The organism is Streptomyces sp. NPDC004752 (assembly GCF_053601275.1).
This window is the reverse complement of sequence record NZ_JBSGBN010000032.1, coordinates 1-56,489: the sequence shown is the minus strand read 5'-3', so window position 1 is coordinate 56,489 and position 56,489 is coordinate 1. Positions and strand designations below refer to the sequence as shown.

Here is a 56,489-nt window from a genome sequence, read left to right as displayed (position 1 = left end):
AGTTGTTGAAAGTTAACGCGTAGTCATCAGTCGCGCGACTTTGGGCAGGGACTCACCGGACAGCGCTCGGCGCGACGACCGGACATCTCACCATGCGGCACTCGGTAAGGGAATTTCGGGCGCTCGTTAGACTGGGCGGGCAATCGACAAAATGAGCGAGGAGCGCACGTGGGCCTTGTCGTGCAGAAGTACGGAGGCTCCTCCGTAGCCGATGCCGAGGGCATCAAGCGCGTCGCCAAGCGGATCGTGGAAGCGAAGAAGAACGGCAACCAGGTGGTTGTGGTCGTTTCCGCGATGGGCGACACGACGGACGAGCTGATCGATCTCGCCGAGCAGGTATCCCCGATGCCTGCGGGGCGTGAGTTCGACATGCTGCTGACCGCCGGAGAGCGTATCTCCATGGCCCTGCTGGCCATGGCGATCAAAAACCTGGGCCACGAGGCCCAGTCCTTCACCGGCAGCCAGGCAGGCGTCATCACCGACTCGGTCCACAACAAAGCCCGGATCATCGATGTCACCCCGGGCCGGATCCGTACGGCGCTGGACGAGGGCAACATCGCCATCGTCGCCGGGTTCCAGGGCGTCAGCGCCGACAAGAAGGACATCACCACCCTCGGCCGCGGTGGGTCCGACACGACGGCCGTGGCGCTGGCCGCCGCGCTCGACGCCGAGGTCTGCGAGATCTACACCGACGTGGACGGCGTGTTCACCGCCGACCCGCGCGTGGTGAAGAAGGCCCGGAAGATCGACTGGATCTCCTTCGAGGACATGCTGGAGCTGGCCTCGTCCGGGTCGAAGGTGCTGCTCCACCGCTGTGTGGAGTACGCCCGCCGATACAACATTCCGATCCACGTCCGCTCCTCCTTCAGCGGCCTCCAGGGCACGTGGGTCAGCAGCGAGTCGATCGAGCAAGGGGACAAGAAGGTGGAGCAGGCCATCATCTCGGGTGTCGCGCATGACACCTCCGAGGCCAAGATCACGGTTGTCGGTGTGCCCGACAAGCCAGGTGAGGCGGCCTCCATCTTCCGTACGATCGCCGATGCCGCGATCAACATCGACATGGTCGTGCAGAACGTGTCCGCCGCCTCCACGGGCCTGACGGACATCTCCTTCACGCTGCCGAAGACCGAGGGTCGCAGGGCCATCGACGCCCTGGAGAAGAACCGTCCGGGCATCGGCTTCGACTCCCTGCGCTACGACGACCAGATCGGCAAGATCTCCCTGGTCGGCGCCGGTATGAAGACCAACCCCGGGGTCACCGCCGCGTTCTTCGAGGCGCTGTCCGACGCGGGCGTGAACATCGAGCTGATCTCGACCTCCGAGATCCGTATCTCGGTGGTCACCCGTGCCGACGACGTGCCCGAGGCGGTCCGCGCCGTGCACAGCGCCTTCGGCCTGGACTCCGACAGCGACGAGGCCGTCGTCTACGGGGGCACCGGCCGATGACCGTACGCCCGACGCTCGCGGTCGTGGGAGCGACCGGAGCCGTCGGTACGGTCATGCTCCAGATCCTGTCCCAGCGCGCGGATGTCTGGGGCGAGATCCGTCTGATCGCCTCGCCGCGCTCGGCCGGCCGCAAGCTGGCCGTGCGCGGCGAGGAGGTCGAGGTGCTGGCCCTGTCCGAGGAGGTCTTCGACGGCGTCGACGTCGCCATGTTCGACGTACCGGACGAGGTCTCCGCCCAGTGGGCGCCGATCGCCGCCGCCAAGGGTGTGGTGGTGGTCGACAACTCCGGTGCCTTCCGGATGCACCCGGACGTGCCCCTGGTGGTGCCCGAGGTCAATCCGCACACGGCCCGGGTCCGCCCGCGCGGCATAGTCGCCAACCCCAACTGCACCACCCTGTCGATGATCGTCGCCCTGGGCGCGCTGCACGCCGAGTTCGGGCTGCGCGAGCTGGTGGTGTCGTCCTACCAGGCGGTGAGCGGGGCGGGCCGGGCCGGCGTGGAGACGCTGCGGGCCCAGCTGTCCCTGGTCGCGGGCACGGAGCTGGGGACCAGCCCCGGTGATGTGCGGCGGGCCGTGGGGGACAGCACCGGGCCGTTCCCGGAGCCGGTCGCGCTGAACGTGGTGCCCTGGGCCGGGTCGCTGCGCGAGGACGGCTGGTCGTCGGAGGAGATGAAGGTGCGGGACGAGTCCCGCAAGATCCTCGGACTGCCGAGGCTGCCGGTCGCCGTGACCTGTGTGCGGGTGCCCGTGGTCACCTCGCACTCGCTGACCGTGCATGCCCGCTTCCAGGGCGAGGCCACCGTGGACGGCGCCCGGGAGATCCTCGCCACGGCGCCGGGCGTCGTGCTGTTCGACAATCCGGCCGCCGGTGAGTTCCCCACCCCCGCCGATGTGGTGGGCACCGATCCGACCTGGGTGGGCCGGGTGCGACGGACGCTGGACGACCCGACGGCGCTCGAACTCTTCGTCTGCGGCGACAATCTGCGCAAAGGCGCGGCGCTCAACACCGCGCAGATCGCGGAGCTGGTGGCGGCGGAGTTTTCGTGACCGCCGCCGGGCGCCGGAAATACGTCGGCCGAGAGCGGTTCCATTTGTCGGATCTGCGCAGGAGTGTGGCCAGAAGCATGGTCCGGACCACTTGAACTGGATGCCCCCGGCGTCCGAAAATTCTCCTCCCCGCCTTTCGCAACCGCGCGCAGGGCGGGGAGCGTCTTTGCGGTCGCCCTTCGGGGCGTTGTGCGCGCCCCGAAGGGGCGTGGGGGCGCGATGATCCAGGCGTGGGGACGCCGTGATCAGGGCGTGGGGACGCTCGTTCATATGGGACATAGGGGAAGAGCGGGGCGCATGACGGCATATGGGTCATCGTCGGGTGTGCGGTCCGGCGCGAAGGCGCCGTCAGGCGTGCGGTGCGACGCAAGGACGTCGTCGGCCACGTCGTCCGACGCGGAGACGTTGTCGGCCACGTCGTCCGACGCGGAGGTGTCGTCGGCCACGTCGTCTGACGCGAAAGTACCGTCCGGTACGTACAACCCCTTCGGGGGGAAGCGTGTCCAACTGGCGTGGCAGAGGTTCTCGACTTCAGTAGCGCGGTGCGCGGCACGACCCTGCGGCCCCGCCCCGCGGCGCCGCGTCCCCGCGTATCCGGCGCGCCCGGCGGCATGCCGGTGATCGCGCCCATGCCCGCAGCGCGGCCCGCCCGCATCCCCGGCCAGCGTGACGGCGGTGACGGCGTCGAGGAGACCGCGGCGGCCGGCACGACCGTCGACCACCTCACCGAGACCTACCGGGCGCACTACCGCTCGCTGCTCGGCCTCGCCGCGCTCCTCCTCGACGACACCGCCTCCTGCGAGGACGTCGTCCAGGAGGCGTTCATCCGCGTCCACTCGGCCCGCAAACGCGTCCGGGACCCGGACAAGACGCTCGCCTATCTGCGCCAGACGGTCGTCAACCTGTCCCGCTCCGCGCTGCGCCGCCGCATCCTCGGTCTGAAGCTGCTCTCCAAGCCGATGCCCGACATGGCGAGCGCGGAGGAGGGCGCGTACGACCAGCTGGAGCGCGACTCCCTGATCAACGCGATGAAGGGGTTGCAGCGCCGCCAGCGCGAGGTCCTGGTCCTGCGTTACTTCGCGGACATGACCGAGGCCCAGGTCGCCGAGACCCTCGGCATCTCGCTGGGCTCGGTGAAGGCGTACGGCTCCCGCGGCATCGCGGCGCTGCGACTGGCCATGGAGGCGACCACATGAGCGGCCGCCCCGAGTCAGCCGACTCCCAGGATCGTCCGGAGCCCCGCGCCGGGCACGAGCCGCCACAGCGGCACGAGCAAGAGCACCCGCAATCGCACGCTGGGAACGGAACTGTGAACCACGGCCCCCCCGACGACCAGGGCCCCGAGCGGCCCGAGAGCGCCGAGAGCCCGGAGAAGTCCGAGAGCCCGGAGAGGTCCGACGGGCTCGACGCGCTCGACCGGGACGAACTGGACCTGGACCTGGGCCGGATGCTGCACGCGGCGGTCCAGGACCTCGAACCGCGCGACGGCACACTGGACCACCTGCGGCGCGCGGTGCCCGCCCGGCGGGCCCGCAAGCGGCACGCGGCGGTCGGCCTGGCGGCCGCGGTGCTCTTCGTCGGCACCGCCGTTCCGGCCTTCGTGCATGTCTCCGGCTCCGGCGGCACCGACCCCAACACCTCCATCGCCGGCCAGGCATCGCAGGCCCAGGGCGGTGTGGGCGAGGGCAAGAGCCCGGACGGCGGGGTCAGCAGCAGCGCCCACGACGAGAGCGGCAAGACCACCGACCACGACAAGGGCGGCAAGAAGGACAAGGACCCGGGCAAGGAGCACAGCACCGGCGGCGGCTCGACCGGCGGCATCGATCCCTCGCCCAGCACACGCCCCGCCGCCCCGGTGTGCACGGCGACCCAGCTGGGCCTGGGCACCGGCACCGTCGACGCGCCCGACACCACGGGCGTCGTCTACGGCTCGTTCCGGGTCACCAACGTCTCCGGCACCAGTTGCAGCGTCGACGGCGCGGGCACCGTGAGCGCCCTCGCCCAGGGCGCGGCGGACCCGGCCAAGATCAGTGCGGTCCGGCATGTCGCCGGTGACGCCGCGGCCGGCCTGCCCGCCCCGTCCCAGGAGACCACGAGCCTGCTCCTGCCGCCCGGCAGCGCCTACGAGGAGAAGTTCGCCTTCGTGCCCTCGGAGCCCTGCCCCACGGGCGGCGGCACCGGTGGCACCGAGACCGGCGGGCCCAGCGCCGACCCGAGCCCCAGCCAGGACCCGGGCACCACCGGCGGCACGTCCACCGGCGACACGCCCGGCACCAGTACGCAGCTGCTCACCGAGGACGGCACGACCGACGGCAGCGTCCAGGTGACGCACACCGCCCAGGCGGGCGCGCCGACCGTCTTCACGACGGTGCCCGGCGCGTGCGCGGGAACGGTCTACTGGACCGGAGTGCTGGCGGGGACATGACCCCGGGGCGGGGGCGACCGGGGTCCGGCGGACCGGTCTTGCCGGGGTTTGACGCACCAGATCGGCCGGGGTTTGACGCACCAGATCGGCCGGGGTCCGGCGGACCAGGCTGGTGGACCTGCCGGAACTCTCGGCCGGGGCCGAGATCCGTCTGGTCGACCGGCGGATCAGACCCCGGACGGGCTCGGGACCTGCTCCTCGTCCGGCACCAGGCCAAGCTCCGCGTCCTGGGCGAACTCCGCCTCACGGCGCAGCAGCCGGAACCACATGAAGACCACGAAACCCGCGAAGACGAACCACTCACCGGTGTAGCCGAGATTCTGGAACGCCTTCAGGTCCAGGCCCGAGCCGGCGGGCGCCGACGCGGGCACCGTCTTCATCCCCGAGTCGCCCCGGTCGAGCGTGATCCACCCGTCGTACACCCGGTACGGCACCAGGTTCACCAGGGATGCCGAACTGATCGCCGCCGTCTGCCCCGACGGCAGTCCGCTCTCGGCGCTGACCCCGTTGTCGCCCGGCGTCTCGGACGCCTGTAGCGCACCGGTGACCGTGACCTCGCCGGTCGGCGGGGCGGGCGCCTTCGCCGGGTCCGCGGCGCCGGGCAGCCAGCCGCGCACCACGGGCAGCGCCTTGCCTGAGTCGGTGCGCAGCAGCGTCAGCACGTAGGAGCCGCTCCTGCCGTCCAGCTTCCGGTCGGGCACGAGGAGTTGCTCTCCGTAGCGGCCGGTCGCGGTGGCCCGCTTGCCGGACGTGGCCTTGTCGACGGGCAGCAGTTCGGCCAGCGGGCGTGCTGGCTCCGTTCTGCTCGCGGCGGCCTGTTCGGTCGCGTCATGGTGGTCCTGCACCCGGTCCTCGAACCGGCTCAGCTGCCACGCTCCCATGAAGATGCAGAACGGGATTGCGAGCAGTACGAAGACGTTGATGCCCCACCAGCGGGGTGTCAGCAGAAACCGGTACACGCCCCCACGGTACGGGCTGCCGCCGTGACCTCGGCCGCCGGGGCGCCGTCGGGCGAGGACGTTGTCCACAGGCTGGTTGTCCACAGGCTGGTTGTCCACGGGCTGGTTGTCCACAGGCTGGGGGACTCGGCAGCGTACGGTCGGTGGGAACGGGCACTATGGGGCCATGACTGGGGCCAAGAGTGAGAGCGGCATGCCGGACTGGGAGAAGCGCTTCCGCGCGCCGCGGGTGTCGCTGCGACGACAAGGACGGCGATCGATTGTGCCGGTAGTCGGGAACGTGTCCAGCCTGAGCAGGTAGGAGGGGGTCCCTCAGCCAGCCCCGGCACTCAACTGCTCCGGCTCCCTCCCCTCGGGTGTGCCTCTCTGACCGCACGGGCTTATGCGAGAACACGCATAGTCGCGTTCATGCATAGATGCTGCGCTCCGCCCCCTCTAACGTCGGTGGTCAGGCGGCCCCATCGGGGCCAGAGCAAGGGGGTTTGGCATGTCCGAGCGTTCGGCACTCACCCGGCTCACGGGCAACGGCAACGGCGAGTGCGGAGAGAAGGACTGCCCGAACGTGTACCGCACCGCCACGGGATCGTTCGTCGTGCAGGGCGACGTGTCCGATGCCTTCGCCCCGCCCACCGGGGAAGGGCTCGTGGAAATCCCGGAGTCGGTTCTCAGGGAGGCATTTCGTGCACTTGGATGGTGACGCGTGGAACGACTGCTTCGATTCCATGGAGCGTGAGGCGTGGCGGCTGGAGACGCTGCCCGTCTACACCATGCCCCAGGAAGCGGAGAAGCTGAAGCGCTTCCTCGCCGGTGAGAAGTCGCCGGACGATTACACCTCGGTCTGGATGGACGAGGTTCGACAGTGGAATTCCGAAGGTAAGAGCGTAGGTAGGGTGCACGTCGTGACTCGCCCACTCTCGGACTACCTCCGGTTCGAGTTCGAGTGCTATTACCGGCACCATGTAAAAGCGGGTGAGGGCATCCGAATTTTGGACCTCACAGACCGGGAGAATCCGGAGCTGCCGGACCAGGATTTCTGGATGTTCGACGAGTCCAAGGTGGTCCTGATGAACTACCGGGCAGACGGAACGCAGATCAACCGGGAACTGTACGAGGGTGACCCGGAGCCGTACCGGCGATGGAAGCGGATTGCCATTGCCGAATCCGTGCCGTTCCTGGAGTACGTGAGCAGCGGGTGACGTTCGACCCTGAACAGCTTGGGCAGCCGAAACAGGAACTTGCTGCCCTGCTGAAAGAACTACGCAAGCAAGCCGGCCTCACTGGGGACCGGCTTGCTCGGCGTTGCAATATGTCCCAATCGAAGGTCAGTCGGATCGAGAACGGAAAAGCCCAACCGGGCCTGCTCGACCTGGAGAGAATCCTCCGGGCCGTCGTCGCTCCGCCCGAGGTCATCGAAGAGGTCGTTGCCCTCGCGAGGCGCGCCAACACCGAATGGCAGGATCTGCGCTCGCTGCGCCGGAGGGGCTTGGAGAAGAAGCAGACCGAACTTGCCGCCCTGGAACCCTCGTCTACGGAGTTCCGTTTCTTCCTGCTATCGATGATTACCGGACTCCTGTCCACGCCCGAGTATATTCGGGCCGGCCTGGCTCATTCCCCGGCAGATGTCACCAAGACGATTGCGAGGAAACTGGAACGGCAAGAGGTCCTTTACGACATGAAGAAGCGGTTCACCTTTATCCTCACCGAACAGGCCGTGAGGTGGCCACTCCTGCCCCCGGCCGCGATGGCGATGCAGATTGACCGACTGGCCTCGTTGACTCACCTGCCGAATGTGAAGCTCGGTGTCATCCCAATTGCGGGATGCAAGCCCACGGCTCCGATGGACACCTTCACCGTCTACGACAACACCCTGGCCACTGTGGAGAACACCACCGGTGTCGTGATCCTGAGAGATCCGCGCGACATCGAAATGCATTTGGAGCTGTTCGCCACGCTGGAGGGTTATGCGCTGTTCGCGGGCGAAGCACGAGCCTTGCTGACGGAGTGGGCTACTGCCTGCCGTTCATGATCTTTAGTCCATGACGGAAAAGAACTACACAGCCGCCGCTTTCTGGGCCAATGATTTCCCCCATGACAGCGACCGAGCGAAACGAAGAGCGGGTGCGCTACGGCGTGGGTCGGGGGCTAAAGACCGGCAGACGTTCGACCTTGATGGTGGTGTGCGCTCATGACCGGGCGCATGACTCTGCGGGTGTCGTACGACGGCGGCCTGACGTACGGCCCGGTACGCACGGTGAAGGTGAACCCGCGCAACGCAGTGATCTTGGGTTCACCGACCAAGTACCCGCCGTGCGGCTGTCCTCGGTGCACGGAGCGCCTGTTGCTGCCGAGGTCGGCGTGATGCCCCTTGCGGTCCGGCAACCGCCGCACTCGCCGCTGTCGCCCTTTGCTTCCTGCCGGATTCCCGGTGGGAGTTCCCGAGAAGAGAGGTAGTCCGATGGTGGAAGAGAACACCGGTTCGGTAGCCCCCGAGGGGGGTGGCCTGCTTGTCGCGAAGCGGAAGATCGTGGCCGCGCGCACGCGTGCCGAGCAGGAGTCTGACGTCAGCAGTGGCCGTTCCGACGGCAACGACTGACGGGAGCGCCCACGGTGCTTGATGCAGCCTCGTGGGCGGGGCGTCTGGGCGGGGACAGGTTCCTCGCCCAGACGTACCACCGCTCCTACGCACACTTCCCCAGCGCCGCCGACACGGCGGGGCTCTTTTCCTGGGACGACCTGAACCTGATTATCGCCACACAGCGGCTGGAGCCGCCCCGACTGCGCCTGTCGGCTGACGGTGAGATGGTGCCGCTCCACCGCTACGCGATCCCGACCACGAACCGCCGAGCGGTCACCTGGTCTCGCATCCAACCGTCCGACTTCCACGCGCAGCTCAGAGACGGGGCGTCGCTGGTTCTCGATGCGGTGGAGAAGATCCACCCGCCCGTAGGCGTGGCCGCCGAGGAGTTGGAACGCTTCCTCGGAACTCCCGTTCAGACCAACGTGTACGCCTCGTGGACGGAGCGAGAAGGGTTCGGCCGGCACTGGGATGACCATGACGTGATCGTGGTCCAGTTGCACGGATCGAAGCGGTGGCGCCTGTGGGGGATGACCCGTGAGGCGCCCACCTTCCGGGACGTGGAGCCGCCAGAGGAACCGGCGGGCGACCCGGTAGCGAACCTCGTTCTGTCCCCGGGTGACGTGCTCTACCTGCCGCGCGGTTGGTGGCACGCGGTCACCGCCGACCAGGGGACGGAATCCCTGCACCTGACGTTCGGCATGGTCCCGCACACAGGTGCTGACCTGATGCTCTGGGTTGTGGATCAGCTCCGGGCATCTCTCGCGCTCCGCAGGGACGTTCCGCGCTTCGGCTCGCCGGCGCAACAGTCGGACTTCATCGACGCCATACGCCGTGAGGTGGCCGACATGATGACGGACCCGCGCCTCGTGGAGCGGTGGGGGGAGTCGATCGACACAACCGACCTGGGCCACGCGATTCCCTCGCTCCCGTACGTGGACGGACTCCCGGCACGATCGGAGATCACGGTCAAGCTCACCGCACCGAGGGGCCGCCTGACGGTGAACCCGGCGCAGAACACGGTCACCTTCCCGGCGGCCGGTACTGCGTGGGATTTCGCCGAGTCCGCAACGCCCGTGCTGGGCACGCTGCTTACCAACCGGCCGACCTCACTGGGCGAGATGGCCGCCTCCGCCGGACTGGAAGTCAAGGACGTGGCCGAACTGGTCTCCGCCCTCATCGAAGGTCATGCCGTCGCAGTCGTGGGGACCGCGCTGTGACTGCCGCGCTCTCCCTTGGGACATACCGCGTGCGTGCCGTCAGTCAGGCGGCACGCACTGCCCTGGCCGCCGGTAGCCCGTGGGTGGACACGGCACCCAACTACGCCTGTGGCCGGGCGCATGAGGAGTTGAGCCCGCTCCTGAGCGAGTACCCGACCGTTCGAGTAGCCACGAAGACGGGGTTTTTCACTGTGGCACAAGGGTGCAGCGCTCTGGCTGACGGCGTGCTCACCCAGGGCGAGGCGGCCGGTGGGCACAGCCTTGAACGGGGCTTCGTCCGCTGGCAGACGGAGCGTTCGTTGGCCGCGCTCGGCCGCGTGGACATGGTCTTCGTGCACAACCCGGAGCACCACGCACACGGCCGTGACCGTGCCGCTCTCCTCGGACGGGTGCGGGAAGCCTTCGCAGCGCTGGAAGAGTTTGCCCACGCGGGCAGGATCGGCGGATACGGCGTCGCCACATGGTCGGGCATGGGCTCCGGAGCCTTCAATGTTCCCGAGTTGCTCGCGCTCGCCCGGCAGGCGGCAGGCTCCGCCGGACATCACTTCATGGGCTTGCAGGTGCCCGTCAGCCTGGTCATGGATGACGTGATCAGGCAGGCACTCGACGGCGGTGGACCGCTGGTGCAGGCGAAGGACGCAGGGCTGATCACGTTCGGCTCGGCTCCCCTGCACGGGGGCGAACTCCTCGATGCCATGACACCCGAACTGGTGAAGCTCATCCGCCCCGGCCTGTCAGCCGCAGCCGCTGCCCTGCTGACCGCCGGCTCGTGCCCCGGCCTCGATGTCGTCCTGACTTCCGCGAGCACCCGCAAGCACTGGGACGATGTGGCCAAGGCTCTGGCTGCGCCTCTGACGGCCCAGGAACTCAGGAAGGTAACGGATGAACTCGCCTCTGAATGAGGAGGTACAGGCCCTGATGGAGGCCGCCCACGACCGGGCGGCCAAGGCTCTGGGCCTCACCTGCACGGGGCCGCTGGCATGGGGCTTCCTTGGCGTCACCCTCGGACGCCGAGCGGGGGACCGGTGGCTACGGGTGAGCCGGACGGCAAGGAGAAACGCGGGCAGGAAGCAGGGGGAGGGCATCGTCGGGGCCTCTGAGCTGGTGCCTGACGGCGTCCCTCGCCCCCACCTCTACGCAGTGCATGACTGGACTGACGGGGAGTGGGCTTTCCAGGCCGAAGTCCTCGACTACCTCACGCAACCCGTGGTGTCTCCGGACCGAGCCGACATCGACCACGACCCGGGGTTGCCGGATGCATGGTGGACGGACCTTCGCCAAGCCCTTGTCCTGCTCGCTGAGGCGGAGGGAGTGAAGACGACCGTTCGGGACGGGTGGATCGAACGAGCCTTCCCACAGTTCCTCGGCATTCCGGCCCCCGCCAAGGTGGAGCGGGTGACCGGTCATGGTGATCTGCACTGGGGCAACCTCACCGGCGCACCCCTGTGCCTGTTGGACTGGGAGCGGTGGGGGCTGGTGCCCTTCGGCTACGACGCGGGCCTCCTCTACGTGAACAGTCTCCTCGTTCCGGCGGTCGCAGCCCGCATCCGCGAGGAGTTCGCGGCGATCCTCGACACATCAGCCGGACGCATCGGGGAACTTGCGGCGCTGGCGGAGATGCTCCAGGCCGTGGCCCGTGGCTGGTACCCCGAGCTTGCTCCCCGCCTCCATGCCCGCGCGGAAGCCCTCACGGGCGTTCGCGTGCCGGTTCCGGCCCAGTCTGAGGTCACCGTCTGACACCACGCTCCGGACGCCAAGACTCTGGCGCACGGCACGGGCTCACTGATCCATAGCCGTAGGCAGGCCCCCGACTCATGCCGGGCCCGTCAGCCGGATGCCGTCCAGTTCCGGCCGTCCCTTCACGCGGGAACTGATCTTCTCCGAGAGGACGCGGGCACGGGCCGGCGTGTCCAACCGGCTACGGGCCGCCGCCGTGGTCTCGCCGGGGCGCCGTCGGGCGAGGACGTTGTCCACAGGCTGGTTGTCCACGGGCTGGTTGTCCACAGGCTGGGGGACTCGGCAGCGTACGGTCGGTGGGAACGGGCACTATGGGGCCATGACTGGGGCCAAGAGTGAGAGCGGCATGCCGGACTGGGAGAAGCGCTTCCGCGCGCCGCGGGTGTCGCTGCCGGACTGGGCGGAGGACGCACCCGACCACTCCCTGTTCGTGTCGAACGCGACGGGGACATACGAGCTGTACGCGTGGGACCGCGCCACGGGAGCGCAGCGCCAGGCGACGGCCCGGCCGAACGGCACGACGGACGGGCTGCTCTCCCCGGACGGCGCGTGGATCTGGTGGTTCGACGACAAGGACGGCGACGAGTTCGGTGTGTGGCGTCGGCAGCCGTTCACGGGCGGCGCGGACGAGCCGGCCATGCCGGGCCTCGCACCCTCCTACCCGGCCGGACTCGCCCTCGCCCGGGACGGCCGCACGGCGATCGTCGGCCGCTCGACGGACGAGGAGGGTACGACGATCCATGTGGCCCGCGAGGGCGATGAGCCGTTCGAGCTGTACCGCCACCGTGAGTCGGCGGGCGTCGGCGACCTCTCCCACGACGCTTCGCTGATCGCGATCGAGCACACCGAGCACGGCGATGCGATGCATTCCGCGCTGCGCGTCCTGCGCCCGGACGGCACGACCGTCGCCGAACTCGACGACAGCAGGGGCGGCACGCGGGAGCTGGGCCTTGAGGTGCTGGGCTTCGCGCCGGTCGACGGCGACACCCGGCTGCTCATCGGCCACCAGAGACGGGGCCGCTGGGAGCCCCTGGTCTGGGACGTGACGTCGGGCGAGGAGACCGAGCTGGCCCTGGACCTCCCCGGTGATGTGAGCGCGGACTGGTATCCGGACGGCGCCGCCCTGCTCGTCGCGCACAGCTTCGAGGCGCGCAGCGAGCTGTTCTGCTACGACCTGACGAGCCGCGAGCTGACGAGCATCCCGACCCCGCCGGGTTCGGTCTCCGGCGCGACGGCCCGGCCCGACGGCAGCGTGGAGTTCCTGTGGTCCTCGGCCGCCGAGCCGCCCGCGGTGCGTTCGACGACGGGCCGGGTGGTCCTGGACCCGCCCGGGATGAAGTGCCCGTCCTCGGTCGCGGTGGAGGACGCGTGGGTGACCGGTCCCGGCGGCCGCATCCACGCGCTGATCCAGAAGCCGGCCGGGGCGAGTGGCCCCCTCCCCACGGTCTTCGACCTGCACGGCGGCCCGACCTGGCACGACAGCGACTCCTTCGCCGCGGGCCCGGCGGCCTGGGTGGACCACGGCTATGCGGTGGTGCGGATCAACTACCGCGGCTCGACGGGCTACGGCCGGGCCTGGACGGACGCGCTGAAGCACCGGGTGGGCCTGATCGAGCTGGAGGACGTGGCCGCGGTCCGTGACTGGGCGGTGTCCTCGGGCCTGGCCGACCCCGCCCGACTCGTCCTCACCGGCGCCTCCTGGGGCGGCTATCTCACCCTCCTCGGCCTCGGCACCCAGCCGGACGCCTGGACGGTGGGCATCGCCGTGGTCCCCGTAGCCGACTACGTGACGGCGTACCAGGACGAGATGGAGGCGCTGAAGGCCATGGACCGCACACTGCTGGGCGGCACCCCCGAGGAGGTCCCCGACCGCTTCCGGGCCTCGTCCCCCCTCACCTATGTCGACGCGGTCAAGGCCCCCGTCTACATCTCCGCGGGGGTCAACGACCCGCGCTGCCCCATCCGTCAGATCGACAACTACGTCAAGCGGCTCGAATCCCGCGGCGCGGTCCACGAGGTGTACCGCTACGACGCGGGCCACGGCTCCCTGGTGGTCGACGAACGGATCAAGCAGGTCCGCCTGGAAATGGACTTCGCGGAACGCCACCTGCCGAAGTAACCGGGCCGGTCGGCCACTGCCAGCCACTGCCGACCGCTGTCGGCCGTGGTCGGTCGGGCGGGGCTGGTCCGGGCTGGTCCGGGTGGGGTGGTGGCGGCCGAGGCCCGGTTGGTCAGGGGCGGCTCGGTCGGTCGGTTGGGGCTGGGGCAGGTGGCGCGGCCAGCCTGGGTGGGCGCTCGGTCGGTTGCGGTGGGCGCTTGATGGGCGTGGGGCGGCTCGGCCGCCCGGGGCCGGCTCGGCCGGTGGTGCGGGCTGGCCCGGTCAGGTGAGGGCTCGGTTCGGGTCGGATGGCTCAGTCAGTCGGAGTCGGGGGGTGCGAGGTGGCTCGGCCACGTGTGCGGGTCGGATGGCTTGGTCAGTCGGAGTCGGGGGGTGCGGGCTGGGGGGCGCGGTGGCGGCCCAGTAGTTCTGCCAGACCCCGGCGCGTAGCCGCCAGTACCACCCGGTCGCCGGCGCGCAGCACATGGTCGGGGGACGGCTGCTGCTGCCCCTCCAGCGCCAGCACCCGCCAGGCCCCGGCCCGGAAGGCATCGGCCACGCTGCGCCCCTCCAACTGCGGATGCGCGTCGACCTCCACGGCGGCGAACAGCAGCACCCGCCGCTCCACGGGGATCGCGCCCAGGATCTGCCGGCCGAACATCGCCCCGGCGAAGGCGGGCGCGGCCAGGTGGGTGACGCTGCGGCTACGGGTGAGCGCCCGCGGATGCGCGGCCCGCAGGGTCCGGTAGACGGCGGTCGCGAAGTCGTCGTCGTACAGCCGCAGCAGCACCCGCAGGTCCGGGCGGACGGACCGGGCGTACAGCACGGCCTCCAGGTTCGTGGTGTCCGCACTGGTCACCGCGAGCAGCGCATGCGCCCGGTGGATCTTGGCGGCCTCCAGTACGCCCTCCTGCGTCACGTCCCCGAGCACCACCGGCACCCGCAGCCGTCGTGCGGTGGCGAGGCCGCGCGCGTCCGCATCGGCCTCCACGCACACCACCGGGATGTGCAGCTCCCGCAGCCGGGTCAGCACCCGGGTGCCGATCTTCCCCAGCCCGAGCAGCACCACGTGCCCGCCGAGCCCGCGCGGCGGCTTGCGCAGCGTGGACGCGGTCCGGAAGGTGCCGAGCGCCTCCAGCACCGCCGCCAGCAGCACCGGCAGCAGCAGCAACCCGACCAGCCCGGACAGCAGTTGCAGGATCTGTCGGCCCAGCGGTTTGCCCAGGGCCGGTTCGTCGATCGCGAACAGGTCGAGCAGCGTCAGATAGAACGCGCCCAGCGGATGGATCCCGGTCACCAGCCACAGCGCCACGGCCAGCGCGAGCACGCACCCCACGAGCCCGGCCAGCGACCACCGCAGCCGCCGCGAGAACAGCGAGGCGAACGGCGGTACGACCCCGGTGCGGCCGGCCGGCAGCGGCGACCCGGCGGCGTACGACACCTGCTCCAGCACGACGGCCCCGCGGCCCGCGGCGGCCGCCACCTCCGCCTCGTCGGGCAGCAGCCTCGGCCCGCGCTCCCCGCTGCCCTCGGAGCCGTCCGCGCCGTCCGGGTCGCTGCTGGTCGCCGACAGCAGCGCCAGCGTGCACAGCCCGGGGTCGGCGACCACCCCCGGTGCGGGCGGCGGCCGTTCCACCGCGCGCAGCAGCAACCCGTCCGTCTGGACGACCTTGCTGGTGCCGGCGACCACGGTGGCGACCAGCGCCGGGGCGGCCGTGTCGGCGTCGGACAGCACGGTCGTCGACGCGTCACCGGAGGAGCCGGAGTCGTCTCCGGTCGCCAACGCGGCGGCCTGGTCGAGGAGTTCCTCGATGTGCTGGCCGAGCCGCCGGTTGTAGAGGCGCAGGACGAGCCGCAGCCGCGGGTTGAGTCGGCGGGCGGTGAGCGCGGCCCGGATGTTGGTCTCGTCGTCGTCGTACACGAGGGCCAGCGCGGCGGCGCGCTCCACGCCCGCCTCGGCGAGCACCGCCTCGGTCGGTTCGGCCGTCTCCAACACCCGTTCGGTGCGCCCGGGTTCACCGCCGGAGCCGGTGTTGCCGAGGCCGCCGAGCACGGTGCCGCCGAGCACGGTGCCGTTGCCCGCGGCCCGGCCGACGGCCGCGTTCACCCGGTCCAGTAGCGCCGCCGACGCGGCCCGGGCCCGCCCGACGACCGGTGGCCGCGCGGTGCCGGCGCCCGCCGGTACGACGAGCGTGACCTGCGCGCCGTGCACCCCGCGCAGCTCGGCTGCCAGCCGGTGCGCCAGCCCGTCGTCGCCGCACACCACCATGGGTGCGGGCGCGCCACCTGGTCCACCCCGAATCGGAACGCTCCCCACGAGGGAAAGACTGCCTGAAGGAGACAGGTGGTGCCAGAGGGGGACGATCACTTACCCGCAGGGCACGCGCCCGCACCGCACCGACCGGTGACGACCCGTCATCGTGCACCCGTGTGCGCGGCGTTGGGGGAGTCGAGGGCGAGCGAGACGGCGAGACCGCCGAGGACCGTGCCCATCAGATAGCGCTGCGCCTTGAGCCAGGACGGGCGGCGGGCGAGGAAGACGGCGATCGTGCCGGCGGCGAGGACGATCCCGAGGTTGACCGCGACACTGACCACGATCTGCACCGAGCCGAGGACGAGGCCCTGGAGGAGCACGTGCCCCCGGCCGAGGTCGACGAACTGCGGGATCAGCGACAGGTACATGATGGCGATCTTGGGGTTGAGCAGATTCGTCATCAGGCCCATCGTGAACAGCCTGCGCGGCGAGTCGGGGGGCACGTCCCGCGGCGTGAAGACGGAGAGGCCGCCGGGCCTGAGCGCGTTCCAGGCGAGGTAGGCGAGATAGCAGGCACCGGCCAGCTTCACCGCGGCGTACAGCTCGGGTACGGCGACGAAGACCACCGACAGCCCCAGGTTCGCGGCGAGCAGGTAGGCCAGGAAGCCGAGCGCCACGCCGCCGAGGGAGATCAGTCCGGCGCGTCTGCCCTGGGTGATGCTGCGGGAGACGAGGTAGACCATGTTGGGTCCCGGGGTGAGCACCATGCCGAGGGCCACGACCGCCACGCCCAGCAGCCCGCTCGCTTCCACCATGAAACGCCTCCCGTCTCGAATCAATACCGCCCAGCAGCGAGGGTATTGCCCCGCGTCCTGGTGCCCACGGGCGGGCGGCTCGGCGCCGAGGTACTGACCTACCCCGTCGTCGAGGCCGTCGCGGACGCCCACGGCACCGCCCCGCTGCATGCGCTCTACGTGCAGCCGTCCCGGAGGAGGAGATCGAGAGCTGAGGGGCGGTGGCCGCCATGCCGTGGGCCGTGGGCCGTGGGCTGCGGGGTGCGGCCGGGGGACCGTAGGAGCGGGGGCCGAAGGCGCGGAGACCGGAGGCGCGGGGACCGGAGGTGCGGGGACCGGAGGTGCGGGGTGCGGGTCACTCGTATGGGGGCGCTGGGGTCGACCGGGGATGTGGTGGCGGTTGTGCTGTGAGGAGCGGCCGTAACCAGGGACCAGGTACCAGGGAGACCGTCATGCCGGACCGGCCTGTCCCGGACGCGGACGAACTCGCTCAACTGCGGGCGCGGGTGGCCGCGTTGGAGGCCGAGCGCGGGACACGCCCCCGTTTGCACCGGGTGCGCTCCTTCCTCGCCGTACTGCTCGTCGTCGTGGGCTGTGCGCTGGCTCCCCTCGGTGTACTGGCCGCGTGGAGTGCCACCACCGTCGGGGACACCGACCGCTACGTCGACACGGTCGCCCCGCTCGCCGCCGAGCCCGCCGTCCGGTCGGCCGCCGCCACCCGCATCACCGACGCCCTGATGACCCACCTCGACCTCAACGCCCTGCTGGAGGACGTCGCACCGGCCGACCGCCCCCGGCTGCGGCAGGCCCTCGGCGGTCTGGGCGGGGCCCTGGAGGGCGCCGTCCGCTCCTTCGTGCACGACAAGGCGGAGGACGTGCTGGCCTCGCGGGCCTTCCAGACCTTCTGGATCGACGCCAACCGCAGGATCCACGCCACCGTCGAGAAGGCCCTGACCGGCCATGGCGGCGGCGCGGTGCAGCTCCAGGACAACACCGTGACCATCGACCTCGCCCCGGTGATCGACCAGGTCAAGAAGCGTCTCGTCGACTCCGGACTGACGGTCGCGCAGAAGATCCCCGCGGTCCACACCGACTTCACGGTCGCCCACTCGGACGACATCGGCCGGGCCAGGACCTCCCTCCGGCTGCTGCAACTGGCCGGGAACTGGCTGCCCGTCATCGCGGTCCTGCTGGTCGCCGCGGGCGTGCTGCTCGCCGCCCGGCGCCGCCGCGCGCTGGTCGCGGGCGCGCTCGGCGTCGCCGTGACCACGCTTCTGCTGGGCATCGCCCTGACCGTGTTCCGCCCCTTCTACCTCGATGCCCTGCCGGCCGGCGTCTCGCGTCCCGCCGCCGGCGCCGTGTACGACACGCTGACCCGTTTCCTGCGTACGACGGTGCGGATGGTGGTGGCGCTGGGCGTGGTCGTCGCCCTGGCCGCATGGCTGACCGGACCGGGCCGGTACGCGAGCGCCGTACGACGGCTGTGGCACGCGGGCCTCGGCGCCGCCCGCGCCACGGCCGGTCGGCTGGGGCTGCGTACGGGTCCGGTGGGGCAGTTCACGCACCGCCACCGCCGGTGGCTGACCTGGGTACTGGTGGCCGCGGCCGTCCTCGCCTACCTGCTGTGGAACCGTCCCACGGGCTGGGTGGTGGTGGGCCTGGCGCTGGCACTGCTGTTCGCCCTGGCGATCGTGGACTTCCTCGCGGCAGAGAACGCCACGACGGAGCCCGAGAGCCCGGAGAGCCCAGATGCTCCGAAGGGTCCGGAGAGTTCGGAGAGTTCGGAGGGTCCGGAGGGTCCGGAGACGCCCCAGCCGCCCTCGCCCCGGACCTCGTCCTAATGATGAGGAACATGCCGGGCGCTCCAGGACTACGCCAGCCCCAGGGTCACGCGAACGCTCTCCTCCACACGCCGCATCTCGCTCAAAGACAGCAGGCCGAGACGCCGCCGGAGCCTTGGTTTGTCCACGGTGTGCAGGTCGGTGCAGTTCACGTACGACTCGTCGTACTTGGTCACCCCGCAGTCGGAGCCGACGGGGACATGGGTGGAGGCGGGCCCAGGTGTGCCGGTGATCACGGCAACGGTCACCGCCGACAGTGGTTCGGCAACGCGATTGACCGTGAGAACGACCACGGGATGCGGGCCGATGGGGTTGGGTAGGACACAGCCCCAGACTTCGCCCCGCAGCGCCGAGCCGGCGTTCACCATTCGATCTCGTCCGCCGCCGCCAGCTCATCCGCGGTCGCGGGCAGAACGCCTTCGGGAGTCGGAGCCTGGCCGCCTCGGTAGAAGTCGCGGATCTCCTGAGCCGCGGCAACCTCGGTCGCCTCGCGAGAGAGCAGGCGAAGCCCCTCACGCAAGGCGTCGGAGAGCGAGTGCAGGTTGAGGGTCTGCATCACCTGTTGCAGATTCGCCAGCTCATCCGGGCGCAGCCGTACCTGGGCCACGCTCGTCGCACCGCTGCCGCCCTGCTTCTGGCGGGCGGGTGAAGTCCGGGCCGCCGTGGTCGAGGTCCGCTTCTTGGCCCTGCCCCCTGATGAGGCGTGGCTCTTCTGTTCGGTCTTCGGGGGCACTCTTCCCTCCCTTCTCCGGCCGTATGACAATTGTCGTACATCCAGTGTCATTCTCGTGTCCCTTCTGGTCAAGCGCCCTGAGCCGCCGCCTCACTCATCAGGCAGCGACAGGGAGGCGTTCCTCGGGCCCTCGGCAGTCACGGCAGCGGCCTGGTTCCGACGAGCGGAATCCCCGGTCGCAACCGTCGCAGTTCCGCATGGGCACGACGGCCGGACCTGCTGGGGGTTCTGCGCCTGCTGCCGGTGCGGGCAGGGGAGCCTCCTTGAGCCGGTAGGCGAGGATGCCGACCGGGCGGGACAGCAAGGAGTCGGGGAGTCTTGCGGTGAGGTGGTCCGTGATCTGTGCGGGCAGAAGGCCCGCCGCGAGCCACCGGGTGACGCCCGGGACGAGGCGGGCGGCCTCCCGCTCGGAGAGGACGAGACGGGGGTCGACGCGGCGCAGCGCGGACAGTACGGCGACTGCCTGCGGGTCGGCGTCCGCGAGTGGTGTCGGTTCCCCGGCCCGCTCCCGGGCGTCCGGAGCGGGAGCGGGCGCTGCCACCGCGGTGGGTGCCGAAAGCGACGGGGCCTCACCGGCGGCGGGCCGCCTGCGCGGCCGGGACGGCTTCGGCGGCCGGGGCGGCTTCGGCGGCTCGGGCGGGCCCTCCGGGTACGGATCAGGATCGCCGCCGGGGACGTCGTAGAAGTACGTCCGGGTACGAACCTGCCCGGTGGGCGTCCGCTCGCGGCGGCGCTCCAGGTACCCGGCCTCTTCGAGTTCCCTGAGAGCCCGGGAGATCAGGATCTCGCCCTCGGTGAAGTGCCCGCACAGGGCGGCGATGCTCACGGTGGCGCCGTCGGGCAGGGAGAGGATGTACGCCGCGACACCGACCGTGACCGCGCTGCCGCGCCGTTGCGCGAGGGCGTTGGAGATCACGGTGAAGTCGGCGGTGAGCCGGGTGCGGACGTGGATCACGCCGGAGGTCGGAGCTCCGGCGGCGGCGCGCAGGGGCGCGTTAGACTTCGGGTCAGCCATCGGGAAGGTGTCTCTTCCTGATCGGTCAGGCCCTCGATCGGGATTGCCGTCCCGGCCGGGGGCCGATGTCTGTGTGCGGTTGTTGCGGTGAACGTAACGGTCCGTATCCCGCCCCCGCAAGCCGGTCACTCGGACGGGTGACGCGGGCCGTGCGGCCGGGGAGGGTGGGTGGGCGGGAGTTCTTTCTCCCGGTTCTTTGGGGAGGTCAGCGGCCTGCCGGGCCCTCGCGGACAGGGGTCCGGTGAGCCCGGGGCACGGACGGCGACCAGAGCCCGGCGGACTCAGTGACGGCGACCCTCGGCCTTCAACTCGCCTATGAAGGCGGCCCAGGTGGCGGGTTGGAAGCGCAGTGCCGGACCGTGCGGGGTCTTGCTGTCACGGACGGGGACGACGGCCTCCTGGAATCCGTCGGCCACCTCCACGCAGTTGCCGCCCTCCTGATTGCTGTAGCTGCTCCTGCGCCAAGCGACGCCGTTCAGGTCGGAAATGGAGATTCGAGCCACGGTGGTTGTCCTCCAACACGGATCGGATCATGCCCAATGACATGAGCGGGGGCAGAGCTGCCGCCAGCAGACGGCCGCCTCAGCGACGGTACTGCCCGGCCTTCAACTCGTCTATGAAGGCGGCCCAGGTGGCCGGTTCGAAGCACAGTGCCGGACCGTGCGGGGCCTTGCTGTCACGGACGGGGACGACGGCCTCCTGGAATCCGTCGGCCACCTCCACGCAGTCGCCCCCCGCCTGATTGCTGTAACTGCTCCTGCGCCAGGCGACGCCGTTCAGATCGGGACGGGAGATTCGCGCCACGGTAGTTGCCCTCCATGGTGGACCGGATCATGTCGAGTGACATGAGTGGGGGCAGCGCTGCTGCCCGCAGCCGATCGTAAATCACCTTGTAGCGACTGACGTTGGCCGGTTCCTCGATGAGTTGGCCGTAGTCCGAGCCTTCCGTGTAGGCCACTTCAGAGCCGTCCGACAGAGTCAGGATGGTCAGCGAGCCACCCATCGCCTCGTGTCCGCCTTGGTCGAACGGCAATACCTGCACGGTAATGTGACGTTCCGCTGCTACATCGAGCAGCCGCACCAACTGCTGCCGCATCACACCACGGCCGCCGATGGGGCGCCTCAATACCGCCTCGTCCAGGATTACGCACAGCTCCGGTCGATCGGGCGAACCCAGGCGTTCCTGCCGTCCCATTCGGGCGGTGACCCGCTCCTCCAACTGTTCTTCTCCGTCGAGCAACGCGTCCAGACTGAGGACCGCTCGCGCATAGTCCTCCGTCTGCAACAGACCCGGCACCACATGCGCCACGTACTGCCGGATGGTCACCGCCTGCTCCGAGTACTCCATGAACTTCCGCGACCAGTCCGGAAACGCCTCCCGGTACACGTACGGCCACAGCTCCACCAGCAGGTCGTCCGCACCGAGCGCCACGTCCAGCGCCCGCGCCAGCTCCAGTGTCGGTTTCGCCCCGGACGCCCGCTCGATCTGCGTGATCCGCGTGCTCACCACGTGGACCTTGACGCCCAGTTCGGCCTGGGTCAGTCCGGCCGCCCTACGGAGTCTGCGGACCCGCGCACCGAACAGTGCGGCCATCGACGCGCTGGGATCAATTCCGTTGGCCAAAGCGTCACCTCCGTTACTTACGGGCTGAAAAGTAAGGCTGCGTCACCTGTTGAGCGTAGGCCGGTCGGACGACCCTTGAGTGCAGAACGTGATGGATCGCGCGCATCGTGCGACATCTCCCTGCTCGACGCACAAGAACGGAACACGCCGTGCTGACAGAAACGACCGTCCCGGCGGACGAACCGAGGCGCGGTGCCGCGCCCCTGGCAGCGGAGGCGGGTGCCTTCACCGACGGGGGTGCCCTCACCCACGTACAGAGTGAACTGCCGCCTCTTGTCGCGCAGTTCGCCTCCTCTCCGCGGGGTGCGCGGCTGGCCCGGCGGCTCGCCGTACGGTACATGGACGAGTGGGGCTGTCCGCCGGAGTCGGACGCGTCGTGCGCGGTAGCCCTCGTCGTCGCCGAACTCGCCGCGAACGCCGTGCGGCACGGCCGTGTGCCCGGACGTGACTTCGGCCTCCGGCTCGCTCTCGATACGGCGACCGGCCTGGTTCGCGTCGAGGTCGCGGACGCGGCCTCCGCGAAACGGCCCCCCGCGACCCCGCCTTCGTCGGCTCCCGAGGGCGAGTCGGGCCGAGGGCTGCTCCTGGTGGACGCTTTGGCCGTGCGCTGGGGTTCGGCGCCGCGTCACCCGCTGGGCAAAACGGTGTGGGCGGAGATGTCCATCGCCCCACCAACTGCGGCTGAAGAGACCTGAATTGCTGAGCCGAAAGCCGGACTGTTCTCAGCTGCGCGCGGTGGCACGCAGGCGCAAGCCGACAGTTGCGAGACCTCCGAAGGTGGTGACCTGGTAGCTGGGTTCCGGTCCGGGCGGCTCGCTCAAGTGGTAGCGGCGGGCGGTGTGCGCAGTCAGGAGCGTCAGCATCGCCATGGCCAGAGCGGCTCCCTCGCAGCCATGCGGCCCGGTACCGAAGGAGAGGAAGACCCCGGGTTTCGCCGGCGAGCCCGAATCGTCGAGCCAGCGCTCGGGCTGGAACCGGTCCGGCTCGGAGTGTTCCCGTGCGTCGCGGTGGGCGGTGTAGGGGCAGACCAGAACGGTGGACCCGGCGTCGATGGTGTAGTCGGCGAGCTGAGTCTGTCGCGTGGTGCGCCGGGTCAGCAGCCAGCTCGGGGGGTGCAGTCGGAGCACCTCGCGTACCAGTGCCTGGGTGTAGTGCAGGCTGTCGAGGTGGGTGCTGGTCGTCGCGGCCGGGTCAGCGGGCAGCAAGGCGGCTTCGGCTGCGACGCGGTCCGCTGCCTGGGGGTGCCGGGCCAGGTGGAGCAGGATCAGTCCGGCTGCCCGGGAAGGCGTCTCGAAGGTGGCGACGGTGATCCCGGGGAGAGTGTCGAGGATGGCCTCCTCCGGCAGTAGGCCGTAGTGGGAGGAGGGCCGGAGCATCTGTCCCAGCACGTCGTCACCGAGCCGGCCCGATGAACGGCGCCGACGGACAACGGGCCGCAAAGCGTTGGTGAAGGCGACTTGCTGCCGGGTGCGAAACCGCCGTGCCGGTGTCGGGACCCAGCGCGGCCACACCCAGCGCGAGGGGCGTTCGAGCAGCTCCCGGGCCAGGAAGAGTCGTGAGGCAAAGGGCAGCAGGGTGGGAGCGTCTTCGGAGAAGAGGTAGCGCACGCCGATCTCTGCCAGGGCGTGCCGGGCCGGGGGCAGGACCTCGACGTCCCGGCCCGTGGGCCACTGGTCAGCAAATCGAGCGGCCCCGGGCGCGATCTCACCGATCCGGGCGGCAACCGCCTGCGCGCGTAGTCCGCGCATCCGGGCGGCACGCGCGTACGCACGCTGCTCAGGCGTCGGTGCTCCGCTCGACCGTTTCAACGGCGGGAAGAGAGGCGAGGACGCCTTGGGGAAGTCCTGCGCGCGGTGCAGGACGTCTTCACACGGCTCGGCCGTGGCGGCTACGTAGACACCCGGCTCCAGCTGCCAGACGTCCCCGCACTCATCAGCGCCACGGCGAGCTATTGCCAGCCGGTCGCGGCTCCAGGCCGCGAAGCTGCCCCCGGGCAACCGCGGGGGCTCATTCATTCGGCCCATGAGATCGTCCCTGACTCCGGTAGCCGTCCAGGTCGATATCGTCGGCAGCTTGACTGGGAGCCGGCGGACACCCGGGGGCGCCCGTCGGCAGTGCGGTCAGACCGTGTTGTCGCCGGCGTACGCGTGCCAGTCGTGTTCCCCGTACGCACCGTAGTGGCGGGTGAAGGACAGCTTGCCGAGCAGCTTGGCGATCATGATGTACTCCTCTCGCCGGTCTGAAGCCCTTCCAGTCAAGGGTGTACATACCATATTTCCACACATGCCGCGTATGTCACCTTCAGGGCATCGCTCGCAGGCAGAGGTGGCCAATGCCGAACTCGGCTACGAACGCCCGGCTGGGCCGACGCGTGAGGCCGCCCCCTGGCCTGGCGCTCCGGGCCACTCGCGCGAATCCGGGAGGAACTGTCACTTCCGCATCGCTGTGGTCGCCCGGCGGCTCACGGCGTCGTTGCGGCGATCCAGTCGGGAGCCCTCACAAGCGTCGGCCCGCTGACTTCTGCACCACCGGAAACATAGGCGAGCCAACGAAGCTCATCGCAGGCGAAGAACGACTCACCCCACGTGTCCACCCAGATACGTGCTGCACGGCCACTCGACGAGTGTGTCAGATCCCACCACGCCCAACCGCGAAAATCGGAGTCCGGGTCGAATTGGTAAAGCCATTCCTGCACGTCCCACGGTCCGCCACTGATTGCGGCTTCATACAGCTCCACGCCGCTTTGGGTGAAGTCAGGGACGGAAATCGCGCCTGGTCGGCCGGCGGCGACGAACCAGTCAGGGATCGCATCGAGAGGAAGGTCCTCCCCCTCGAACGACTGTGACACCGCCAGCTGGAGGGCAGGCGCCAGCACGGAGCGCACTCGGGTATCGAAGTCTGCGACCGCGCCGCTCGTCCGCACATCAAAGACGCACAAGACGGGGGGTGCGTCATCCGCTGCCGGTCTGCGCGAGAGTCTGCGGCGCTCCTGCTCGATGTCCTCGATTTCGTGAATCATTTCTCGACACCCCAAATCGCCGCCCAGGCTGGAGCTATGCCGCAGGCCACAGTTCGCCCAGCCGTGTTGCTGGGTCCGTGCGGGCCGGCTTCATCAAGGTAGTAGGACGCATAGGCAGCAACCCCGGCGGTCAGCGAGTTTCGGACGTCGGCCCGACTACTGCCGACGACCGGGCACGCACCTCGTTCGCGTGGCTGACGACAGCCCGGCCCGCATAGTCCCGAAGCCACCGGGTGCGACGGACACGCTGCTGGAGGCGGGCGAGGGACCGACCGACCTCTCTCCCTCCCCACGCCGCTCGCCGGGCTGCACGCCGGGCCCGGCCTCCATCCTGATCAGGACTGAGCGGCGGCGGCTCAGCGGTGAGGGATGCCGCCCAGCGCCGAGGGTGACTTCCTGGGGGCGCCCCGGGGCCGGTGGGGCCGGTGGGCGCGAAAGAAGCGGAAGCTCATGTTCTATGACTCCGGTCACAGCGCTCCGCCAACCAACCGGCGCACTTAGTAGAAACGTCATGGTGGACATCTGAGGATTTGTCTGTCTTGATCCGGATGTGAATCCCGCCGCACGTCCCGGGATTCCGCCCGGCTGGCCCGCACGTCTGCTGCTCCGTGAGGTAAGGCTTCTGACGTCGCGACAGCTTTCTCTCCTGCCGCCATCTGCGGACCGGAGACGCGCGCACTGCCCTGGCGAGTTCCCGGGACCTACGAGGCGACGTAGTGGCGGGACCCTTTGCGCTCCCTGTCGAGCCGTTCTAAGAATGACGACCCACAGGACGTCGCCGCAGTTCGGAACCGGTGTTCACGCAGCGTCGACCGCGCGCTGGGCGCTTGGCGCTGGGCGTCACCGAGTGAGTAGGAGCCCCCCCAGATGAAGTCGTCCCGAACGTCCCCGAGACTCCTCGCCCTCGCTCTCGGCCTGGGTCTGACCTCCAGCGCGCTGGGCGCGGCGGTGCCGGCGAGCGCCCAGCCGGCCGCCACCCCATCCGCTCCCGCCGGTGCCTCCGTGGCACGGTACGCCGGGTCGGTTGAGGAGGCCGCGAACAACAAGGCGTTCTTCGAGGCCGTGCTCAAGTCCGTCGCCGAGAAGCGCGCCGTCCAGCCGAACGCGCAGGCGGTGACTGTCTACTACAACGCCTCCCAGGCACCGAGCTTCCGTTCGCAGATATCGAGCGCGGCCGCGATCTGGAACAGCTCCGAGTCCAACGTCAAGCTCCAGGAAGCGTCGAGCGGTGCCGACTTCTCCTATTACGAGGGCAACGACCCGCGCGGGTCCTACGCCTCCACCAACGGCCACGGAAGTGGCTACGTCTTGCTCGACTACGCCCAAAACCAGCAGTACGACTCGGTCCGCGTCACCACCCACGAGACCGGGCACGTGCTGGGCCTGTCGGACGACTACAACGGGTCGTGCAGTGAGCTGATGTCGGGCGGCAGCGCCGGCCCATCCTGCACCAACCGCTACCCGAACGTCACCGAGCGCTCGCGTGTCGACCAGCTGTGGGCCAACGGACTCGCGCAGGCCCCGGGCGCGGTGAACCAGCCCGCTGACGACCCGAACGCTGCACCGCCGGTACGGACCGTGGCGCCGAGCCACGGTCCGGGGTATCCGCTCCACAGCACGCCCTGGAGTTGATTGCGTTCCCACTCATCGCGCACCCAGGCGTGAGTTCGGGTGGTAGCTCACTGGTCGATCTCGATGATCGCCTGGTAGAGGATCCTCTAGGGCAGACGTCAAGCATCACCCGACGCCAACCCGTCAACCATCAACTGAGCCTCGACACGGTCGCGTTGGGCGCGAAGTCGTCTGAGGCGTCGGGGTCCAGGGCGGGGGAGATCGTGCGGAGTGTGACCGCGACCCATCTGTCTGCCTGGGGTGCCGAGTAGGCGTCGAAGGATACGCGGAGCACCGGTGACTCCTGTTCGGTGAGGTCTTGTGTCCAGCACTCGCACCAGTAGCCGCCGCGGGGTTCGTTGGTCAGCACGGGTGCTCTCCCCTGCGGGCGTCCGTGAAGAGACGGCGCCCGGCAAGCACCTCACGGTCGTCGACGAGAACGGCAAGGCGATCCGCTTCGCCACCAAGGGCGAGGCCCAACGCGCCGCGAGCGAGGCCGAGAACAAGTACCGCCGCGGCGACTGGCGCGACCCACCGCGTCGCACAGGTCCTGGTGCAGTGACGCCGGGAAGTGCAGATCCAGCAGCACCCTCGCCATGCGGCCCAGCAGCGACGGTTCCCGCCGGAGCGCCACCTGAAGGTCCGGGGCCAGCCGCCCAGTGGCCCGGCTGGCCCGTAGTTCCCGCACCCCGGTGCCTGGGCTACCGGCGCCGTGCTCGGTCCGCACTTCCCACACCCCGTCGCTGACCAGATGATGGAAGGGATAGGCGGGCGTGGTCCCTCGCGGCGGACCGTACTCCACCAGCAGTTGCTTCAGATCCGACTCCACCGCGCTGTACGGCAACTCGTCCGCGGCATCAGCCTGAAAACGGCCCAGCGCGTACAGCAGCAGCAGCGGCTTGTGCGGCGCCCGCACCCCGTCCCGGCTCCACTGCCTCAGCTTCGCGGCCCGCTCCAGCCAATCCACGACCGTGATCGTAGTGATGCTTGGTCGCACCTCATGTTGTCCGGGCTGCAACTCATCCTGTGCCTGCGGCGGGCGCACCGGCTTCGCCCATGCGCCTTCCGGCCCGCCATTCCAGCGCCCGGGGTTCCTCGGTGAACTCGATCAGATGCTGTCCGGCGAACCGTTGCAGCGCGTTGCGCACCTCCGCCGGGGTGGCATAGAAGAACTCCTTCCGACTGTTGACCTGGTTGACCCGCTGCGAGGCGAACTGCCGGGACACGATCCTTGCGGATTGGTACTCGGGAGCCGGATTCCGAGCTCGGCTCCCAAACGGCTCCCCAAACGACCCGTAGAACCACTCAGGGGCCCGACCCGCTAAGCGGATCAGGCCCCTGACCTGGTACTTCACTGTCGGGGTGGCGGGATTTGAACCCACGACCTCTTCGTCCCGAACGAAGCGCGCTGCCAAGCTGCGCTACACCCCGATGTCGCTGCCTGTCGCGGCGACGACGTTTACTTTAGCCCACTGGTGGCCGGAGACGAAATCCGGTTTTGCCGCGGCGGTGGGCGGGGTTCGGGCGGGTGTGGTCGAGGGTGACCAGGAGGACGGCCAGGGCGTAGACGCCGAGGCCGATGAGGAGGGCGTTGGCGAGGGCTCCGCGGTAGCCGTGGTGGTCGACGTCCAGGAAGGGGTAGAGGTAGCGGCCGGCCGTGCCGGGGATGAGTAGTTCGGCTCGGCCCAGGTAGAAGGCCAGGTAGGCCAGGGGGTAGACGAGCCAGATGGCGGTCTGGCGGAGGCGCAGGCGGGCACGGGGGGTGAGTACAAGCCAGTCCAGGAGCGCCGCGACCGGGGTCGCCGTGTGGAGGAGCTGGAGGGCCGTCCACTGACCGTGCCACACGGTCGGCGGCGTGGTCGTGTCCGTCATCGAGAACGGCGGCGTGGTGTGTCCGAGGAGCAGGTGGTAGACGATGCCCGTGGTCAGGATGTAGAGCAGTGCGGCTCCTGTGACAGCCGACGGCAGGGGGCGGCGGGCCGTCCACGCCCGGTGGGCCGAGAGCACCATCACCAGGGCCAGGAGGGCGTTGCTCTGGACGCTGAAGTAGCTCAGTACGCGGGTCGGGGAGCCGAGCAGCAGCTCCAGTGCGACGCCCGCGATGGCCGTCAGGGCGATGAGCAGGCGGTACAGCGCCGTCAGCGGGCGGGGAACCGGGGCGACCACCGCCGTGGCGGGGACATACGAGGGCATCAGTGCGGGCGTGCCCGGGACCGCGGGCAGGTCCGGGATCTCCCTGGGTATCGGGGCCGTCATGCCCTCACGTTAAGCAGAATGGGCGAAACAGGCGATATGGGGTGGTCTGGGTGAGTTAAGTCGGTGTCCCGTTGGTTGGGCCTTCGCTGGGCCCTGGGATGGGGGCGATTGGCGATTGTCAGGAGTCGACGGACCTCGGTGTGCCCCTGGTGGGTGCGGGTCCTGTGTTGAGTTCACCGCTGTGCCTCGGCCGTGCGCCCGCAACGCGACTCTGCGTGCCCTGCGCGACCGCGAGTGGTGCTGCGTGGCACCGGCTGGCCTTCAGTCGCTCCCCGCTACGTCCCGCTGGTCCCGGACCAGCGGCTACTCCCGCCCCGCCAACGTCAACAACGTCGCCTCCGGCGGGCACGCGAACCGTACCGGTGTGTAGCGGTTCGTGCCGCAGCCCGCCGAAACGTGCAGATAGGACGTACGGCCCTCCGCCGTATGCGTGGACAGGCCCTTCACCCGGTCGGTGTCCAGGTCGCAGTTGGTGACCAGGGCGCCGTAGAAGGGGATGCAGAGCTGGCCGCCGTGCGTGTGGCCGGCCAGGATCAGGGGGTAGTCGTCCGCCGCGTACGCGTCCAGGACGCGCAGGTACGGGGCGTGCACCACGCCCATCGAGAAGTCCGCGCCGCTCGACGGGCCGCCCGCCACGCGCTCGTAGCGGTCGCGCTTGATGTGCGGGTCGTCCAGGCCCGTCATCTCCACCGAGACGCCCTCGATCTTCAGCACGCCCCGGGTGTTGGTCAGATTCAGCCAGCCCGCCGCGTCGAAGGCGTCCCGCAGGTCCTCCCACGGGTTGTGGATCACGCCCACGGCCGGCGCGTTGCCGTTCAGGCCGTGGCGGCCGCTGGTCTTCTCCAGCAAGTAGCGGGCAGGGTTACGGAGTTTGGGGCCGTAGTAGTCGTTGGAGCCGAAGACGTACGCGCCGGGGAAATCCATCAGGGGGCCGAGCGCGTCCAGCACCTCGGGGACGCCCTCCGGGTCGGACAGGTTGTCGCCGGTGTTGATCACGAAGTCGGGGCGCAGGCCCGCCAGTGAGCGCAGCCAGCGTTGCTTCTTGCGCTGGCCGCTCACCATGTGGATGTCGGAGACCTGAAGCACGCGCAGCGGGCGCATACCCGGGGGCAGGACCGGGACCGTGATCCGGCGGAGCCGGAAGGAGCGGGCCTCGAAACCCGCGGCGTAGGCCAGACCGGCGGCGCCGACCGCCATGATTCCCAGGGGTACTCCGTATCGCGCACGCATACGACCATCGTGTCAGACCCGGGCATCCGCGCGGCGACCGACCGCCCCTGAAATCAGCGGGCGGCCGGGCTCTCGCACCTGCGACAATCGGACCCATGACCACCACGCTCAAGTCGAAGCTGCAGGACGACCTCAACGCCGCGATCAAGGAGCGCGATGAGCTCCGCTCCTCGACGCTCCGGCTGACGCTCACCGCGATCACCAAGGAAGAGGTCGCGGGCAAGGAGAAGCGTGAGCTGTCCGACGACGAGGTCCTGAAGGTGATCACCAAGGAGGCCAAGAAGCGCCGGGAGGCGGCGGATGCCTTCGCGCAGGGCGGTCGGGCCGAGCAGGCCGAGCGGGAGAAGGCGGAGGGCGTGGTGCTCGCCGCGTACCTGCCCAAGCAGCTGTCCGACGAGGAGCTGAACGCGATCGTCGCCCAGGCCGTGGCGGAGGCGAAGGCCGCCGGTGCGGAGGGGCCGCGGGCCATGGGCGCCGTGATGAAGATCGTGAACCCGAAGGTGGCCGGTCTGGCGGAGGGCGGCCGGGTTGCCGCGGCGGTCAAGCAGCTGCTCCAGGGCTGATCCGGGGCTCGCTCCGGAGCCGGCCGGGACCGGTCCGGGGGCGGTCCGGGGGCGGCCCACCCGGTCTGGGTCGGCCCAGCGCTCCTGGGGCAGCGCAGTAGTTCTGGGGCGGCCCAGTGTTCCTGGGCCAACCCCCTCCCTCCGTACTGGGGCGGCCCTGGGCCCGACAGCGACCGGCCTGGCACCCAGTGGGCCGCCGCCCTTTCGTAACAGCCGGCCGGGGCCCGTAAGGGCCAGCCAGGGCCTCGTAGCGATCAGTCGGGCTAGTAAGGACTGGTCGGAACGTGTAGCGATCAGCCGCCCCTCGTACGACAGCCGGTGGACCTCCCGACCTCCCCGACCTGCGACCTCCCACCTCCCGCGAGCGCGCCGCTGGAGATCCAGATCCCGTAGCGACCGGCCATTGAGGCGTTCGGCGCCCCCGGCCGACGCATTGGGGCCGCACCCAAGTCAGGGTGCAGCCCCACGCGTTCAACCCCGGACGCGCACCCCGAGCCGCCCAGCCGCCCAGCCGAAGCGCCCCGAGCCACCGGCTCCCGCCCGGAACGCCCCACGGAGGGCAGCCCTCCGATCAGAGCGCGCCCGTTGACTCACCCCCGCAGACTCACCCCCGCCGTACGGAAGGGACGTACCCTCGCCGCCCAGCCCCCCCGCCCCGCGGAAGCCGAAGGCGACTCTCTACCGCTGCCCGCCATTCCCGTTCCGCCCGCCATTGCCCTGGCCCTGGATGAAGTTGCCGGGGAAGGAGAACGTGGGGGCCGGGTTGGTGCCGCCGTTCGCGCCGCCGTCCGTCAGGCCGCCGATGATGCCGCCGTTGTCCTGGCCGCGGTTGTCGCCGTTTCCGTCGCCCCGGTCCCTGCCGTGATCGTTGCCGTCCCTGTTGTCGTCCGGGATGTCGATGAGGTTGAAGGACTGGACGGGCTTGCCCTGCAAAGCGCCGGTCATGGCGTCCTTCCAGATCGGTCCGGGGACCTCACCGCCGTAGACGAGCGGGCGGTAGACGCCGCCGATGGTGATGTTCTTCATCTTCACGTTCTGCCTGGGGCTGCCGACCCAGACCGCGCCGGACAGATTCGGCGTGTAGCCGACGAACCAGGCGTTCTTCCGCTCGTCCGTCGTACCCGTCTTACCCGCGCTCTCGCGGTCGGTGAGACCGGCCTGCTGGCCGGTGCCGGAGTCGACCACGCCGCGCAGCAGGGTGTTGACCGTGTCGGCGGTCTGCTCGGTCATCGCGCGCGAGCACGTCGACTTCGGCACCGGAAGGGACTTCTGCTCGTTGCCGACCTTCTGGGTGATCGACTCGATGGCGACCGGCGTGCAGTACGTGCCGCGCGAGGCGAAGGCGGCGTACGCGCTCGCCATGGTCAGCGGGGACAGACCCACCGAGCCGAGCGCGATGGCGGGCTGCTCGGGCAGCTTGTCGCCGTTGCCCTGCACCACGTGCAACGCGTCGGTCATCTTCATCACCGGGCACAACCCGATGTCGGCGATCATCTGGACGAAGTAGGTGTTGACCGACTTGGCCATCGCCTCCTTCATCCGGTACGGACCGACCTCCGACTTGTTCTCGTTCTCGGCGGTCTCGCGCCTGGTGTTGACGTAGGGCTGGCTCTCGCACCGCTGGACCGGGCTCGGGTACTCCATCTTGTACGGCGACGGGTACTCCTGCGTCGGCGGCCTGCCGCCCTCGACCGCCGCCGCGGCCACGAACGGCTTGAAGGTCGAACCGGTCGGGAAGCCGAAGTTGGAGCCGCCCATGTCACGGTCGACCGAGTAGTTGTACTCGGTCTCGTCCTTCGCGTAGCCGTACGGCTTCGACTGGCCCATGCCGAGGATCCTGCCGGTGCCGGGCTCGACCAGGGCGGCGGCCGCGGCGACCGAGTCCGACTTGTTGACGTGGTCCTTGAGCGAGGTCTGGACCGACTCCTGGGCCTGCGGGTCCAGGGTGGTACGGATCGTCAGGCCGCCGCGATTCCAGATCTTGGCGCGGTCCTCCTTGGTCTTGCCGAAGACCGGGTCGCTCAGGAAGACGTTCTCGACGTACTTGCAGAAGAAACTGGCGCCCTTGACCGCGGTGATGCAGCCGTTCTTCGGCTGACTGACCTTCAGACCGAGCGGGGCCTCCTTGGCCTTGTCGGCCTCCTGCTGGGAGACGTCGCCGACCTCGGCCATGCGCTGGAGGACCACATTGCGCCGCTTGGTGGCCTCGGCCTCGTCGTTGACCGGGTCGTAGCGGCTGGGGGACTGCACGATGCCCGCGAGCAGCGCCGATTCCTGGAGGTTGAGGTCCTTGGCGTGCTTGGAGAAGTAGCGCTGGGCGGCGGCCTCGACGCCGTACGCCTGCTGTCCGAAGAACGTGATGTTCAGGTAGTTCTCCAGGATCTTCTTCTTGCCGAGCTTCTCCTCGATCTGGATCGCGTACTTCAGCTCGCGGACCTTGCGGCCCATCGTCTGCTGGGTGGCCTGGGCGACCTTCGTCGGGTCGTCGCCCGCCTCCTCGATGAAGTAGTTCTTCACCAACTGCTGGGTGAGCGTGGAGGCGCCCTCGGCGACCCCGCCGCTCTGCGCGTTCTTGTTCAGGGCGCGCAGCACGCCCTTCAGGTCGATCGCGCCGTGCAGATAGAAGCGCGAGTCCTCGATCGCGACGATCGCCTTCTGCATGTAGGGCGAGATGTCCTTGAACTCCACCACCGTGCGGTCGCGGGAGTAGACCGTGGCGATCTGCTGACCCCGGCCGTCCAGGATCGTGGTCCGCTGGCTGAGCTGGGGGCTCTTGAGGTTGGCCGGGATCTCGTCGAATCCCTGGACCGAGCCCTTGGCCGCGAGGCCGAGCGCGCCCGCCGCGGGCAGCGCGATGCCGGCCATGACGGCCCCTGCGAGGACACTGACACCGAGGAACTTGGCGGCCTGCTGCGTTGGCGACAGACCACCGCCCGAGCGCTTCTTTGGCATAGGGGCAGCCTACGTTCTCATTCGCCGGACACGCGTATATGCCTTGGCCTAAGCTGCTCTCAACTGTCACAGCGGCGCGGTCACGTATCAATACGTCCGGCGACCCCGAATCGTTCCGGATCTTCTCGACTTTCTTCGACGGGTTCCTCCGCCGGGCATGTCGAGACGCGTTGAAGGCGCGTCCGAATCCGCCTTGTGTGTCACTTGGCGTCCGTTGTGGCGCACCATAACTGTCCCGCTTTGCCGGGATGGTCGCATATGTCGCCAGCTCACTCCCGCGGGTGATCTGCCGCTTCCCCATAGTCCGTTCGGACCATTCAAGATTGGGCCCGACGGGGGTGTTGCGCTGTGCCCGCCTTCCGTAACGTCCTCAACTGGCGGCGGTGAATATGCCGCTGCCGCCGTGGGGGAGCCTCGATTCGGGAGAGGACGGCGCCGGTATGGGCTGGGTAACCGACTGGAGTGCGCAGGCTGCCTGCCGCACTACCGATCCGGATGAACTGTTCGTTCAAGGAGCAGCGCAGAACAGGGCCAAGGCAGTATGCACCGGATGTCCGGTGCGTACGGAATGCCTGGCCGATGCGCTGGACAATCGTGTCGAATTCGGTGTGTGGGGAGGCATGACGGAACGCGAGCGCCGCGCACTGCTGCGCAGGCGTCCCACCGTGACCTCCTGGCGCAGGCTCCTGGAGACCGCGCGTTCGGAGTACGAACGGGGGGCCGGGATCGTGCCCCTCGACAATGACGAGGTGTACGAGAACTACGCGGCGGTCAGCTGAGAGGGCACCCCCTCTCACGCATCGGTACGCGTTTCGGGCAGCTCCGGCCGCATGGCCGCGAGCCGGTCGCCGATGTCCCGCAGCCCCGCGAGGTCGTGCACGTCACCGGGGAGCGCGGCCACTTCGACCACGGCCACCTCGGGGTGGCGCGCGGTGAAGCGGTCACGCGTGCGCTGCTCACGGGAGAGCAGTTGCATACGGTCGGCGTGCAGCCTCAGCAGGCCGGCGGTCAGCTGGTCGACGCCCGGGTCCGTGCCCGGGGGATGGGGCTCGGATGCGGAGGAAGCAGCGGGAGATTCTGAACGGTCGTACGTGTCGGGAGAGTTACGAAGTCCAGCTTTCCCGTCCCCCTGATCCACAATGCGGGGCTCCTCAAGATTTTCCGCGGCGGCGAGCGCTCGCTCAGCCGACAGCCGGTCGGCGCCGCTGCCGTGGACCCGGTTGAGCACCAGACCGACGAGCGGCATGTCCTCGGCGGCCAGCCGCTCCACGAAGTACGCGGCCTCGCGCAGCGCGTCCCGCTCCGGGGCCGCCACCACCAAAAACGCCGTGCCGGGCGCCTGGAGCAGCTTGTAGGTGGCGTCCGCGCGGGTACGGAAGCCACCGAACGTGGTGTCCATCGCGGCCACGAACGTCTGTACGTCCTTCAGCAGCTGACCGCCCAGCAGCTTGCCCAGCGTGCCGGTCATCATCGACATGCCGACGTTGAGGACCTTCATCCCCGCCCAGCCGCCCAGCTTCGCCGGCGCCGTCAGCAACCGGATCAGCCGCCCGTCCAGGAAGGAGCCGAGCCGCTTGGGCGCATCCAGGAAGTCCAGCGCGGAGCGGGACGGCGGGGTGTCGACGACGATGAGATCCCACTCGTCCTTCGCCCGCAACTGGCCCAGCTTCTCCATCGCCATGTACTCCTGCGTGCCCGCGAAGCCCGCCGAGAGCGACTGGTAGAAGGGGTTGGCCAGGATCGCGGCGGCCCGCTCCGGGTCCGCGTGCGCCTCGACGACCTCGTCGAAGGTGCGCTTCATGTCGAGCATCATGGCGTGCAACTCGCCACCCGACCGTCGCCCGCCAGCGCCCTCGACCGAATCGCCGCTTGACGCCCCTCCTCGGTCCTCGGTGCCCTTCACCCGGCGCGGCACGTTGTCCAGCGAGTCGATGCCCATCGACTGGGCCAGCCGCCGGGCCGGGTCGATGGTGAGCACGACCACCTTCCGGCCGCGCTCGGCGGCCCGCAGCCCCAGGGCCGCCGCGGTCGTGGTCTTGCCGACCCCGCCCGAACCACAGCACACCACGATCCGGGTCTCGGGGTCGTCGAGCAGCGGATCGATGTCGAGTACGCGCGCGGGGGAGAGGCGATGGCGGGCGGTGTCCTGTGCGTGGGCCGGGTCCGGAGTCATGGCATCCCTTGTTCGCGCAGCTCGGTGGCGAGTTCGTACAGGCCCGCGAGGTCCATGCCCTCGGCGAGCAGCGGCAGTTCGTGCAGCGGCAGCTTCAGCTCGGCCAGGACCGCGCGCTGCTCCTGCTCCAGCGCGTACCGCTCGGCGTACTCCGCGGCCTGCTCCAGGAGCGGGTCCACCAGTCGCTCGGCGTCCCCACCGCGCCGCGCCCCGCCCAGCCCGACGGCCGAGAGCGAACGGGCCACGGCGGCACGCGGCACCGTCCGTACGAGGTCCAGGGCGGCCGCGTCCAGCACCTCGGGCCGCACCATGTTCACGATGACCCGGCCCACCGGCAGCCGTGCCGCCCGCAGTTCGGCGATGCCGTCCGCGGTCTCCTGGACGGGCATCTCCTCCAGCAGCGTGACCAGGTGCACGGCGGTCTCGGGGGACTTCAGCACCCGCATCACGGCCTGCGCCTGATTGTGTATCGGGCCGATCTTCGCCAGGCCCGCGACCTCGTCGTTCACGTTCAGGAAGCGGGTGATGCGCCCGGTGGGCGGGGCGTCCATGACGACGTAGTCGTACACGAACCGGCCGCTTCTGTCCTTGCGGCGCACCGCCTCGCACGCCTTGCCGGTCAGCAGGACATCCCGGAGGCCGGGGGCGATGGTGGTGGCGAAGTCGATGGCGCCCAGCTTCTTCAGGGCGCGGCCCGCACTGCCCAGCTTGTAGAACATCTGAAGGTAGTCCAGAAGGGCCAGTTCGGGATCGATGGCGAGGGCGTACACCTCGCCGCCCCCGGGAGCGACGGCGATCTTCCGCTCCTCGTAGGGCAGCGCCTCCGTCTCGAAGAGCTGTGCGATGCCCTGCCTGCCCTCGACCTCCACGAGAAGCGTCCGCTTCCCCGCGGTGGCGAGGGCCAGCGCGAGAGCCGCGGCGACCGTGGTCTTTCCGGTCCCGCCCTTGCCGCTGACGACCTGGAGCCTGCTCACACCTTCGAGACTAACCAGTCCGCCCTCGGCCTACGCGGGAGGCTGTGGATAACAGCGGATACAGTCGCCGCATGACCAAGTGGGAATACGCAACCGTGCCGCTGCTCGTCCATGCCACGAAGCAGATTCTGGACACCTGGGGCGAGGACGGCTGGGAGCTCGTCCAGGTCGTGCCCGGGCCGAACAACCCCGAGCAGTTGGTGGCCTACCTGAAGCGGGAGAAGCACTGATGGGCGCCGTCGAGACAAGGCTCGCCGAACTCGGTCTGACCCTGCCGGAGGTCGTGCCCCCGCTGGCCGCCTACCAGCCGGCCGTACAGACCGGCGGGTACGTCTACACCTCGGGCCAGCTGCCGATGGTGGAGGGCAAGCTCCCGGTCACCGGCAAGGTGGGCGCCGAGGTCACGGCCGAGGAGGCCAAGGACCTGGCCCGCACCTGCGCGCTCAACGCCCTGGCCGCCGTCAAGTCCGTCACTGGCGACCTGGACCGCATCGCGCGCGTGGTGAAGGTCGTCGGCTTCGTGGCCTCGGCCGCGGACTTCACCGGCCAGCCCGGTGTCGTCAACGGTGCCAGCGAGCTGCTCGCCGAGGTCCTGGGCGAGAGGGGCGTGCACGCGCGCAGCGCGGTCGGCGTCGCCGTACTGCCGCTGGACGCCCCGGTGGAGGTGGAGATCCAGGTCGAGCTGGTGCCGTGAGTGCCGTGAGGCCCCGGCCTCGGGCACCTCTCGAACATTCGCTCACATCGGGATAGCCTCCGCCCATGGCGAATGGGCAGTGGTATCCACCGGAGTGGCCGGACCGCATCCGCGCGCTCGCGGAAGGCACTCTCACGCCGGTGCCCGCCAGGCGCGCGGCCACGGTGCTGCTCCTGAAGGACACCCCGGACGGCCCTGCCGTCCACATGCTGCGCAGACGCGCCTCCATGGCCTTCGCCGGAGGCGCGTACGCGTATCCCGGCGGCGGTGTCGACCCCCGCGACGACGACCGCCAGGTCCGCTGGGCGGGCCCCACGCGCGCGTGGTGGGCCGAGCGGCTCGGTGTCGACGAGACGGGGGCGCAGGCGATCGTCTGCGCTGCCGTACGGGAGACGTACGAGGAGGCCGGCGTCCTGCTGGCCGGGCCGACGGCCGAGTCGGTGTCCGGCGACACCACCGGCGAGGACTGGGAGGCGGACCGCGCGGCCCTGGTCGCGCGCGAGCTGTCCTTCGCCGCGTTCCTGGACCGTCGTGGACTGGTGCTGCGCTCCGACCTGCTGGCCGCCTGGACCCGCTGGATCACCCCGGAGTTTGAGTCCCGCCGCTACGACACCTGGTTCTTCGTGGCCACGCTCCCGAAGGGCCAGCGCACCCGCAACGCCTCCACGGAGGCCGACCGCACGGTGTGGATCCGGCCCGCTCAGGCCGCGGCCGGGTACGACGAGGGCGCGCTGATGATGATGCCGCCCACCATCGCGACGCTGCGGCAGCTGTCCCCGTACGCGACCGCGGCCGAGGCGCTCGCCGCCGCGCCCGCGCGCGACATGACGCCCGTTCTGGCCCGCGCGCGCCTGGTCGACGGCGAGATCGTGCTGGCCTGGCCGGGTCACGACGAGTTCACCAAGCACATCCCGAGCGCGCCGACCGAGCCGAGCGTCCCCACCGGTGGAGGCCCCGCATGACGGACGCGGCAGCCCTGCCCGGCCAGCCCCGGGGCGGAGTCCTCTCGGGCCCCGCCACCGCGCGGGCCATCAACGTGCTGGCGCCCAACGCCTCCGCCATGACCCTGGACGGCACCAACACCTGGATCGTCTCGGAACCCGACTCCGACCTGGCTGTGGTCATCGACCCGGGCCCGCTGGATGACGACCACCTCCGCACGGTCGTGGACACGGCCGAGAAGGCGGGCAGGCGCGTCGCACTGACCCTGCTCACCCACGGCCATCCCGACCACGCGGAGGGAGCCGCCCGGTTCGCCGAACTGACCCGCACCAAGGTGCGCGCGCTGGACCCGGCGCTACGGCTCGGCGACGAGGGGCTGGCCGCGGGGGACGTGGTCACCACCGGCGGCCTGGAGTTGCGGGTCGTATCCACCCCGGGCCACACCGGCGACTCGCTGTGCTTTCATCTCCCGGCCGACCGGGCGGTGCTGACCGGGGACACGATCCTCGGCCGCGGCACGACGGTCGTCGCGTACCCCGACGGCCGCCTGGGCGACTATCTCGACTCCCTGCGACGGCTGAGGTCCCTCACCGTCGACGACGGCGTGCACACCGTGCTGCCCGGCCACGGCCCGGTCCTGGAGGACGCCCAGGGCGCCGTCGAGTTCTATCTCGCCCACCGCGCCCACCGCCTCGCCCAGATCGAGACGGCCGTCGAGGACGGCTACCGCACTCCGGCCGAGGTCGTCGCCCACGTCTACGCCGATGTGGACCGCTCCCTGTGGCCGGCAGCGGAACTGTCGGTGCGGGCGCAGTTGGAGTACCTCCGCGAGCACGGGCTGATCTAGCCGGGCGGGGCGTCGAGCCGACCGAGCCCGGACCCGGGTGGGGCGTCGCGGCGGGAGGGCGTGCAGTTGGACGGGCGGCAGGCCGGGCCGGGCCGATCTGCCGTCCCGGGACCCGGCGGGCTCTGCCCGAGGGCCCGCCGGGTCCGGGTTGTCGCGGTCTGCGGGACGTCAGCCCGAGCACGCGCGCGTACTCCCGCGCGAGTCACGGTCTCTGGGTCATCGACGTACGCCTGAAGGACGACGGAGTCGTGCAGGACGAGGGAGTCGCCGACCGGTTCGCGGCGGTTGAGGCCGCCGTCCTCGGCTGCCGTACCCGACCGCCCCGTCGGGCCGTGGGGACTCCGCGTCGAGCGCTCGGGCCTCACGCGCGCGGTGCCGTGTGGAGCCGAAGGGAGCGAGAAGAGCCGAACGGCAGACGTAAGCGCTGTGCAGGCGCGTCCCGAACTCCTCGGACAGTGGGGTGCGGGCGGCTGCCACGCCAGGGCGGACAACCCGCTGCACACGCGCGTGCGCGCCCTCGTGCCGGATACGGCTCTCGGGGCCGAGGCCCGTGCCGGGGATCGCCCCGGCACCGGCCCTCATCGGGGCGGCAGCCCGCGGAGCGTCAGCGGGAACGCTTGGCGAGCCGCTCGACGTCCAGCAGGATCACGGCCCGCGCCTCCAGGCGGAGCCACCCGCGCTGGGCGAAGTCGGCGAGCGCCTTGTTCACGGTCTCGCGGGACGCGCCGACCAGTTGGGCCAGCTCCTCCTGTGTGAGGTCGTGAACGACGTGGATGCCCTCTTCGGACTGCACGCCGAAGCGGCGGGAGAGGTCCAGCAGGGCGCGCGCCACGCGGCCGGGGACGTCGGAGAAGACGAGGTCCGACATGGCGTCGTTGGTCTTGCGCAGGCGTCGGGCGACGGCGCGCAGCAGGGCACCGGCCACCTCCGGACGCGCGTTCAGCCAGGGCTGGAGGTCGCCGTGGCCGAGACCGAGCAGCTTGACCTCGGTCAGCGCGGTCGCGGTCGCCGTACGCGGACCCGGGTCGAACAGCGACAACTCGCCGATCAGCTCACTGGGGCCGACGACGGCCAGCATGTTCTCCCGGCCGTCGGGGGAAGTGCGGTGCAGCTTGACCTTGCCCTCGGTGACCACGTAGAGCCGGTCGCCCGGGTCGCCCTCGTGGAAGAGGGAGTCGCCGCGCGCCAGGGTCACCTCACTCATGGAGGCGCGCAGCTCCGCGGCCTGCTCGTCGTCAAGAGCCGCGAAGAGCGGGTTGCGCCGCAGAACGTCGTCCACGAGTTCTCTCCTTGTCGACCTGCTCAAGGGATCTTGATCCCCGTACCAGGGGACCGTGTTCCCCATTTTGCCGGACGGTCCAAACAGTGTGATCTGTCACAAGGATGCCGCACAGGTGTCCCGAGGTGAGCGGCAGGGGGCCAATCGGGGGCTGATCTTCGGGGTCCAGGGCGGATGTCGGTGCCGGGGCTTAGGCTGGCCGGGTGTCCAAATCGCCGGTAGAGCACAGGCCGAGGGGGCTGGACGGGTGGTTGCACGTCGCGATTCCGCTGTGGGCGAACAGGATCCGGGCGGCGGTAAGAAAAGGATGAAATCGGCAGAAAGGGTGCCGGTGAAGAAGACGGCTTCCGCGAAGGCGGCGGCGCCCGCGACCGAGGCAGGCCCCGCGAAGAAGACGGCACCGGCGAAGAAAGCAGCCCCTGCGAGGAAGGCAGCAGTCAAGAAGGCAACCGCCAAGAAGACAGTCGTCAAGAAGGCAGTCGTCAAGAAGACGGTCGCCGGGGCGGCCGTCGCCGAGCAGGCCGCCGTCGCGGTGAAGCCCCGGAAGAACGAGTCGCCTGCCGCGCTCGTCCGCCGGGCCCGCCGAATCAACCGCGAACTCGCCGAGGTGTACCCGTACGCCCACCCCGAGCTGGACTTCGAGAACCCCTTCCAGCTGCTGATCGCCACGGTCCTGTCCGCCCAGACCACCGATCTCAGGGTCAACCAGACGACCCCGATACTCTTCGCCAAGTGCCCCACGCCCGAGGACCTGGCCGCCGCCAACCCGGAGGAGATCGAGGAGATTCTCAGGCCGTGCGGCTTCTTCCGGGCCAAGACGAAGTCCGTCATAGGGCTGTCCAAGGCGCTGACCGAGCAGTTCGGCGGCGAGGTCCCGGGCCGTCTGGAGGACCTCGTGAAGCTGCCCGGCGTCGGCCGCAAGACCGCCTTCGTGGTCCTCGGCAACGCCTTCGGCCGCCCCGGGATCACCGTGGACACCCACTTCCAGCGACTGGTGCGGCGCTGGCAGTGGACCGAGGAGAGGGACCCCGACAAGATCGAGGCGGCCGTCGGCGCGCTGTTCCCGAAGAGCGAGTGGACGGACCTCTCGCACCACGTCATCTGGCACGGCCGCCGTATCTGCCACGCCCGCAAGCCCGCCTGCGGCGCCTGCCCCATCGCCCCGCTCTGCCCGGCGTACGGCGAGGGCGAGACGGACCCGGAGAAGGCGAAGAAGCTGCTGAAGTACGAGAAGGGCGGCTTCCCCGGCCAGCGGCTCAAGCCGCCGCAGGCCTACCTCGACGCGGGCGGCAAACCGGCGCCGCCGCTGAGGGCCGGGTGACGGACCGGTCAACCTGAGTTGACCGGCTGGAACGATCTCGGCCCCGCAGGGCGTTGGAATCGGCAGAACGGGGGTGGTCATGACGCACATCAGCAGAACGCACGCCAGCGGTGCACATCCAAGCCGTGCGCACACGAGTAGTACGCACACCGGACTGGTGACGCTCAGCAAGGAGGGGCTGCCGGGCTGGCTCCACCCGGTGGTGCACGCCGCGGAGACGGTCGAGCCGCTGCAACTCAGCCGTTTCCTGCCGCCGAAGAACGGGGCGGGTCGGCAGTCGGCCGTGCTGATCCTGTTCGGCGAGGGCGAGCAAGGTCCCGAACTGCTCCTCATGGAGCGCGCGGGCTCGCTGCGCTCGCACGCCGGCCAGCCCGCCTTCCCCGGCGGCGCCCTCGACCCCGAGGACGGCGACCCGACGGCCGACGGGCCACTGCGGGCCGCTCTCCGCGAGGCCGAGGAGGAGACCGGGCTCGACCCCGTCGGGGTCCAGCTCTTCGGCGTGCTGCCCAGGCTGTACATCCCGGTCAGCAGCTTCGTCGTGACACCCGTCCTCGGCTGGTGGCGCGAGCCGAGCCCGGTCGGCGTCGTCGACCCGAACGAGACCGCGCGGGTCTTCACGGTCCCCGTGGCGGATCTCACGGACCCGGCCAACAGAGCCACCGCCGTCCACCCCAGCGGCCACCGAGGTCCGGCATTCCTGGTCGAATCGGCACTGGTGTGGGGCTTCACGGCCGGAGTCATCGACCGACTGCTGCACTACGCGGGCTGGGAGCGTCCGTGGGACGGAGACAGACAGGTCCCGCTCGACTGGCGGTCATGACAGGGTGGCCTCCGTGCTGTGTTTTTCCGGGGGCTTTCCTCGGCACTCCGGCCGGGCCGGTCGGACCGGAGCGTGACGAGGCGAGGCTGAACAAGTGAATGTGCTGGACATCCTGCTGCTGATCGCCGCCGTGTGGTTCGCGATCGTGGGCTACCGCCAGGGCTTCGTCGTCGGCATCCTGTCGGTGATCGGCTTCCTCGGCGGCGGTCTCGTGGCGGTCTATGTGCTGCCTGTGATCTGGGACGCCCTGACCGACAACGCGGAGGTCAACACGACCGCCACCGTCGTCGCGGTGGTCGTCGTCATCGTCTGCGCCTCCATCGGGCAGGCGTTGACCACCCACCTCGGCAACAAGTTGCGCCGGTACATCACATGGTCCCCGGCCCGTGCCCTGGACGCGACGGGCGGCGCGCTCGTCAACGTCGTGGCGATGCTGCTGGTCGCCTGGCTGATCGGTTCGGCCCTCGCCGGTACGACGCTGCCGACCCTGGGCAAGGAGGTCCGCGGCTCCAAGGTGCTGCTCGGCGTCTCCCGGGCGCTGCCCGCACAGGCTGACACCTGGTTCGCGGACTTCTCCTCGGTCCTCGCACAGAACGGCTTCCCGCAGGTCTTCAGCCCGTTCTCGAACGAGCCGATCACCGACGTCCGGCCGCCCGACCCGGCCCTGGCGGGCAGCGCCGTGGCCACCCGCGCCCAGAACTCCATCGTGAAGGTCATGGGCACCGCCCAGAAGTGCGGCAAGGTCCTGGAGGGCACCGGCTTCGTCTTCGCCGACCGCCGCATCATGACCAACGCGCACGTCGTCGGCGGCGTGGACGAACCCACCGTGCAGATAGGCGGGGTCGGTCGCAGATACGACGCGAAGGTCGTCCTCTACGACTGGCGGCGCGACATCGCCGTACTCGACGTACCGGACCTCACCGGGGCGCCCGCCCTGCGGTTCACATCCCAGGACGCGGCGAGCGGCGACAGCGCGATCGTCGCCGGCTTCCCGGAGAACGGTGCGTACGACGTCCGTTCCGCGCGCGTCCGTGGTCGCATCGCGGCCAACGGCCCGGACATCTACCACCGCGGCACCGTCCGCCGCGACGTCTACTCCCTGTACGCGACCGTCCGCCAGGGCAACTCCGGCGGCCCGCTGCTCACGCCCGACGGCAAGGTGTACGGCGTGGTGTTCGCGAAGTCCCTCGACGACACCGAGACCGGGTACGCGCTCACGGCCGACGAGATCCAGCAGGACATCGCCCGCGGTCGTGCAGCGAACGAGCAGGTGGAGACCGACAGTTGCGCCCTGTAGGGCGTCCCGGTGGGGTGGTCAGTCGCGCGCGTGACGCAGACGTACCGAGACCCAGCGGGCCCGGCGGCGCAGGATGCGGGGGATCCCCACCCGCAGATCCGTGTCCGGCGCCTGTGGCGAGCCCGGCCGATGGGAACCCACGCCACTGACCGAGCGGCGGTTGCGGGGTGCGTCACTGTAGTCGTGCGTCCAGCCCATACCCCGACGTCTGCCCCTGCCCCAAGGTCGATAACCGCCCCGAGGCCCCTCAATCGGCCTATGCGCCAGGCATGTGGCCGTTCGTAGGACGGTTGTTCCGGTCCGGATGCCGGGCGCGTCGGCGCGGTCACCGATCAGGCTCGGGGTCCTTCAGCCAGTTGACGAGTTCGGTGGAGAAAGCGACCGGGTCCTCCTCGTGCGGGAAGTGCCCCAACCCGTCGAACAGCCGCCAGCGATAAGGCGCTTCGACGTACTCGCCCGAGCCGGCCGCGCTGCGGGTGCGCACCACCGGGTCCAGGGAGCCGTGCAGATGCAGCGTGGGCACGCGCACCGGCCGCTTCATGCGACGGTTGAACTGGATACCGTCCGGGCGGACCAGTGACCGCACCATCCAGCGGTACGGCTCGATCGCGCAATGCGCGGTCGACGGGATGCACATCGCGCGCTGGTACGTCTCCACCGTGTGCTCGTCCGGCGGTTTGGGCCCGGACCAGTCCTGGAGGAGCCGGCCCACGAGCGCGCCGTCGTCGGCGGTGAGCTGACGCTCGGGCATCCACGGCCGCTGGAAGCCCCAGATGTAGGAGCCGGCGACCGTCTGCCTGGCATCCCGCAGCATCGCCGAGCGCCAGCGTCGCGGGTGCGGCATCGAGACGACCGCGAGACGCCGGACCAGCTTGGGGCGCATCGCGGCGGCCGTCCACGCCAGATAGCCGCCCAGGTCGTGGCCGACCAGTGCGGCGTCCGGCTCGCCCAGGGAGCGGATCACCCCGGTGACATCGAGGGCGAGATTGGCGGGGTCGTATCCGCGCGGCGTGCGGTCGCTGCCGCCCACGCCCCGCAGATCCATGGCCACGGCCCGGAAACCCGCGTCGGCGAGCGCGACCAGTTGCTGCCGCCAGGTCCACCAGAACTGCGGGAAGCCGTGCAGCAGCAGCACCAGCGGGCCGTCGCCCAGCTCCGCCATGTGGAAGCGGGCACCGTTGGCGGCGACATCCCGGTGCGTCCAGGGACCTTCGATCCGTACGGCCGAGGGAGCGGCGGGGTCCGTCATGATGACGAGCGTGCCACAGCCTCGATGGCTTCGGGCACCCGATCCTGCGCCAGCTCCGGACGCGGGTGCGGCTTGGCGTTCTGCAGGACGCCCGCCGTCTCCTTCACGGACGCGGCCACCTTCTGCGGGCCCTTGCCCTTCTTGGCCTTCTTCGCGAAGTACAGACCGATCAGCCCGAGGACGACGGTGACCAGTACGTTCGCCGCGAAGGACAGCAGGAAGCAGAGGGCGAGATTCCAGCCGCTCCAGGTCCGAATGCCGTAGGCGAGGGCGAAGTTGAGCATCGGCAGGGAGAACAGCAGGACCACGGCGGCCACCAGGAAGGCGCCGCTGCTCACCGCGCCGCGCTTGACGTCCTGCTTGAGCTGGGCCTTGGCCAGGGCGATCTCGTCGTGCACCAGCGCCGACATCTCGGCGGTCGCCGAGGCGAACAGCTGGCCGATGCTGCGTTCGGCGCCGACCGGGCTGCCGTCGGGTGCGCTCATCGCGGTCTCCCTCTCCTGCGTACGCCGCGCGTACAAATCCGTCTTCTGCCTGACCGAGACGGTCCCGTGATGTGTACCGTCTCGTCAGATCATGCCGGACGGTCGTTCTCGTCGCCTGCCCCGCCCGGCACTTCGGCAAGCCCGTGGTGTGCGTCGGCCTTCGCCCGCGCCAGCCGGCGGTGCTCGGCGGCCTTCCGCTCGTAGATGTCCGCCATGCGCAGGTGGTAGGCCGGGTCGTCCTCCTCGTAGACGTCCGGGATGCCGTCGCTGTCCTCGTCCCGCTCCTCCTCCTCGCACAGGCGGCGGTAAGTGGCGTTGCGTATCTTCAGCAGGACCGTCGCGCACAGGGCCGCGAGGAGCGAGCCGGTCAGTACGGCCGCCTTGACCTCGTCGGTCAGCATCGCGTCGCCCGCGAAGGCGAGTTCCCCGATCAGCAGCGACACGGTGAAGCCGATCCCGGCGACGGTGGCGAGCGCGAACACGTCGCCCCAGGCGAGGTCGTCACTGAGGGAGGCCCGGGTGAAGCGCGCCGTCAGCCAGGTGCCGCCGAAGATGCCGACCGTCTTGCCGACGAACAGGCCGAGCACGACGCCGAGGGTCTCCGGCTGTGTGAACATGTCCCCGAGCGCGCGCCCGGAGACGGGCACGCCGGCGCTGAACAGCGCGAACAGCGGCACGGCGAGCCCCGCCGACAGGGGCCGCACAAGGTGCTCGATCCGCTCGCCGGGCGAGCGGTCTTCACCCTTGTGGGTGGTGCAGCGGAGCATCAGGCCCATCGCCACGCCCGCGATGGTGGCGTGGACGCCGCTGTTGTACATCAGTCCCCAGATGACGACCGCGAGCGGCACATACACGTACCAGCCGCGCACGCCCTTGCGCAGCAGCATCCAGAAGACGACGAGACCGGCCACGGCGCCGCCGAGCGCGGCGAAGTCGAGCCGGTCGGTGAAGAAGACGGCGATGATCAGGATCGCGAACAGGTCGTCCACGACGGCGAGCGTCAGCAGGAAGGCGCGCAGGGCGCTCGGCAGGGAGGTGCCGATGACCGCGAGCACGGCCAGCGCGAAGGCGATGTCGGTGGCGGTCGGCACGGCCCAGCCCTGGGTGGAGCCGCCGCCGACGAGATTGGTGAGGGTGTAGACGAGGGCCGGTACGGCCATCCCGCACACGGCCGCCACGACGGGCAGGACGGCGGCCTTCGGATCCCGCAGGTCGCCGGCGACGAGTTCGCGCTTCAACTCGATCCCGGCGACGAAGAAGAAGACTGCGAGCAGCCCGTCGGCGGCCCAGTGCGCGACGGAGAGATCCAGACCGAGGGACGCGGGACCCAGGTGGAAGTGGCCCACGCTCTCGTAGCTGTGCCCCAGCGCGGGTATGTTCGCCCAGAGCAGCGCGGCGACGGCGGCGAGCAGCAGCAGTACGCCGCCGACGGTCTCGGTGCGCAGCGCGTCCGCGACGAACCTCCGCTCGGGCAGCGACAGCCGGCCGAGGACCTTGCGGGCGGTGGTGGTGCGGGGCGCGGTCACGGGGGAGACCTCCGGTAGGTGGGCATGACAGAAAACATGCCGACCAGACTTCCCGGCGCACCTTGCAGTTCTTGCTGTTCCTTGACGCTTTTCTTATTTTACCCAACGCGCCATGGGAGATTTCCGGCGAGTCTCAGACTTGTGCGCAAAAGGGGCGCCCCGCTGTCGGAGCGCCCCTTCCGCTGCTCGTGCTCAGTCCTCGCTCGGCGTCGCCGGGAGCTTCGCCTGGATGAGGTCCATGACCGTCGAGTCCGTCAGCGTGGTGACGTCGCCGAGCTGCCGGTTCTCCGCGACGTCGCGCAGCAGACGGCGCATGATCTTGCCGGAGCGGGTCTTCGGCAGCTCCGCCACCGGCAGGATCCGCTTCGGCTTGGCGATCGGGCCGAGCGTGGCTCCGACGTGGTTGCGCAGGTCGTTGACCAGGTTGTCGTCCTCGGACGCCGAACCCCGCAGGATCACGAACGCGACGATCGCCTGCCCCGTCGTCTCGTCCGCCGCGCCGACGACGGCCGCCTCGGCGACCGATGGGTGCGAGACCAGCGCGGATTCGACCTCGGTCGTCGAGATGTTGTGCCCGGACACGAGCATCACGTCGTCCACCCGGCCGAGGAGCCAGATGTCGCCGTCCTCGTCCTTCTTCGCCCCGTCGCCCGCGAAGTACTTGCCCTCGAACCGTGACCAGTAGGTGTCGAGGAACCGCTGGTCGTCGCCCCAGATGGTGCGCAGCATCGATGGCCACGGCTCGGTGAGGACGAGGTAGCCACCGCCGCCGTTGGGCACCTCGTTCGCCTCGTCGTCGACGACCGTGGCGGAGATGCCGGGCAGCGGCCGCTGCGCGGAGCCCGGCTTGGTCTCTGTCACACCGGGCAGCGGCGAGATCATCATCGCGCCGGTCTCGGTCTGCCACCAGGTGTCCACGATCGGGGTCCGGTCCGCGCCGATGTGCTTGCGGTACCAGATCCACGCCTCGGGGTTGATGGGCTCACCGACCGACCCCAGCACGCGCAGGCTGCTGAGATCGAACTTCGCGGGGATGTCTTCGCCCCACTTCATGAACGTGCGGATCGCGGTGGGCGCTGTGTACAGGGTCGTCACCCCGTACTTCTGCACGATCTCCCAGAAGCGGCCCTGGTGTGGGGTGTCCGGGGTGCCCTCGTACATGACCTGGGTGGCGCCGTTGGCCAGCGGCCCGTAGACGATGTACGAGTGCCCGGTGACCCAGCCGACGTCGGCCGTGCACCAGTACACGTCCGTCTCCGGCTTGAGGTCGAAGACGGCGTGGTGGGTGTACGCCACCTGCGTGAGGTAGCCGCCGGAGGTGTGCAGGATGCCCTTCGGCTTGCCCGTCGTGCCGGACGTGTAGAGGATGAACAGCGGGTGCTCCGCCTCGAACGCCTCCGGCGTGTGCTCCGCGGACTGCCGCTCGACGATCTCGTGCCACCACACGTCGCGCTCGTCGTGCCAGGAGACTTCCTGGCCGGTGCGGCGGACGACCAGCACATGCTCGACGTTGTCCACGCGGGCGATCGCGTCGTCCACGGCCGGCTTGAGCGAGGACGGCTTGCCGCGCCGCCAGCCGCCGTCGGAGGTGACGACCACCTTGGCGTCGGCGTCCTGGATGCGCGTGGCGAGCGCGTCCGCCGAGAAGCCGCCGAAGACGACCGAATGCGCGGCGCCGATACGGGCCGAGGCCAGCATCGCGATCGCCGTCTCCGGGATCATCGGCATGTAGATCGCGACCCGGTCGCCCGCGCGGACCCCCAACTCCAGCAGGGCGTTCGCGGTCTTGGAGACCTCGTCCTTCAGCTCGGCGTAGGTGATCGCGCGGCTGTCGCCGGGCTCGCCCTCGAAGTGGATGGCGACCCGGTCGCCGTGCCCGGCCTCGACATGCCGGTCCACGCAGTTGTACGCGACGTTGAGCCGGCCGTCCTTGAACCACTTGGCGAACGGCGGGTTCGACCAGTCCAGCGTCTCCGTCGGTTCCTCGGCCCAGGTCAGCCGACGGGCCTGCTCGGCCCAGAAGCCGAGCCTGTCAGCCTTGGCCTGTTTGTACGCCTCTGCCGTGACGTTGGCGTCCGCGGCCAGGTCAGCGGGCGGCGCGAAGCGTCGCTCCTCCCTCAAGAGGTTGGCCAGGCTTTCGTTGCTCACGACATCTCCCTTTCGAAGGGTGTCCGTTGTGTCCCGGGCCACAGCTCATCAGACCCGGGGGCCGATGACAAGGGTCAACCGTCAATTGGTATAGACCTCTGTATAAGGCGTGGCTACTTCTACCCACGGGCGCCGACCGCCCCGAGTTCACCTCCACGGCGCCAAGTGCCGGCCGCCGAGCGGTAGAGACGATTCGGCCACGGCGGATGGGCCCCGCGCCGCAGGGTTCCACCAGCCCCGCACGGCCCCGGCACCGCCCCCGCCGCGGCCGACGTGCCGCCGCGCCGAGGAGGACGTGGGCCCCGAACCCCGGGCCTGACCTCCACAGCCCGGGCCGACCTCCGTGGTCCGGGCCCATAAGCCCTGGGCGCTTCTGCTCCGTGGTACCAGGCCCCGAGGCCTGTTCCCCTGAGCCTTGTGACCCCGGGTCCCGTGGTCCAGGGTCCCGCGGTCCTGGGCCACGCGGTCCCGGGTCACGCGGTTCCGGACCCATAGCCCTAGGGTTCATCAACCCTGAGCGCCTGAGCTTCGTGGTGCCGAGCCCCGGAGCCCCTGGTTCCCGAAGCCCAGAGACCCGTGGCCTTCGGCCCCCGGTGTGCGGCCGCCGCGCGCGGCCGCACACCGGCCTCCCCGCCCCGCCTGGGCCTGCCCCGCTACGCTCACGCGAGGCTGGGCAGCTCCTCCGCACCCGGCACGTGCTGGAACACCTGGTCCCCGCCCGACCCGCCGAGCAGATACGCCTGCGCCTCGCCCACGTGGAAGTACATCCCGTGCAGTTCCAGCGCACCTTCCGCCCGCGCCCGTGCCACCGAGTCATGGGCGCGCAGGTGCTCCAACTGCTGGACCACATTGGTCAGGCAGAGCTGCTCCACCGCGTCCGCGGGCGGCCTCCCGGCCAGCCGTGCCCAGGGGCGGTTGTCGTCGGCCATCCGCTCCAGGCTCGGCTGCCCGTGCCGCAGCCACCGGCCGAGCGGTGTCTGCCCTTCCCCGGGCGCGGAGTTGAGGAGGGCCTGCATGGCCCCGCACCCGGAGTGCCCGCATACCGTGATGGACCGCACCTTCAGCACGTCCACCGCGTACTCGATCGCGGCCGCCACCGAGTCGTCGCCCCTCTCCTCGCCCGGCAGCGGCACCAGGTTGCCGACATTGCGGACGACGAAGAGGTCGCCGGGACCACTGGAGGTGATCATCGACGTGACGAGCCGGGAGTCGGCGCAGGTGAGGAAGAGCTGGGACGGCCGCTGCCCCTCCCGCGCCAGCCTCGCCAGCTCATTCCGCACCAGGGGCGCGGTGTTGCGCTGGAACGCGCTGATCCCACGGGCCAGTTCATGCCCACCGAAGCTGTGGGTGGCGCTCGTACCGATGCCGGTGCCGCCGTGGGCGTCGCCGCCGGAGCGAGCGTCGGGGTCAGCTGCGGAGCCGGAGCCGGAGCCGGAGCCGGAGCCGGAGCCGGAGTCGGAGCCGAGGCCGGTGTCGGCGCGGGTGTCGGTGCCGGTGCCGGTGCTGGAGCGGGGGCCTTGGCCCGAACCCGAGCCGGGTGCTGGGTCCGTGTCGGGGCCGGAGACGGCGGGGACTGGACCGGTGCTGGCACCGGAGCCCGAGCCGGTGTCGATACCGGCGCCGCCTCCTTCTCCACCACCGGCGCCGCCGTCAGCGCCAGTCTCGCCGTCCGGTCGCCCGGCCTCGTCAAGCGCCCGGTGCCCGGACGCGTCGTCGCCGCCCGACGGGCCGCCCCGACCGCCCTGACCGCCGGACGGCATGGCGCACTGGTGGTTGCGCCACGGCGTCCAGGGTCGGCAGCGGCACTCGGCGGACGCCGTCCGCTCGCTGGTCCGGAGTCCCGTGCGGCAGCCGGTCAGCTCGGTGGTGCCGCCCTGCGCGGTGTGTGAGGTCCGCCAGTCCTGCAGTGACTCGTACGCCGCGTGGTCCATGAACGAACCGTCCAACTCCACGACGGCGTGGGCGCCTTGGGGTACGAGATGCAGGGTCCGGCTGAGCCGGGGCACCGCCAGGAACGTCAGCTGTCCGCGTACATGTACGTGATGGATTCCCCCTTTCTCTTCGTGCGTGATGCGGGAGTGGGCGAGGCGGTGCATGGCGACGGCGACGGCCACGGCGACCCCGAGCGCCACGCCCTCCAGGACGCCCAGGAACACCACGCCGAGTGTGGTGACGGCGTACACCAGCACTTCTCTGTGGCGGGTCACCGTGCGAATGTGGTGCAGCGACACCATCTGGATGCCGACGGCCATCACCAGGGCGGCGAGCGAGGCGAGCGGGATGAGGTCCAGGACCGGAACCATCAGCAGCGCGGCGACTACTACGAAAACGCCGTGCAGCATCGTGGAGTTCCGGCTCACGGCACCGGATTGCACATTCGCCGAACTTCGCACCGCCACGCCCGCGACCGGCAGCCCGCCGAGTGCTCCCGAGGCGATGTTGGCCGCGCCCTGTCCGAGCAGTTCCCGGTCCAGGTCGGAGCGGCCGACTCGGGGCTTCGTCCAAGGACGGGCGGCGACCATCTTGTCCACGGCGACCGCGCCCAGCAAGGACTGCACGCTGCACACCAGCGTGGTGGTGAAGACGGCGGCGACCAGGCCCAGCACCGGTTCCTCGGGCAGCCCGGCGAGGGCGTGACTGCCCCAGGACGGCAGATCGACCTTGGGCAGGACGAGCCCGGCGAGCGATGCGGTGGCGGTGGCCCCGGTGACGGCCACGAGGGCGGCCGGGATCTTGCGCAGCAGTCGGCCAGGTCGGCCGGGCAGCCGTGGCCAGGCCAGGAGCACGATCAGAGTGAGGGCGCTCATCGACACCGCGGCGGGGTGCAGGCCGGCCAACTGGGCGGGCAACGCCAGGATGTTGTCGAGGACTTCGCTCTGCGGGGTGCCACCCAGCACGACGTGCAGCTGGGAGATGGCGATGGTGACGCCGATGCCGGCGAGCATGCCGTGTACCACGGCGGGGCTGACAGCGAGAGCGGTCCGGGCCACGCGCAGGCAGCCCAGGCCCAGTTGGGCGAGGCCGGCGAGGACGGTGATGGCGCACGTCGTACGCCAACCGTAGCGGTGGATCAGATCGGCGGTCACGACCGTGAGCCCGGCGGCGGGGCCGCTGACCTGGAGCGGGCTGCCGCCGAGCCGTCCGGCGACGAGCCCGCCGACGGCGGCGGCGACCAGGCCGGCCTGGAGCGGGGCGCCGGTGGCGAGGGCGATGCCGAGGGACAGGGGCAGGGCGATCAGGAAGACCGCGATCGACGCGGACAGGTCGGCGCCCGCGATGCGGAACCGGCGGTGCGGGGCAGGGGGCGGACTGTGCGGTAGGTGCAGGTGCTTGGGTCGGGTGTGGACGCAGGCTGACATGTTTTCCCGTCTCCTCCGGGGCAGCGCGGTCGCGGAATGGGGGTCGTCCCGTCGACGACGGGGCGGTCGCGGCCGTGGGTCACGGCGTGCAGCGGCGGGATAATCAACGCTCGGTAAACGAATCGTAATTCAGGGTAAAGGTCATGCATGCATTTTCTGCGCAAATGGTGCACGGATTCACCTATTGAGGTGAAGTGATCTATTTATCGGCTTGTCGCATTAATTCCTTCTCGGTCCCGTGCGACCTTGGCGGCGCTGTCGGCACAAACCGGCATATCGCCGCAAAACGCCTGATCAGCGTTTGCCTGAGAGAAGGAAGAAGGTGGGCGGAACATGGCCGCCAACCAGAGGATCGCCGTGGGTGCCATGGTCGCCGCGGCGTGTGCCGCGTCGCTCGCCGGTTGCGCGACCGGCTCCAGCGGTTCGAAACAAGGGGCGCCCGGTCCGGCGAAGGGAGCGCCGGCGCCCAACAACGTGCTCCGTCTGATCGGCGACGGATCCACCGCCTACACCGGGGCGCAGCCTCACCTGCCCAAGCCCGAGCGGCTCAAGTCCGGCGAGAAGCCGCCACAGTTCGTGGTGTTCTCCTGGGACGGCGCGGGCGAGGACAGTCAGAAGCTGTTCTCCCACTTCCGCAAGGTCGCCAAGGCCAACAACGCCACCATGACCTACTTCCTCAGTGGCGTGTACATGCTGCCGGAGGAGAAGCGCGACCTCTACCACCCCCCGCAGCACTCCCCGGGCCGCTCCGACATCGGCTTCAACGATGAGAAGGGGATCACCGACACCGTCCAGCAACTGCGTCTGGCCTGGCTGGAGGGCAACGAGATCGGCACCCACTTCAACGGGCACTTCTGCGGCCCCGACGGCGGGGCCGGTGAGTGGTCGGTGGAGGACTGGAAGAGCGAGATCGCCCAGGCCAAGCAGTTCGTGAAGAACTGGAAGACGAACAGTGGTCTGACAAAGTCCGCGCCGCTGCCCTTCGACTACGACAAGGAGCTGATCGGCGCCCGAACCCCCTGCCTGGAAGGCCAGAAGAACTTCATGAAGGCCGCCCGCGACATGGGCTTCCGTTATGACACCAGCGGCGTCAACGACCAGGTCTGGCCCAAGAAGAAGGAAGGGCTGTGGGATCTGTCGATGCAACTCGTGCCGTTCCCCGGTCACACCAACGAGCAGTTGACCATGGACTACAACTTCATGGTCAGTCAGTCCGGCACCTCGACCCAGGGTGACCCGGACAAGTACGACTACTGGGGCGACCAGATGCGGGACGGCCTGCTCAAGGGCTTCTATCGGGCCTACGACGGCAACCGTGCCCCCCTGGTCATCGGCAACCACTTCGAGTCCTGGAACGGCGGCACCTATATGCGGGCCATCGACGAGGTCGTCGAGCACGTGTGCAACAAGCCCGACGTGCGCTGCGTGTCCTTCCGGCAACTCGCCGACTGGCTGGACGCCCAGGACCCGCAGACCCTGGCGAAGCTGCGCACCCTGGAGGTGGGCGGAGCGCCCAAACAGGGCTGGGCCTCCTTCCTTTCGGCCCGCCCGGCCCCGGCCCCGAAGGGGGTGCCCGGGGCGCCGACGGTCAAGCAGTAGCCATCAGGCGGGGGCGGCGATGCCCTCGCCCAGCACGAACCCGGGGTCGACCTGCGCCGCCAGATCGGCCCCGGTGCGTTCGTTGCCCCACGCCTCGGCGTTCTTCAGATGGAAGTGCACCATCTGCTGCGTGTAGCGCTCCCAGTTGCGCATCTCGTACGTCGCGTCGGCGGCGACCCGGAGCTTGCGCAGGGCACGGCGGTTGGCGTCCTCCAGGAGCTCGAACCGGGGCGGTCGGCCCTTCTCCATCGCGCGCACCCAGTCCGAGTGTCCGACGGTCACGAGCAGGTCGTCCCCGACCTCCGCGCGGAGGAAGTCGAGGTCGTCCTGGCCCTGCACCTTGTTGCCCACGACTTGCAGGACGACGCCGAAGTCACGGGCGTACTCCTTGTACTGGCGGTAGACGGAGACCCCCTTCCGGGTCGGCTCGGCGACGAGGAACGTGATGTCGAAGCGGGTGAACATGCCGGAGGCGAAGGAGTCCGAGCCCGCGGTCATGTCGACCACGACGTACTCGTCGCGGCCGTCGACGAGGTGGTTGAGGAGCAGCTCCACCGCTCCGGTCTTGGAGTGGTAGCAGGCGACCCCCAGGTCGGCGTCCGTGAAGGGCCCGGTGACCATCAAACGGACGGCGCCGCCGTCGAGTTCCACCGGTCTCGCGCAGGCGTCGTAGACCGAATTCGGCTCCCGCACCCGGACCAGCCGCGACCCCTCGCCGGGCGGAGTCGTCTTGATCATCGTCTCGGCGGAGGCGATGCGTGGGTTCGCGCCGCGCAGGTAGTTCTTGATCAGCGGTAGCTGCTCGCCCATCGCGGGCAGTGCGGCGGCTTCCGCCTCACTGAGGCCCAGGGCCGCGCCGAGGTGCTGGTTGATGTCGGCGTCGATGGCGAGGAGCGGCGCGCCCGTGGCCGCGAGGTGACGGACGAAGAGGGAGGACAGCGTCGTCTTGCCGCTGCCGCCCTTCCCGACGAAAGCAATTTTCATGTTCACAAAGGGTAGTTTTCGATAGCTGTATGTGACAGGAGGCGTGAAGAAGACCACTCCTTCGTGGGGTGGGCGCGCGAGGTGCGTAGTGTCGCACTCATGAGTACGACAGGCGCGACCGCCGACCCGCTCGCGACCCTGGGTTCGCTGCCCGGCGTGGCCGAGTCCGTGGAGTCCGTACGCAAGGCCGTGGACCAGGTCTACGGGCACCGGATCATGCGACGTCGCAGCAATGAGATCACCTCGGAGGCGGCACTGCGCGGCGCACGGGGCTCAGCGGCGCTGTCCGGTGCGGACTGGGCCCTGGAGGAGGTACGGCGGCGCACCGACTTCGGTGCCGACGACGACGCGCGCGTGCTCGGCGCCGCCCTCAGACTGACCGCGGAAGCGGGCCAACTGCTGTCCGTCTGGCGGCAGTCGCCCCTGCGGGTGCTGGCCCGCCTGCACCTGGTGGCCGCCGCGAGCGATGCGGACGAGGTCGGCCGGCCGCGCCGGGACGGCGAACCCGTCGACGAGCCGCTGATCGAGCTGCCGCTGCCCGGCGCCGACGAGGTGTCCGGCCGGCTGGAGGGGCTCGCGGAGCTGATCATCGCGGGGAGCGCCGCGCCCGCCCTGGTGACGGCGGCCGTCGTGCACGGTGAGCTGCTCGCGCTGCGCCCCTTCACCTCCCACAACGGCCTCGTCGCGCGCGCGGCCGGGCGGATCGTCCTGGTCGGCAGTGGCCTGGATCCCAAGTCGGTCTGCCCCGCCGAGGTGGGGCATGCGGAACTGGGACGCGCGGCCTATCGGGCGGCCCTCGACGGCTATGTCTCGGGTACTCCGGAGGGGATGGCTGCCTGGATCGCCCACTGCGGCAAGGCGGTCGAGCTGGGGGTGCGCGAGTCGACGGCGGTGTGCGAGGCGCTGCAGCGTGGCGCAGCCTGAGAACGCAGCGCGGTCTGAGAGCAGGGCTGCGGCGGTACGAGGGCTCGTACCGCCGCTGGCATGCTCACCGGGTTACCAAGCGTCCTCGATGTATGGCCCATCAGGTCGGGAACTTCGCCCGTCACCTGGTGCGGCTGGCCCGTAATCGACGGGTCGACGTCGCGTGGGTGCCCGGTGTTCATGCTCGGTCCGTGGGGCCGAATGCGTCTGAAAAGGTGATCCTCTCGGATGTCCTTTGGTCTCGCGGGCCGCTGAATCCTTTGTACTGCAAGCCCGGAGCGAGTGGAACCCCCGGCGATCGTTCTTTACTTTTAGGTTCAAACGCCTATTAAACGGGCGGTGGCGGGTGGATCAGGCGACCGAGCCGCGCCGCCGGGACGCGTACCAGACCAGACCCGCGGTGGGGGGGGGCCCCCCCCCCGGGCCGGGCCCCCCCCCCCCCCCCGCCGCGCGGGGGGGCCCCACGC

At 70.0% G+C, this 56,489-nt stretch carries 52 protein-coding genes, 1 tRNA gene and 2 pseudogenes; 26 read left to right on the top strand and 29 right to left on the bottom strand.

What is annotated here, in order from left to right:
* The first annotated feature begins 168 nt into the window (after positions 1-168).
* The 4 genes from ACWEKM_RS16025 (at position 169) to ACWEKM_RS16010 (ending at position 4,920) form a co-directional block, all read left to right on the top strand.
* On the top strand, positions 169-1,446 hold the full coding sequence (locus tag ACWEKM_RS16025) for an aspartate kinase (RefSeq protein ID WP_451621782.1): 1,278 nt from the start codon (positions 169-171) through the stop codon (positions 1,444-1,446).
* The gene (locus tag ACWEKM_RS16020) at positions 1,443-2,495 is read left to right on the top strand and encodes an aspartate-semialdehyde dehydrogenase (protein ID WP_451621781.1); all 1,053 of its coding nucleotides are present in this window, start codon (positions 1,443-1,445) and stop codon (positions 2,493-2,495) included. Before ACWEKM_RS16025 ends, ACWEKM_RS16020 begins: the two co-directional genes overlap by 4 nt.
* 512 nt (positions 2,496-3,007) lie before the next feature.
* The gene (locus tag ACWEKM_RS16015; protein WP_451621780.1) at positions 3,008-3,691 is read left to right on the top strand and encodes a SigE family RNA polymerase sigma factor; all 684 of its coding nucleotides are present in this window, start codon (positions 3,008-3,010) and stop codon (positions 3,689-3,691) included.
* A 113-nt stretch (positions 3,692-3,804) separates the two neighbouring features.
* Positions 3,805-4,920 (top strand): hypothetical protein, encoded by a 1,116-nt coding sequence (locus tag ACWEKM_RS16010; protein ID WP_451621779.1) that lies wholly within the window; start codon positions 3,805-3,807, stop codon positions 4,918-4,920.
* A 167-nt stretch (positions 4,921-5,087) separates the two neighbouring features.
* Here the strand turns inward: ACWEKM_RS16010 and ACWEKM_RS16005 are convergent, their stop codons facing one another.
* Positions 5,088-5,879, bottom strand: a complete 792-nt coding sequence (locus tag ACWEKM_RS16005) for an SURF1 family protein (protein WP_451621802.1) — start codon at positions 5,877-5,879, stop codon at positions 5,088-5,090.
* 487 nt (positions 5,880-6,366) lie between these two features.
* Between ACWEKM_RS16005 and ACWEKM_RS16000 the strand changes: the two genes are divergently transcribed.
* From ACWEKM_RS16000 to ACWEKM_RS15970, 7 genes are all read left to right on the top strand, one after another.
* Complete coding sequence (locus ACWEKM_RS16000; RefSeq protein WP_451621778.1) at positions 6,367-6,576, top strand: hypothetical protein; 210 nt, start codon at positions 6,367-6,369, stop codon at positions 6,574-6,576.
* On the top strand, positions 6,560-7,075 hold the full coding sequence (locus tag ACWEKM_RS15995) for a DUF6879 family protein (RefSeq protein ID WP_451621777.1): 516 nt from the start codon (positions 6,560-6,562) through the stop codon (positions 7,073-7,075). The genes ACWEKM_RS16000 and ACWEKM_RS15995 overlap by 17 nt, the downstream gene beginning before the upstream one ends.
* The gene (locus tag ACWEKM_RS15990; RefSeq protein ID WP_451621776.1) at positions 7,072-7,905 is read left to right on the top strand and encodes a helix-turn-helix domain-containing protein; all 834 of its coding nucleotides are present in this window, start codon (positions 7,072-7,074) and stop codon (positions 7,903-7,905) included. Before ACWEKM_RS15995 ends, ACWEKM_RS15990 begins: the two co-directional genes overlap by 4 nt.
* A gap of 429 nt (positions 7,906-8,334) precedes the next feature.
* Positions 8,335-8,472, top strand: coding sequence for a hypothetical protein (locus tag ACWEKM_RS15985; protein WP_169435287.1), 138 nt, complete (start codon positions 8,335-8,337; stop codon positions 8,470-8,472).
* A 14-nt stretch (positions 8,473-8,486) separates the two neighbouring features.
* Entirely contained in the window at positions 8,487-9,674 is a 1,188-nt protein-coding gene (locus tag ACWEKM_RS15980; protein WP_451621775.1) for a cupin domain-containing protein, read from the top strand.
* The gene (locus ACWEKM_RS15975) at positions 9,671-10,576 is read left to right on the top strand and encodes an aldo/keto reductase (RefSeq protein ID WP_451621774.1); all 906 of its coding nucleotides are present in this window, start codon (positions 9,671-9,673) and stop codon (positions 10,574-10,576) included. The genes ACWEKM_RS15980 and ACWEKM_RS15975 overlap by 4 nt, the downstream gene beginning before the upstream one ends.
* A gap of 16 nt (positions 10,577-10,592) precedes the next feature.
* The gene (locus ACWEKM_RS15970) at positions 10,593-11,411 is read left to right on the top strand and encodes a hypothetical protein (RefSeq protein ID WP_451621773.1); all 819 of its coding nucleotides are present in this window, start codon (positions 10,593-10,595) and stop codon (positions 11,409-11,411) included.
* Positions 11,412-11,486: 75 nt separating this feature from the next.
* Here ACWEKM_RS15970 and ACWEKM_RS15965 read toward each other — a convergent pair whose 3' ends face one another.
* The gene (locus ACWEKM_RS15965) at positions 11,487-11,663 is read right to left on the bottom strand and encodes a hypothetical protein (RefSeq protein ID WP_451621772.1); all 177 of its coding nucleotides are present in this window, start codon (positions 11,661-11,663) and stop codon (positions 11,487-11,489) included.
* Between the two features lie 67 nt (positions 11,664-11,730).
* On the opposite strand from ACWEKM_RS15965, the gene ACWEKM_RS15960 reads away from it, so the two are divergent.
* Complete coding sequence (locus ACWEKM_RS15960) at positions 11,731-13,530, top strand: prolyl oligopeptidase family serine peptidase (RefSeq protein WP_451621771.1); 1,800 nt, start codon at positions 11,731-11,733, stop codon at positions 13,528-13,530.
* A 355-nt stretch (positions 13,531-13,885) separates the two neighbouring features.
* Here ACWEKM_RS15960 and ACWEKM_RS15955 read toward each other — a convergent pair whose 3' ends face one another.
* Both ACWEKM_RS15955 and ACWEKM_RS15950 read right to left on the bottom strand, forming a co-directional pair.
* Positions 13,886-15,778 carry an NAD-binding protein gene (locus ACWEKM_RS15955; protein WP_451621770.1) on the bottom strand — a complete coding sequence of 631 codons (1,893 nt, stop codon included), beginning with the start codon at positions 15,776-15,778 and terminating at the stop codon, positions 13,886-13,888.
* Between the two features lie 146 nt (positions 15,779-15,924).
* Positions 15,925-16,578, bottom strand: a complete 654-nt coding sequence (locus ACWEKM_RS15950; protein ID WP_451621769.1) for a LysE family translocator — start codon at positions 16,576-16,578, stop codon at positions 15,925-15,927.
* 431 nt (positions 16,579-17,009) lie between these two features.
* On the opposite strand from ACWEKM_RS15950, the gene ACWEKM_RS15945 reads away from it, so the two are divergent.
* Entirely contained in the window at positions 17,010-18,398 is a 1,389-nt protein-coding gene (locus ACWEKM_RS15945) for a hypothetical protein (protein ID WP_451621768.1), read from the top strand.
* Between the two features lie 29 nt (positions 18,399-18,427).
* Here ACWEKM_RS15945 and ACWEKM_RS15940 read toward each other — a convergent pair whose 3' ends face one another.
* The 6 genes from ACWEKM_RS15940 to ACWEKM_RS15915 form a co-directional block, all read right to left on the bottom strand.
* Positions 18,428-18,766 (bottom strand): type II toxin-antitoxin system PemK/MazF family toxin, encoded by a 339-nt coding sequence (locus ACWEKM_RS15940; protein WP_451621767.1) that lies wholly within the window; start codon positions 18,764-18,766, stop codon positions 18,428-18,430.
* Positions 18,760-19,131: a hypothetical protein gene (locus ACWEKM_RS15935; RefSeq protein WP_451621766.1), complete on the bottom strand. Its 372-nt coding sequence runs from the start codon at positions 19,129-19,131 to the stop codon at positions 18,760-18,762. Before ACWEKM_RS15935 ends, ACWEKM_RS15940 begins: the two co-directional genes overlap by 7 nt.
* Positions 19,132-19,228: 97 nt before the next feature.
* Positions 19,229-20,146 (bottom strand): hypothetical protein, encoded by a 918-nt coding sequence (locus ACWEKM_RS15930; RefSeq protein ID WP_451621765.1) that lies wholly within the window; start codon positions 20,144-20,146, stop codon positions 19,229-19,231.
* Between the two features lie 281 nt (positions 20,147-20,427).
* Positions 20,428-20,649 (bottom strand): DUF397 domain-containing protein, encoded by a 222-nt coding sequence (locus ACWEKM_RS15925; protein WP_451621764.1) that lies wholly within the window; start codon positions 20,647-20,649, stop codon positions 20,428-20,430.
* 79 nt (positions 20,650-20,728) lie between these two features.
* On the bottom strand, positions 20,729-20,863 hold the full coding sequence (locus ACWEKM_RS15920; protein ID WP_451621763.1) for a DUF397 domain-containing protein: 135 nt from the start codon (positions 20,861-20,863) through the stop codon (positions 20,729-20,731).
* Positions 20,823-21,740, bottom strand: a complete 918-nt coding sequence (locus ACWEKM_RS15915) for a helix-turn-helix domain-containing protein (RefSeq protein WP_451621801.1) — start codon at positions 21,738-21,740, stop codon at positions 20,823-20,825. The genes ACWEKM_RS15920 and ACWEKM_RS15915 overlap by 41 nt, the downstream gene beginning before the upstream one ends.
* Positions 21,741-21,919: 179 nt before the next feature.
* Between ACWEKM_RS15915 and ACWEKM_RS15910 the strand changes: the two genes are divergently transcribed.
* On the top strand, positions 21,920-22,465 hold the full coding sequence (locus tag ACWEKM_RS15910; RefSeq protein WP_451621762.1) for an ATP-binding protein: 546 nt from the start codon (positions 21,920-21,922) through the stop codon (positions 22,463-22,465).
* Between the two features lie 27 nt (positions 22,466-22,492).
* Here ACWEKM_RS15910 and ACWEKM_RS15905 read toward each other — a convergent pair whose 3' ends face one another.
* Complete coding sequence (locus ACWEKM_RS15905; RefSeq protein ID WP_451621761.1) at positions 22,493-23,785, bottom strand: cytochrome P450; 1,293 nt, start codon at positions 23,783-23,785, stop codon at positions 22,493-22,495.
* 446 nt (positions 23,786-24,231) lie between these two features.
* Positions 24,232-24,789, bottom strand: coding sequence for a hypothetical protein (locus ACWEKM_RS15900; RefSeq protein WP_451621760.1), 558 nt, complete (start codon positions 24,787-24,789; stop codon positions 24,232-24,234).
* A gap of 867 nt (positions 24,790-25,656) precedes the next feature.
* Between ACWEKM_RS15900 and snpA the strand changes: the two genes are divergently transcribed.
* Complete coding sequence (snpA, locus tag ACWEKM_RS15895; protein WP_451621759.1) at positions 25,657-26,421, top strand: snapalysin; 765 nt, start codon at positions 25,657-25,659, stop codon at positions 26,419-26,421.
* 166 nt (positions 26,422-26,587) lie between these two features.
* Here the strand turns inward: snpA and ACWEKM_RS15890 are convergent.
* The 6 genes and pseudogenes from ACWEKM_RS15890 to ACWEKM_RS15865 all read right to left on the bottom strand — a co-directional run.
* Positions 26,588-26,770, bottom strand: a pseudogene (locus ACWEKM_RS15890) (hypothetical protein); the annotation flags it as partial.
* A gap of 159 nt (positions 26,771-26,929) precedes the next feature.
* Positions 26,930-27,367 (bottom strand): annotated as a pseudogene (locus tag ACWEKM_RS15885) (phosphorothioated DNA-binding restriction endonuclease); the annotation flags it as partial.
* Between the two features lie 52 nt (positions 27,368-27,419).
* Positions 27,420-27,626: a hypothetical protein gene (locus tag ACWEKM_RS15880; protein ID WP_451621758.1), complete on the bottom strand. Its 207-nt coding sequence runs from the start codon at positions 27,624-27,626 to the stop codon at positions 27,420-27,422.
* Between the two features lie 131 nt (positions 27,627-27,757).
* Positions 27,758-27,831 (bottom strand) — tRNA-Pro (locus ACWEKM_RS15875).
* A gap of 33 nt (positions 27,832-27,864) precedes the next feature.
* Positions 27,865-28,656, bottom strand: coding sequence for a Pr6Pr family membrane protein (locus ACWEKM_RS15870; protein ID WP_451621757.1), 792 nt, complete (start codon positions 28,654-28,656; stop codon positions 27,865-27,867).
* A gap of 303 nt (positions 28,657-28,959) precedes the next feature.
* Complete coding sequence (locus ACWEKM_RS15865) at positions 28,960-29,886, bottom strand: metallophosphoesterase (protein WP_451621756.1); 927 nt, start codon at positions 29,884-29,886, stop codon at positions 28,960-28,962.
* A 95-nt stretch (positions 29,887-29,981) separates the two neighbouring features.
* On the opposite strand from ACWEKM_RS15865, the gene ACWEKM_RS15860 reads away from it, so the two are divergent.
* Positions 29,982-30,449, top strand: a complete 468-nt coding sequence (locus ACWEKM_RS15860; protein WP_451621755.1) for a GatB/YqeY domain-containing protein — start codon at positions 29,982-29,984, stop codon at positions 30,447-30,449.
* 678 nt (positions 30,450-31,127) lie between these two features.
* Here ACWEKM_RS15860 and ACWEKM_RS15855 read toward each other — a convergent pair.
* Positions 31,128-33,401 (bottom strand): transglycosylase domain-containing protein, encoded by a 2,274-nt coding sequence (locus ACWEKM_RS15855; RefSeq protein ID WP_451621754.1) that lies wholly within the window; start codon positions 33,399-33,401, stop codon positions 31,128-31,130.
* A 440-nt stretch (positions 33,402-33,841) separates the two neighbouring features.
* Between ACWEKM_RS15855 and wblA the strand changes: the two genes are divergently transcribed.
* Positions 33,842-34,180, top strand: coding sequence for a transcriptional regulator WblA (gene wblA / locus ACWEKM_RS15850; protein WP_018547931.1), 339 nt, complete (start codon positions 33,842-33,844; stop codon positions 34,178-34,180).
* 14 nt (positions 34,181-34,194) lie between these two features.
* Here the strand turns inward: wblA and ACWEKM_RS15845 are convergent, their stop codons facing one another.
* Both ACWEKM_RS15845 and ACWEKM_RS15840 read right to left on the bottom strand, forming a co-directional pair.
* Positions 34,195-35,574: an ArsA family ATPase gene (locus ACWEKM_RS15845; RefSeq protein WP_451621753.1), complete on the bottom strand. Its 1,380-nt coding sequence runs from the start codon at positions 35,572-35,574 to the stop codon at positions 34,195-34,197.
* A complete protein-coding gene (locus ACWEKM_RS15840; protein ID WP_451621752.1) occupies positions 35,571-36,548 on the bottom strand; it encodes an ArsA-related P-loop ATPase in 978 nt (325 codons plus the stop codon). Before ACWEKM_RS15840 ends, ACWEKM_RS15845 begins: the two co-directional genes overlap by 4 nt.
* Positions 36,549-36,619: 71 nt before the next feature.
* Between ACWEKM_RS15840 and ACWEKM_RS15835 the strand changes: the two genes are divergently transcribed.
* The 4 genes from ACWEKM_RS15835 to ACWEKM_RS15820 all read left to right on the top strand — a co-directional run bounded on the left by ACWEKM_RS15835 (position 36,620) and on the right by ACWEKM_RS15820 (position 39,031).
* Complete coding sequence (locus tag ACWEKM_RS15835) at positions 36,620-36,778, top strand: DUF4177 domain-containing protein (RefSeq protein WP_352122608.1); 159 nt, start codon at positions 36,620-36,622, stop codon at positions 36,776-36,778.
* Positions 36,778-37,242, top strand: coding sequence for a RidA family protein (locus ACWEKM_RS15830; protein WP_451621751.1), 465 nt, complete (start codon positions 36,778-36,780; stop codon positions 37,240-37,242). The genes ACWEKM_RS15835 and ACWEKM_RS15830 overlap by 1 nt, the downstream gene beginning before the upstream one ends.
* A gap of 65 nt (positions 37,243-37,307) precedes the next feature.
* The gene (locus ACWEKM_RS15825; protein ID WP_451621750.1) at positions 37,308-38,204 is read left to right on the top strand and encodes an NUDIX hydrolase; all 897 of its coding nucleotides are present in this window, start codon (positions 37,308-37,310) and stop codon (positions 38,202-38,204) included.
* Positions 38,201-39,031 (top strand): MBL fold metallo-hydrolase, encoded by an 831-nt coding sequence (locus tag ACWEKM_RS15820; protein ID WP_451621749.1) that lies wholly within the window; start codon positions 38,201-38,203, stop codon positions 39,029-39,031. Before ACWEKM_RS15825 ends, ACWEKM_RS15820 begins: the two co-directional genes overlap by 4 nt.
* Before the next feature lie 604 nt (positions 39,032-39,635).
* Here the strand turns inward: ACWEKM_RS15820 and ACWEKM_RS15815 are convergent.
* Complete coding sequence (locus ACWEKM_RS15815; protein ID WP_023547771.1) at positions 39,636-40,310, bottom strand: Crp/Fnr family transcriptional regulator; 675 nt, start codon at positions 40,308-40,310, stop codon at positions 39,636-39,638.
* Between the two features lie 307 nt (positions 40,311-40,617).
* Between ACWEKM_RS15815 and nth the strand changes: the two genes are divergently transcribed.
* From nth to ACWEKM_RS15800, 3 genes are all read left to right on the top strand, one after another.
* Positions 40,618-41,631, top strand: a complete 1,014-nt coding sequence (gene nth / locus ACWEKM_RS15810) for an endonuclease III (protein WP_451621748.1) — start codon at positions 40,618-40,620, stop codon at positions 41,629-41,631.
* Positions 41,632-41,710: 79 nt separating this feature from the next.
* Positions 41,711-42,451 carry an NUDIX hydrolase gene (locus tag ACWEKM_RS15805; protein ID WP_451621747.1) on the top strand — a complete coding sequence of 247 codons (741 nt, stop codon included), beginning with the start codon at positions 41,711-41,713 and terminating at the stop codon, positions 42,449-42,451.
* Positions 42,452-42,545: 94 nt separating this feature from the next.
* Positions 42,546-43,748 carry a MarP family serine protease gene (locus ACWEKM_RS15800; protein WP_451621746.1) on the top strand — a complete coding sequence of 401 codons (1,203 nt, stop codon included), beginning with the start codon at positions 42,546-42,548 and terminating at the stop codon, positions 43,746-43,748.
* Positions 43,749-43,766: 18 nt separating this feature from the next.
* Here the strand turns inward: ACWEKM_RS15800 and ACWEKM_RS15795 are convergent, their stop codons facing one another.
* From ACWEKM_RS15795 to ACWEKM_RS15770, 6 genes are all read right to left on the bottom strand, one after another.
* Entirely contained in the window at positions 43,767-43,946 is a 180-nt protein-coding gene (locus tag ACWEKM_RS15795; RefSeq protein WP_451621745.1) for a hypothetical protein, read from the bottom strand.
* A 127-nt stretch (positions 43,947-44,073) separates the two neighbouring features.
* The gene (locus tag ACWEKM_RS15790; protein ID WP_451621744.1) at positions 44,074-44,997 is read right to left on the bottom strand and encodes an alpha/beta fold hydrolase; all 924 of its coding nucleotides are present in this window, start codon (positions 44,995-44,997) and stop codon (positions 44,074-44,076) included.
* Complete coding sequence (locus ACWEKM_RS15785; protein WP_451621743.1) at positions 44,994-45,482, bottom strand: phage holin family protein; 489 nt, start codon at positions 45,480-45,482, stop codon at positions 44,994-44,996. The genes ACWEKM_RS15790 and ACWEKM_RS15785 overlap by 4 nt, the downstream gene beginning before the upstream one ends.
* Before the next feature lie 89 nt (positions 45,483-45,571).
* Complete coding sequence (nhaA, locus tag ACWEKM_RS15780; RefSeq protein WP_451621742.1) at positions 45,572-47,008, bottom strand: Na+/H+ antiporter NhaA; 1,437 nt, start codon at positions 47,006-47,008, stop codon at positions 45,572-45,574.
* Between the two features lie 192 nt (positions 47,009-47,200).
* Complete coding sequence (gene acs / locus ACWEKM_RS15775; protein ID WP_451621741.1) at positions 47,201-49,156, bottom strand: acetate--CoA ligase; 1,956 nt, start codon at positions 49,154-49,156, stop codon at positions 47,201-47,203.
* Positions 49,157-49,815: 659 nt separating this feature from the next.
* A complete protein-coding gene (locus ACWEKM_RS15770; protein WP_451621740.1) occupies positions 49,816-52,515 on the bottom strand; it encodes a SulP family inorganic anion transporter in 2,700 nt (899 codons plus the stop codon).
* A gap of 333 nt (positions 52,516-52,848) precedes the next feature.
* On the opposite strand from ACWEKM_RS15770, the gene ACWEKM_RS15765 reads away from it, so the two are divergent.
* Complete coding sequence (locus ACWEKM_RS15765; RefSeq protein WP_451621739.1) at positions 52,849-54,114, top strand: hypothetical protein; 1,266 nt, start codon at positions 52,849-52,851, stop codon at positions 54,112-54,114.
* A gap of 3 nt (positions 54,115-54,117) precedes the next feature.
* On the opposite strand, the gene ACWEKM_RS15760 is transcribed toward ACWEKM_RS15765, so the two are convergent.
* Positions 54,118-55,098, bottom strand: coding sequence for an ATP-binding protein (locus ACWEKM_RS15760; protein ID WP_451621738.1), 981 nt, complete (start codon positions 55,096-55,098; stop codon positions 54,118-54,120).
* Between the two features lie 99 nt (positions 55,099-55,197).
* Here ACWEKM_RS15760 and ACWEKM_RS15755 point away from each other — a divergent pair, with 99 nt between their 5' ends.
* The gene (locus ACWEKM_RS15755) at positions 55,198-56,022 is read left to right on the top strand and encodes an oxidoreductase (RefSeq protein WP_451621737.1); all 825 of its coding nucleotides are present in this window, start codon (positions 55,198-55,200) and stop codon (positions 56,020-56,022) included.
* Positions 56,023-56,489 lie beyond the last annotated feature (467 nt).

Coding starts and splice junctions, on each gene's coding strand:
- ACWEKM_RS16020 (WP_451621781.1), top strand. CDS start 1,443: ATGACCGTACGCCCGACGCTCGCGGTCGTGGGAGCGACCGGAGCCGTC.
- ACWEKM_RS16000 (WP_451621778.1), top strand. CDS start 6,367: ATGTCCGAGCGTTCGGCACTCACCCGGCTCACGGGCAACGGCAACGGC.
- ACWEKM_RS15985 (WP_169435287.1), top strand. CDS start 8,335: ATGGTGGAAGAGAACACCGGTTCGGTAGCCCCCGAGGGGGGTGGCCTG.
- ACWEKM_RS15970 (WP_451621773.1), top strand. CDS start 10,593: ATGGAGGCCGCCCACGACCGGGCGGCCAAGGCTCTGGGCCTCACCTGC.
- ACWEKM_RS15960 (WP_451621771.1), top strand. CDS start 11,731: ATGACTGGGGCCAAGAGTGAGAGCGGCATGCCGGACTGGGAGAAGCGC.
- ACWEKM_RS15955 (WP_451621770.1), bottom strand. CDS start 15,778: ATGGTGGTGTGCGGCGACGACGGGCTGGCGCACCGGCTGGCAGCCGAG.
- ACWEKM_RS15950 (WP_451621769.1), bottom strand. CDS start 16,578: ATGGTGGAAGCGAGCGGGCTGCTGGGCGTGGCGGTCGTGGCCCTCGGC.
- ACWEKM_RS15945 (WP_451621768.1), top strand. CDS start 17,010: ATGCCGGACCGGCCTGTCCCGGACGCGGACGAACTCGCTCAACTGCGG.
- ACWEKM_RS15940 (WP_451621767.1), bottom strand. CDS start 18,766: ATGGTGAACGCCGGCTCGGCGCTGCGGGGCGAAGTCTGGGGCTGTGTC.
- ACWEKM_RS15930 (WP_451621765.1), bottom strand. CDS start 20,146: ATGGCTGACCCGAAGTCTAACGCGCCCCTGCGCGCCGCCGCCGGAGCT.
- ACWEKM_RS15915 (WP_451621801.1), bottom strand. CDS start 21,740: ATGGCCGCACTGTTCGGTGCGCGGGTCCGCAGACTCCGTAGGGCGGCC.
- ACWEKM_RS15905 (WP_451621761.1), bottom strand. CDS start 23,785: ATGAATGAGCCCCCGCGGTTGCCCGGGGGCAGCTTCGCGGCCTGGAGC.
- ACWEKM_RS15900 (WP_451621760.1), bottom strand. CDS start 24,789: ATGATTCACGAAATCGAGGACATCGAGCAGGAGCGCCGCAGACTCTCG.
- snpA (WP_451621759.1), top strand. CDS start 25,657: ATGAAGTCGTCCCGAACGTCCCCGAGACTCCTCGCCCTCGCTCTCGGC.
- ACWEKM_RS15870 (WP_451621757.1), bottom strand. CDS start 28,656: ATGACGGCCCCGATACCCAGGGAGATCCCGGACCTGCCCGCGGTCCCG.
- ACWEKM_RS15865 (WP_451621756.1), bottom strand. CDS start 29,886: ATGCGTGCGCGATACGGAGTACCCCTGGGAATCATGGCGGTCGGCGCC.
- ACWEKM_RS15860 (WP_451621755.1), top strand. CDS start 29,982: ATGACCACCACGCTCAAGTCGAAGCTGCAGGACGACCTCAACGCCGCG.
- ACWEKM_RS15855 (WP_451621754.1), bottom strand. CDS start 33,401: ATGCCAAAGAAGCGCTCGGGCGGTGGTCTGTCGCCAACGCAGCAGGCC.
- wblA (WP_018547931.1), top strand. CDS start 33,842: ATGGGCTGGGTAACCGACTGGAGTGCGCAGGCTGCCTGCCGCACTACC.
- ACWEKM_RS15845 (WP_451621753.1), bottom strand. CDS start 35,574: ATGACTCCGGACCCGGCCCACGCACAGGACACCGCCCGCCATCGCCTC.
- ACWEKM_RS15835 (WP_352122608.1), top strand. CDS start 36,620: ATGACCAAGTGGGAATACGCAACCGTGCCGCTGCTCGTCCATGCCACG.
- ACWEKM_RS15830 (WP_451621751.1), top strand. CDS start 36,778: ATGGGCGCCGTCGAGACAAGGCTCGCCGAACTCGGTCTGACCCTGCCG.
- ACWEKM_RS15825 (WP_451621750.1), top strand. CDS start 37,308: ATGGCGAATGGGCAGTGGTATCCACCGGAGTGGCCGGACCGCATCCGC.
- ACWEKM_RS15820 (WP_451621749.1), top strand. CDS start 38,201: ATGACGGACGCGGCAGCCCTGCCCGGCCAGCCCCGGGGCGGAGTCCTC.
- nth (WP_451621748.1), top strand. CDS start 40,618: ATGAAATCGGCAGAAAGGGTGCCGGTGAAGAAGACGGCTTCCGCGAAG.
- ACWEKM_RS15805 (WP_451621747.1), top strand. CDS start 41,711: ATGACGCACATCAGCAGAACGCACGCCAGCGGTGCACATCCAAGCCGT.
- ACWEKM_RS15795 (WP_451621745.1), bottom strand. CDS start 43,946: ATGGGCTGGACGCACGACTACAGTGACGCACCCCGCAACCGCCGCTCG.
- ACWEKM_RS15790 (WP_451621744.1), bottom strand. CDS start 44,997: ATGACGGACCCCGCCGCTCCCTCGGCCGTACGGATCGAAGGTCCCTGG.
- ACWEKM_RS15785 (WP_451621743.1), bottom strand. CDS start 45,482: ATGAGCGCACCCGACGGCAGCCCGGTCGGCGCCGAACGCAGCATCGGC.
- ACWEKM_RS15770 (WP_451621740.1), bottom strand. CDS start 52,515: ATGTCAGCCTGCGTCCACACCCGACCCAAGCACCTGCACCTACCGCAC.
- ACWEKM_RS15765 (WP_451621739.1), top strand. CDS start 52,849: ATGGCCGCCAACCAGAGGATCGCCGTGGGTGCCATGGTCGCCGCGGCG.
- ACWEKM_RS15760 (WP_451621738.1), bottom strand. CDS start 55,098: ATGAAAATTGCTTTCGTCGGGAAGGGCGGCAGCGGCAAGACGACGCTG.
- ACWEKM_RS15755 (WP_451621737.1), top strand. CDS start 55,198: ATGAGTACGACAGGCGCGACCGCCGACCCGCTCGCGACCCTGGGTTCG.